We start from the raw sequence: 45622 nt of genomic DNA, 5'->3' as shown, positions 1-45622 counted from the left end.
GCACGACCCCCAATCACCCTGGCGCGGGGTGGAGCAGCCCGGTAGCTCGTCAGGCTCATAACCTGAAGGTCACAGGTTCAAATCCTGTCCCCGCAACCAACCCTTCCCAAAACTCCCCGACGCCCCCCAGCGTCGGGGAGTTTTGCGTTCCGGGACAGGAATCGCGATACGCGGCCAGGGTCGCGGTCCGGTCGCCCTGCAGCACGGCGTCGAGCCCAGGCCGTCGGCGCGCGGCCGCACGCCCGCCGATGGAGCCATCGGACAGCGACGAGCGGGAGCCTCTCGGCCGCTCGTCGCGGATGTTCGGGCGTCGCCTGAGCCGCCCTGCTGATCAGGGGATCGGCTCGAACTTCAGTTCGCTCAGCGGCGTGACCTTGTCAGTCCGGGTCATCTTGAACTCCGTGTCCGGGCCGAGCCACTTGTTCCAGTTGGCGTTGAGGAAGCCGGAAGCCTCCAGCTTCTTCAGGGTGGCGTTGACCTTCGCCAGGAGCGCAGGCTCGTCCTTCTTCATGCCGACGCCGATCGGCTGGAACACCATCGGCTCCTGGATCATCTTGAGCTCGACGCCCTTGGTCTTGGATTCGTTGACCAGCTTCGTGATCGTCATGGTGTTGGCCACCATGCCGAGCGCCTTGTTCTGCTGCACGGCCATGAAGGCCGAGCCCGTGTCCTGGAAGGTGAGCGGCTCGGAGCCGTTCATCTTGATCGACATCTCGGAGGTCGAGCCCTTCGTCGAGGCGAGGCGCTTGCCCTTGAAGTCGGCCTTGGACGCGCCGGGATCGCTGGCCTTCACGGCGAGCATCTCCTTGGCGAGGTAGTAGGGATCGCTGAACTGGATCTGCTCGGCGCGGCTCAGCGTGTAGGCCAGGTTGGCGATGGTCAGGTCGACGCGCCCCAGCTTCACCTCGGGCACCCGCGCCTCGACGGAAAGCGGCGTGATCTTGGCCTCGACGCCCCAGTCCTTGGCGATGGCGGAGCAGAGGTCGACGTCGTGGCCGACCATCTCGCGGGTCTTGGTGTCCGGCGCTGCGAAGGGCGGCACGTCCGCGAAGGTGCCGCAGCGCAGCTCCTTGCGGGCCATGATGTCGGCGAGCTGGTCCGCGCTGGCGGGCGCGGCGAGCGCCAGGATCGCGGCGGCGCCTGTCAGAGCCGCGATGAGCGTTTTGTTCGACATGGATTCCCCTCCGGTTTGATGTCTGGTCAGTGGCGCAGGTCCGCCAGGAAACGCTTGGCGCGCTCGTGCTGCGGATTGCGGAAGAAGTCGTCCGGTTTCGCGACCTCGAGGATCCGGCCCGCGTCCATGAACCAGACGCGGTCGGCGACCTCCCGGGCGAAGCCCATCTCGTGGGTGACGCACATCATCGTCATGCCCTCCGACGCGAGGCCGCGCATGACGGCCAGCACTTCGCCGACCATCTCGGGGTCGAGCGCGCTGGTCGGCTCGTCGAACAGCATGGCGGGGGGCTCCATGGCGAGCGCGCGCGCGATGGCGACGCGCTGCTGCTGCCCGCCGGAGAGCTGCGCCGGGAAGGACTCGACCTTGTTGGCCAGGCCCACGCGGTCGAGCAGCCGCAGGGCGGTCTCGCGGGCGGCCTCGCGCGGCACGGCGTTGATCTTGACCGGCGACAGCATGACGTTGTCGAGCGCCGAGAGATGCGGGAACAGGTTGAAGCTCTGGAACACGAAGCCGATGCGGCTGCGCAGCCGGTTCAGCTCCTTGCCGCGCAGGCGCCCATGCACCTCCTGGCCGTCGAACCGGATGGACCCGGACTGGATCTCCTCCAGCCGGTTCACGGTGCGGATCAGGGTCGACTTGCCGGACCCGGACGGGCCGCACACCACCACCACCTCGCCGCGGGCGACGCCGGCGTTGATGTCGATCAGCGCCGGGACGGCCCCGTAGCGCTTCTGCACGTCGGAAAACGCGATCATGGGTGCGCCGTCCGGCGCGGCCTGGCTCTGGGTCATGGCTCCACCGTGGCGGCGGCTGCGTTGAGGGCGAGGGGCGCAGCCGGCAGGCCGGAGCGCCTGGCGACGATGCGGCGCTCCAGCAGGATGGCGGCGCGGGTCAGGCTCCAGCACACGGCGTAGTAGATGAGCGCCAGGATGAAGAAGACCTGGAAGGGCTTGGTCAGCAGCTGGTTGTTGATCTGGTTGGCCGCGAAGGTCAGCTCCGGCACGTTGATGACGTAGCCGAGCGTGGTTTCCTTGATGGCCGAGACGAACTGGCTGAGGATGCTGGGCAGGACGTTGAACAGCGCCTGCGGCAGGATGATGTAGAGCATGGCGCTGGCGCCGCCGTGGCCGAGCGCCTTGGCGGCTTCCATCTGCCCGCGGCCGAGCGCCACGATGCCGCCGCGCACGACCTCGCTCAGGAAGGCGCCCTCGTAGATCACCAGCGTCACCAGCATGGTGGCGAAGCCGGGGACGTTGTAGCCGGTGATGATCGGGACCATGAAATAGGTCCACAGGATCAGCATCAGCAGCGGCACGCCGCGCGCGATGAAGACGACCGCGGTGGCGGGCCAGTAGAGCAGCGGCGACTTCGACAGCCGCGCCAGCGCCAGCAGGATGCTGACCGGGAAAGCCAGCGCGATGCTGAGCGCGGACAGGATCAGCGTGGCCGCGAACCCGCCGAGCGGCCCGTTCGGGTACTGGCCGACCAGCAGCAGCAGCCAGTTGTCGCGGACGATGGCGATGATGTCCGTGATCATCGCTCACCGCCCCCCGGCGAGCGCGGCGCGGCGCATCAGGAGTTCGCCGGCGGCCATGATCATGAGCGAGCAGACCAGATAGGCCACCGTCGCGATCAGGTAGACCTCGAAGGTCCGGAAGCTGACGTTCTCGACCTCCTTCACCGCATGGGTGAGCTCGGCGACGCCGATCGCCATGGCGAGGCTGCTGTTCTTGAACAGCGAGACGCTGTGGTTGACCAGCGCCGGCAGCGCGTTGCGGACGGCCTGCGGCATCAGCACGTAGCGCAGCGCGCCGATGCGGCCATGGCCGAGCGCGCGGGCGGCTTCCTCCTGGCCGGTCGACACGGCGCGTAGCCCGGAACGCAGGTCCTCGCTGAAATAGGCGGCTTGGCACAGGCCGAGCCCGATGATGGCGAAGATCGACTCGGCGTTGTGGTCGTTGAGCCAGTACTGCGCCTGGTCCGGCAGCAGGCTCGATACCCCGAAATACCAGAGGATCAACTGCACCAGCGTGGGCACGTTGCGGTGGTAGGAGACATACGCGATGGCGGCGCCTTCCAGGATGCGCGAGGGCGCGAGCCGGATCGCCAGCAGGACCAGAGCCAGCGTCATCGCCAGGCACCAGGAGCCGATGGCGATGACGAAGGTCATCTCCAGCCCGTGGAGCAGCAGGCGGCCGTAGTCGGGGTTCAGCAGGATCGCGAGTGGATCGAACCCCTTCATGGCGCGTCAGCCCGCCTTGGCCGGCTTGGCGGTGGAGAGGCCGCCCGGGACCTGCAGGGTGGGGGTGATCTCCATGTGGCCGATGTTCACCGCGACGGGCGCGGCGATCGCGAACGCGATGGCGTCCGCGATGTCCCTGGCCTCCGGGAGCTCGTAGCCCTCGATGAAACGCTCGCGGATCTCGGGGCTGTCGCCATGCACATGGGCGAAGATGTCGGTGGCGACGCGGCCCGGGCAGATCTCGGTGACCCGGACCCGGCTGCCGAAGGCGTCGATCCGCAGCTGGCGGGAGAGCATGCTCACCGCAGCCTTGGTGGCGTGATAGGTCGAGTTGCCGCCGAAATTGTAAGCGCCCGCGATGGACGAGATGTTGACCACGTGGCCGCGGTCGCGCGCCACCATGCCGGGGACGACCAGTCGGGTGAGGTGGAGAACGGCGCGCAGGTTGACGTCGACGAGGAGGTCGATGTCCTCGGGGTCGGCGTCCAGGAACTTCTTGGGACGGTCGACGCCGGCGTTGTTCACCAGGATGTCGAACTGCGCCTTGTCGGTGAGCGCGACGAGGCCGGCCCGGTCGGACACGTCCATCACATGCGGGATGCAGCCGCAGGCGTCGGCGAGCTTGCGCAGCGCGTCGCCGCTGCGGGCGAGGGCGTGAACCTCGACGCCTTCGCCGCGGAGGCGCTCGACCACGGCGGCGCCGATCCCGGAAGAGGCTCCTGTGACGAGCGCCGTCTTGTAATCGGAGAAGGGCATGGCGGTCCTGCCTGTGTTGCGTGAACGTTAACGGGAAGGCGTCCGGCGACGCCAAGACCGTTTGTCTGTGGAGCGATAAGCGGCCCTTATGTCCCGGCTTCGCCGGCCATTACGGCGGAGACGGGGCGGATCGTCCCGCCGCCCGCCTCGATCTCGGCGCGGATCTCGCGCGCCAGCGCCACCGCGCCGGCCGTGTCGCCATGCAGCAGGATGCTCTGCGCGGGCGAGGGGATCACCAGCCCGTCATAGGTCTCGACCACGCCGTCCCGAAGCAGCCGGCGCACGCGCGCCAGCACGGCGTCCCGGTCGTGGATCACGGAGCCCGGCATCCGTCGGGGCACGAGCAGGCCCTGCGCGTCATAGGCGCGATCGGCCAGGAAGGTGATCGCCACCCGCAGCCCGCACGACGCGGCGGCGCCCTCGATGGCGCGGCTCGTGGACGACACGACGATCAGCGCCGGGTCGAACCGCGCGACGGCCTCCACCAGCGGGCGGGCCAGCGCCTCGTCCGCCGCCGCCATGTTGCCCAGGGCGCCATGGAAGCTCATGTGGGTCATGCGGGCGCCATTGGCGCGGGCGATCCCCGCCAGGGCCCCGAGCTGGTAGACGACCATGGCGGCGAGCTCGCTCGGGTCGATCTGCATGGGCCGGCGGCCGAAGCCCTGCCGGTCGGGAAACCCGATATGGGCCCCGATGTCGACGCCGCGCGCGGCGGCGGCCCGGACGGTCTGCTCCATGATGAGCGGGTCGCCGGCGTGGAACCCGCAGGCCAAGTTGGCCGAGGACACGACGTCGAGAAGCGCCTCGTCGTCGCCCATGCGCCAGGGCCCGAAGCCTTCGGCCAGATCCGCGTTGAGATCGATCGGCATGCGAGCCTCCTCAGTCCTGGGCCAGTGCGAAGAGAGGGTCGCCAAAGCCGACCAGCGCGCCGTCCTCGGCGAGCAGGGCGTCCACGACGCCGTCGGCCGGGGCGCATACGGGCGCGAGCAGGTCGCCGATGCGGATCTGGCCGAGCGTCTGCCCGGCGACCACGCGGTCCCCCACGGGCGCGAGCGGTTCATCGCGGAGCGGGTGGGCGGTCAGGAACGTTCCCGCAAGGGCTGCGCGAACGACGGCGTTGTCGCGCGACGCCACGCCGGCGGTCCGCTCCTCCAGATCGCGGGTTCGCGTCACCCCGCCGTCCGCCGAGCGTTCGAGCCGCAGGGCGCCTTCGGGCCCTTTCAGCACGAGCACGTCGATGTCCGCCGCCTCCACCCAGGCGGCAAGCTCCGCGACACGGTCGAAGATCGACGTCATCGGCCCGCGCTCCGGTTGCGGAACAGCCCGATGAGCCGGGCGATCTCGTCGAGCCAGCGTTCATTGACGGCGGCCGCTTCAAGCGCCTCGTCCCAGGTCGTTTCCACGAAGCGGACCGACGCGCCGATCGGGATCTGACCGAGGCGCCAGAGGTCGGCCTCGATCACGGTCGCGATCTTCGGGTAGCCGCCCGAGGGCTGGGCGTCGCGCATCTGGACGATGGGCTGGCCGCCATGCGGCACCTGGATCACGCCGGGCACGATGCCGTGCGAGCGTAGTTCGAGCGGGGCGGAGGGCAGCAGCTCCGGGCCGGACAGCCGGAAGCCATAGCGGTCGCTTTGCGGCGTGACCTTGTACGACCCGGACCAGAACGCGTCCCGCGAAGCTTCCGTGAAGCACTCATATTCGGCCGCCGGCAGCACGCGGATGGCCGCAAAGCCGTCGATGTCGCGCGCCATCGCGAGCCCGGGCGGCGCGATCCCGCAGAATACCGGATGCGCATCGCCGAGAGGCCCCACTGGCAGGACGTCCCCCGGCTTCAAGGCGCGCCCCTCATGTCCCCCGATGGCGCCGCGCAGCTGCGTGCTGCGCGACCCCAACGCGGTCGGCGTATCGACGCCTCCGGCGACGCACACATAGGCGCGGGCGCCGCGCCAGCGGCCCGGGCGCGGATGGTCGAGCCGCAGGCGCTGGCCGGCGCGCACCGGGGCGCTGGACCATGGCGGCAGCGGCGTTCCGTCCAGGGTGGCGGCGCAATCCGCCCCCGTCACGGCGAACGCCCCGTCGCCCAAAAAGCGCAGCTCGAACGGAAACAGCTGCGCCTCGATGGCCGCCGCGTTCCGATCGTTGCCCAGCAGGAGATTGCCGCAGACCAGCGCGAGCGGGTCCATCGCGCCGGCGAACCCGACGCCCCAGCGCAGCGCGCCCAGCCGTCCCAGATCCTGCACCGTGGCGAGCGGCGCGCCCGAGAGGATCTCGATCATCGGATCACCTTGGCGGGCCTGAAGATGATGCTGTCGCCCGGCTGCAGCAGGACGGGCGGGTCATGGGCGATGTCGAAGAACCGCATCGCGGTGGTCCCGATCGTGTTCCAGCCGCTGGGTCCGTCCGAGGCCGAGACGCCGGTCTGCGGACCCCCGATCGAGACCGCGCCGCCGGGGATCTTGAGTACCGGCGTCTTGCGCCGTGGCGTCGCGATGCGCGGGTCCATGCCGCCGAGATAGCAATAGCCGGGGTGGCTTCCCACCGCGTAGACCGGATAGGTCGGCGCGCTGTGGATGGCCACGATGTCGTCCACGCGCAGGCCCGTATGGGCCACCACGTCCCCGATGTGCGGCCCGCCGCCGCCGCCGTAGACGACAGGCAATTCGAGCACGCGGCCCCCGAGCGGGAGCGGCTCGACGACGGCCCAGCAGGCCACGAGCCGCTCCCGCAAGGGCGCAGTCGTGCGCGGCGGGCGCTCGAAAGTCACCATCAGATTGTTCATGCCCGGCACCGCCTCGCGCACCTCGGGCCAGGCCTCCGCCTCGCGCGCCAGCGCCCAGATCCTGCGCTGGGTCTCCAGCGTGGTGTCGCCGGGGGCCTCGAACAGCAGCGCGGTCACGCCGAGATGGCTGATGGTGGGCGTCCCGCTCATGCGGCTTCACCGCGCAGCAGGGCCTCGAGATGGTGGATGTCGACGCCGCCGGCCTGAACGCCCGAGTCGGCCAGGATGCGCCGGTGCAGCGGCAGGTTGGTCTTGACGCCCTCGATCCGCATCTCGGACAACGCGACACGCAGGCGCGCCAGCGCTTCGGCCCGCGTCGCCCCATGCACGATCAGCTTGCCGATCAGGCTGTCATAATAGGGCGGCACGGCCGCGCCCGCGCTTATATGCGTGTCGACGCGGACGCCCGGGCCGCCGGGAGCGTCGAAACGCGTGATGCGGCCGGGGGAGGGGGTGAAGGTCTCCGGATCCTCGGCGTTGATCCTGCACTCGAAGGCGTGCCCGCCGCAGGTCACGTCGGACTGTTGCAGGCTGAGCGGATGGCCCTGCGCGACCCGGACGCCCTCCGCCACGATGTCGACGCCGGAGGTCATCTCGGTGACGGGATGCTCGACCTGGACGCGGGTGTTCATCTCGATGAAGTAGAAGGCGCCGTCCTCGACCAGGAACTCGAAGGTGCCGACGCCCTGGTAGCCGATGCGCCGGCAGGCCTGCGCGCAGCGCTCGCCGACTTGGGCGACGAGATGGGCCGGCAGACCGGGCGCCGGGGCTTCCTCCAGCACCTTCTGGTGCCGGCGCTGCAGCGAACAATCCCGGCTCCCCAGCCAGATCGCGTGGCCCTGCGCGTCCGCGATGACCTGGATCTCCACGTGGCGCGGGCGGCCGAGTAACTTCTCGACATAGATCTGCGGGTTGTTGAAGGCCCGGCGGGCTTCCTCCCGGGTCAGGGCCAGCGCGTCCATGAGCGCGCTTTCGCGCTCCACGACGCGCATGCCGCGCCCGCCGCCGCCGCCAGCGGCCTTCAGGATCACCGGATAGCCGATGGAATCCGCGGCGGCCCGGATCGCGTCCGGGTCGTCCGGAAGGGCGGAGTCGGGACCCGGCACGCAGGGCACGCCCGCCTCGATCATGGCCCGCTTGGCCGCGACCTTGTCGCCCATGATGCGGATGCAGGCGGCGCTGGGGCCGATGAAGGCGAGGCCGGCGGCGGCGACCGCGTCGGCGAAGTCGGCGTTCTCGGACAGGAAGCCATAGCCCGGATGGATCGCCTCGGCCCCGGTGGCCTTGGCGGCCAGCAGGATGGCGGCCGCGTCGAGATAGCTGCGCGCCGCCTGGGCCGGCCCGATGCAGACCGCCGCGTCGGCGAAGCGAACGTGGGGCGCGTCGCGATCGGCCTCCGAATAGGCCGCGATCGTGCGAAGGCCCAGCGTCCGGCAGGCGCGCTGGATGCGAAGGGCGATCTCGCCGCGGTTGGCGATCAGGACGGAGCGGAACATCGCCTCACCCGATCCGCATCAGGGGCTGGCCGGCGTCGACCTCCTGCCCCGACTGGACCAGCACGGCCTCGACCACCCCGGCGCGCTCGGCCCGGACCTCGACGAAGACCTTCATGGCCTCGATGACGCAGACGGTCGCGCCCGCCTCCACGCTCGCGCCGACCGGCGCCAGCGCCGGAGCGCCGGGCGCGGCGGACAGATAGGCGACGCCGCCCAGCGGCGCGGCGACCACACGGTCATCATGCGCGACGCCCGCGGCTTCGGCCGGCGGCTTGGACCTTTGTCTTGACTGGCGCTGGGGGGCGAGGGCGGCCGCCGCTGAGGCGGTTCCCTGGCGACGGATCAGCTCCAGCGACCAGCCATTCCGGACCGCGCGCAGTTCGGCGAGGTCGGACGACGCCATGGCGTCGATCAGCGTCTTGATGTCCTGGGCGTTCATCGCGTGAAAAGCTTCCGCCGCATGCCGGAAGTCCGGCCATGCGAACGGTAGCGAGCCCGTTTCGGGCGCGCCAAGACCGTTTCTCTCTGTTGCGATAAGGGCGGCTTATGGCGGCTCAGGCCCGGGCGGAAGCGCCAACCGGAAGAGCCCCGGGGAGCTCGGCCACGAGCTCCAGCAGGATGTCGCGCACCGCCTGGGCCGGCTCCGAGAGCGGCAGGTGGTCCGACTGGCACAGCGCCAGCGGGGCCAGGATCTCGGGCTCCACCAGCCTGGAGATCCAGGCCGGGCTGGTCGCCGCGACCTCGCGCGCCATGGATTCCGGCTGGATGGTCGCCCCGAGGCCCTCGGCGATGACGGCCTTCAGGGTGCCGGCGGATTCAATCTCGGCCAGCACCCGCGGCGCGACGCCGAGCCCCGCGCAGGCGTCGTCCACCATCTTGCGGACGACGTTGTAGGGACGGGGCAGATAGAGATCCATGTCGGCGATCAGCCGCACCGGCGTCGTCTCGGGCGCCGGGCCGAGGCTGTTCGGACCCACCAGGAAGAGCGGCTCGGACAGGAGAGGCTGGAAGGCGAGGCCGTGCACGGGCGCGCGGCCGCCGTAAAGCACCGCGAGATCCATGCGGCCGCTCATCACGAGCTCCGAGAGCGTCATCCCGTAGGTCTCGTTGAGATAGAGCACCACGTCCGGGTGGCGGATGCGCACGGCCCGCAGCAATGGCAGGGCCAGGCCGGCGGCGGCGGTGCCCGGCGCAAGGCCGATCGAGACTGACCCCGACAGCGCGCGGCCGGCGGCGTTCATGTCCGCCTGCGCCTGGGCGCATTGGCGCAGGATCAGCTGCGCGTGGCGGTAGAGCACCTTGCCGGCCTCGGTGGGCGTCACGCCGCGCTTGGTGCGCAGCAGCAGTTGCTGGCGCACCTCGCTCTCCAGGGTGGCGAGTTGCTGGCTCAGCGCCGGCTGCGCCACGTGGAGCACGTCGGCCGCCTGGGTGAGGCTGCCGATGTCGACGATCTTCACGAAATACTGCAGCCGCCTGAAATTCATCGGCATCCCTCCGACCCGGGCGCTCGCGCCGCGGCCAGCCATAAGCGGACGCTATCTTGACAGAGCAATCCCGTCTTAGCCCTGTCCGCGCGGCCGGTATAGCGTCCGCCCATCCTGGAACACCATCGATGGGGCGCCTCCGTGAGTGCTGATCGTGTCGCCGCGCGCGTCAGGCGCATCAAGCCCTCGCCCAGCACGGCTGCGGCCGAGCGGGCCAACCAGCTCCGGCGCGAGGGCTATTCGATCGTGAGCCTCGTGGTCGGCGAGCCGGATTTCGACACGCCGGCCCCTATCCGCGCCGCTGCGGCTGCGGCCATGAACGCCGGCGCGACGCGCTATACGGCGCTGCCGGGCACGCTCGAACTGCGCCGCGCCATTGCGGCCAAGCTTCTGCGCGAGAACGGGCTGAGCTACGAGCCGCAGGACATCGTGGTGACCAACGGCGCCAAGAGCGCCATCTACAGCGCGCTCGCGGCGACGCTGGAGCAAGGCGACGAGGTGATCGTCCCGGCGCCCTACTGGGTTTCGTATCCCGACATGGCGCTCGCCTGCGACGGGACGCCCGTGACGGTGGCGTGCCCGGAGGAGGAAGGATTCAAGCTCTCGCCGGCCCGCCTGGAGGCGGCGATCACGCCCCGGACCCGCTGGCTCGTGCTGAACTCCCCCTCCAACCCGACGGGCGCGACCTACTCGCCGGACGAGTACAGGGCGTTGGCCGAGGTGCTGGCCCGCCATCCCGCCGTGATGGTGATGACGGACGACATCTACGAGCACATCGTGTACGGGCCCGGGCCGGCGCCGCATCTGCTGGCCGCCGCCCCGGAGCTGAAGGATCGCACGCTGGCGATCAACGGCGTGTCCAAGACCTATGCGATGACCGGCTGGCGCATCGGCTGGGCTGCCGGTCCGAAGGACCTCGTCGCGGCGATGGACACGTTCCTGTCCCAGTCGGCCGGCAACAGCTGCTCGGTGAGCCAGGCCGCGGCCGCGGCCGCGCTCGACGGCGACCAGGGCTTCGTGGCCGAAAGCGTCGCGACCTACCGCCAGCGGCGCGACCGGACGGCGGCGGCCATCAACGCCATCCCGGGCCTGTCCTGCCGGCTGCCGGAGGGGGCCTTCTACCTCTTCGTGAACTGCGCCGGCCTGATCGGCCGCACGACGCCCGGCGGCAAGCGCCTCGAGACGGACGGCGACGTGGTCCTCTACCTGCTCGAACAGGCCGGCGTCGCGCTGGTGGCCGGGACGGCCTACGGGCTGTCGCCCTTTTTCCGCCTGTCGATCGCGACGTCGCAGGACATTCTCGACGACGGCGTCGCCCGCATCGCGGACGCGGTCGGCAAGCTTCAGTAATCACCGAAACGGGACGAAACCGCCATGGCCGCCATCGAGCTCCACCCCGCCGCGCCGCAGGCCGACGCGGCGATCATTGCCAAGCTGAAGACCATCCCGGTCGCGCTGCTGAGCGACCAGTTCCGCCGCAACCGCGGCAGCAGGGGCCTGGCGCCCTATCATCGCCCCGCGCCCATGGTCGGGACGGCCGTGACCATCAAGACGCGCGGCGGCGACAACCTCGCCATCCTGCGCGCCTATGACGTGTGCCGCCCTGGCGACGTCATGGTGATCGACGCCGAGGGCGACCTCAGCAACGCCCTGGTGGGCGGCATCATGAGTTTCGCGGCCGCGACGCTGGGCCTCGCCGGCATGGTGCTCGACGGCGCCATCCGCGACGTCGCCGAAATCCGCGAGCGCGACTTCCCGGTCTATGCGCGCGGCGTGACCCATCGGGGTCCCTACAAGGACGGTCCGGGCGCCATCAACGTCCCGGTCACGGTCGGCGGCATGGTGGTGCGCCCGGGCGACATCGTCGTGGGCGACCAGGACGGGTTGCTGGCCTTCGCGCCCGACGAGGCGCCGGCCGCCATCGAGAAGGCGATGAAGCAGCACGCGGCCGAGGAGGCCACGATGGCGGCCATTCGCGAAGGACGCTGGGATCGCTCTTTTGTGGACGGGCTCGAGGCTCGCTGCAACAACTGACCCGATGTGCGCTGCTGGGCTGCGCGCCTGCCCGTCGGAGGTCAGCGCCTGACCCTGAGCGGACCTATTCGGCCAGTTCGCGCATCACCTTGATGAGGTCCGACTTGCCCTCGAATCCGATGCCGGGGATCTCGGGCATGACGATATGCCCGGTCTCCACCTTCACGCCGTCCGGGAAGCCGCCATAGGGCTGGAACAGGTCGGGGTAGCTCTCGTTGCCGCCGAGCCCGAGCCCGGCCGCGATGTTGAGCGACATCTGGTGGCCGCCATGCGGGATGCAGCGGGAGGGGGACCAGCCGAACTGATGCAGCACGTCGAGCGTGCGCAGGTACTCGACGAGGCCATAGGAGAGGGCGCAGTCGAACTGCAGCCAGTCGCGGTCCGGCCGCATGCCGCCGTAGCGCAGGAGATTGCGCGCGTCCTGATGCGAGAAGAGGTTCTCGCCGGTGGCCATGGGGCCGGGATAGAACTCCGACATCGCGGCCTGGAGAGCGTAGTCCAGCGGATCGCCGATCTCCTCGCACCAGAACAGCGGGTACTGACGGAGCATCTTGGCGTAGGCGATGCCGGTCTCCAGGTCGAAGCGGCCGTTGGCGTCCACGGCGAGCTGCGCCTGGCCGCCGATCTCGGCCAGCACGGCCTCGATCCGGCGCTGGTCCTCGGCGATGGACGCGCCGCCGATCTTCATCTTGACGACAGTGTAGCCGCGATCGAGGTAGCCGCGCATCTCGGCGCGCAGCTGCGTGTCGTCATTGCCGGGGTAGTAGTAGCCGCCCGCCGCATAGACGAAGACGCGCGGATCAGCGGTCGTGTTCTTCTGCTCGGCGAGAAGCCGGAACAGGGGCTTGCCGGCGATCTTGGCGGTGGCGTCCCAGATGGCCATGTCGAGCGTGCCCACCGCCACCGAGCGCTCGCCGTGGCCGCCCGGCTTCTCGTTGCGCATCATCGCCGCCCACAGCTTGTGGGGGTCGAGGTTGTCCTCGGCGCCGTTGAGGACGCTGCGCGGGTCGGCTTCCAGGATCCGGTCGCGGAAGCGCTCGCGGATGAGGCCGCCCTGGCCGTAGCGGCCGTTCGAGTTGAAGCCGTAGCCCACGACCCGGCGGCCGTCCCGCACGACATCGGTCACCACCGCGACGAGGCTCGCGGTCATCTTCGAGAAGTCGATATAGGCGTTCCTGATGGGCGACGAGATCGGCTTGGTCACTTCGCGGACGTCGATGATGCGCATGGGAATTCTCCGTTGGGACATTGGCGACGATAGCCCGCGAAGGCCATGGAATGGCGTGGTTGCCGCAGTCCCCGGCCAAAGAGGACCGGGAGCGGGGGGAGGGTGGGACGCGCAGGTACTGAGCGGTTCGACATCTCGATCGAGATCCGCTTATTCCGCTCCCTGTCTCATCGCAACCGAACTGCGGATGAACTCTGGAGCGCGGTGGCTGCGCTCGGCGACAGCGCGCCCGCGCTCATCCGCCGGCCATGTCGAGGGGCTCCGCAAGCCCGCCCGCCGAAACGGGATCGTCGCTGTCGAGCTGGTCGAAGGCGATCAGCAGGGACGCCACGCGGTTCACGGAGGACATGCAGTCCGCCAGACCGGCGTAGTTCTCCACGAACCAGTTGAGGGCGGCCTGGACGGTGATGAACGCGGCGGTCACCTGCGCCACTTCGCCGAGCGACATCGAGCCGAGCAGGTATTTCGGCGCGCACAGCCCCCAGGCGAGGACGGGCGCCAGCAGCAGGTTTCCTTGTGACACCATCGTCATGCGCATGAGCTGGAAGCAGACTCTCCGCCAGTTTGCGATCACCGCGCCGAGCGCTTCCGTCAGCGCATGCTGCTGCTCGGGTTGACCGATGGCCGTCGGCAGCGCCGCGGACCTCTCCTGCAGGTGGGATCCGATCGACCGGAATTGCGCCTCGGCGGCGTTCTTGCTCGCGATCACGCTCACCAGGCGCCGGCCGATGACCATCGCCGCCAGGGTGAGCAGGGCCGAATACAACGCAACCGCGATCACCAGGTATTTGGGGATCGTGAGCGTGAATCCACGCCCCTCGACGATGAGATCGCCCCCGACGTTCCACAATATTCCGATGAAGATGATCGCGCTAAGGACCGCGTTGAGCAGGCCGACCGCCAGCGCGATCGGCGCGTCGGTGGCCGCGCGAGCGTCTTCGGCGATGCGGTACTCAGGGTTCTGATCTTCGCCGACGGTGAACGTCAGGCTTCTGAACCGGTCATGCAGCAGCCACCGATCGATGAGGTGACCGGTCAGCCAGGCGCGCCAACGCCGCTGGGTCGTCATGCGCGCCCACACGGCGAAGACCGTCGCCAGAAGGCTCGCCCCGGCGAGCGGCAGAAACAGCAAGGCCTGGGATTGGAGAGTGGCGCCGTCACGACGGCCGAAGGCGTCGAAGAAGTCGCGCCCCCAATAGTTCAGGCGATACTGGATCGCCAGCTGCAGGATGACGCTGCAGACCACCATCCCCGCGAGACCCTGCGCCTTCCAGGCGCCCGGCCCGCGCCAGAAGCCTGACGCGCTCCGCCAATAGCGCGCAGCCAGTCCGAGCTGCGTGTCAGGCTCGCGCACCCGCCGACGCAGCCGGTACAGTTCGTTTGCAATCACGGCCATCGTGGACTGCTCCGGGAGGCGCGACCGAAGACCTTCAGATCCGCCCGAGCACAAGCAAGACGAGAATAATGATGAGGAGCAGCCCAATCACACCGATGCCGCCGTGACCAAATCCGTAGCCGTAGCCGCCGAAACGGCCGCTGAAGCCCCCAAGCAGAAATATGACCAGAACAATGAGAAGAATGGTTCCAAGAGACATGGGCGTTTTTCCCTCCGGCCGGCGAATCTGGTCCCGGTCAACTCTCAAAACCGCTCACGATGGAGGTCATAGCGATCACCCGAACCAGCAATGAGAGGATGCGGCGACGGGAATGCGCATCGACAATCGAGCATTCCGGTCAGCGCGTCGCAGCGACAGACCGAGCGGTCCCGCAGCAAGGCTGCTGGCGTCGCTGGGCGACGATGCGACGCCACTGATCGACGCGCATTGAGCTGCATCAGTTCCCGCCGGCGCGACAGGTCGACGCTGGCGGGCGCCTGCGGCTCCGACGATGACGGAATCCGTATCGCTTTGCCGTTCCAGCCCCGGCGGGGCGGACCTGACGAGTGCGCCTGAAAGCTGGCGAACGAAGGTGCCACAGAGTCGGAGCCGTGTTTCGCAGGAGCGCTTCCCTGGCGCTGAGCCGCCATTGCCGATCCCGGGCAGCGATCACCCAGCGCACTGGTGCGGCGTGAGTACGTTCGACAGAGTGAATTCGAGGAGCAATTGGAAGCAACGTTCCATCCTCACCTCCATCAGCCGAGCGAATCAGATCACATCCGACCACTATTCAAAAGCGCGATGGGACAGAATTCGTCCGCCGGCGGCTTCGCGGCCTGGCTCGCAACAAGCAGGCGTGCCGCCATCGGCCGCATCGGACGCCGTGCCCGGCTGGGGTCCCACGTGCTCCGGCTCGGGCCTGGCGGCGCCGCTCCACCGGTCGCAGATGCGTCGCCTGGGCTCCTGTCCTTTCGAATGTGAATTTCGACACATACGTCGATCCCGCTCCCGTGCTCCCATGAGGCACGCGACGCCGAACGCAAGTTGGCGGGAGATGTTCGCAGCTCTTTCCGTCGATTTGGCGTTTTGGCGCTCTCTTCACATTGAGGTTGCATGGCGTGCTTGAAGGCAAGGCCATCATCATATTCATGGATTTTTCGATCATGAAACGCGCAGCTTAGCCATAACCAGACTGGTGAACGAATAATCATCGTCCGCCACGACCGGCTTCATGAGAAGTCGAGCGGAGTTCATCGCCATGGCTTCGTCGTCTGCAGGATCGTCCTCCCCTTATCGGAGCGACTTCGGCAGCGTTCAGCGCGCCGAGATCGACTGGATCAACCGGCGTTTCGGCGGGATCGAGCAGCTGGTTTATCCGGCGCAGGACGATGCGGGTTCCCAGGCGGGCGCGGACGCGCCGTCCGCCGCGAAAACGATCCGGGCCGTCGACATCCCGGTCCAGGGGCTTGGCCTCGCCATTTCGGGCGGCGGCATCCGCTCGGCGGCCTTCGCCCTGGGCGCTCTGCAGGCGCTGGACCAGGATCTCGCGCGCAGCAACGCGCCGAATGGCGGCTTGTCGCGCTTCCATTATCTCTCGACGGTTTCAGGCGGCGGCTATATCGGCGCCGCCGTCCGCGTCGGCATGGAGAAGACGGGCGGGGAGTTTCCGTTCGCGACGCAGCCCGGCGACAAGGCGGACAGCCACGCCGTCGGGCATATCCGCAATTACTCGCGCTATCTCGTCCCGCACGGCCTGCCGGACGTCATCGGTTCGGGCGCGGTGGTGCTGCGCGGACTCGTCGCCAACATGGCGATGGCGGCCGCGATCCTGCTGTTCCTGGCCGGGCTGACCGGCATGTTCAACCACAACCAGCAAGCCTATCTGCTCGGCGACGACGGGGGGAGCCTGGTCGAACGGTTCGCCTACACGCAGCTCGCTCTCGGAGCCGGGCTGGCGCTTCTGTTGGTCTGGGCCATCGTGCAGTCCCTGCGCGCCGACCAGGCGGAGTTCAAGGGGCCCCTCTACAAGGCCGCGGTGGTCTGGATCTGCGCGACCCTCGCGATCGCGGCGATGGAGTTGCAGCCTCTCGCCGTCCGCGGCGCGTTCCAGGTCTGGAGCCCGCTGACGTCGCCGACGCCGACGGCGCGGGAGGCCGAGGGGCCGGTCACGCGGCTCCTGGGACTTGCGATGCTGATCGCGCCCTATCTCGCCCCGCTCGCGGCGATCCTCGCCTTCTTCAGCCGGACGCTCGGGGAGACGGTGCGCAAGGCCAGCAGCAAGCCCAGCGCGCGGCCCGTGATCAAGGCGGCTCTCGCCAAGCTCGGCTCGCTCGTGGTCGCGCTGGCGCTGCCGTTCCTCCTGTGGGTGGCCTATGTCCAGCTGACGCTGATGACGGACATCGGCTTCATCCATCGGCCGGTCGGGCTCGCCAAGCTGGTGAGCTGGGCCTGCGGCGCGCCGGACGTCTCGCTGCTGACGCCGCCTCCCGGAAGCGACAGCATCTCGTCCCAGGAGCTCGAGAGGGCCTGCCAGGCGCCCAACCTCATCGCGCCCAGCTTCGCCGCCGCGGGGCTGGGGCTGTTCGTGCTCACCTGGCTGTTCAAGCCCAACGCGAACTCGCTGCACAGGCTGTACCGCGACCGGCTCAGCAAGGCCTTTCTGTTCGACCCGCGCAACATGGATGGCCTGCCGCCCGGCCAGGATCCGCCGGAATGCGGGACCATGGCGCTGGACGACGTCACGGGCGACACGGGGCCGCTGCCGCTGCTCAACTGCGCGCTGAACGTCCAGGCGTCGCGGCAGGTCAACCGGCGCGGACGCAATGCGGATTTCTTCTTCTTCTCCCCCGTGTTCTGCGGGTCCAGCGCGACCGGCTTCGTCAGAACGGGCTCGCGGCCGTCGCCGGATTTCGGTTCGGCCATCGCGATCTCGGGCGCGGCGGCCTCGTCCAACATGGGGTCGAATTCCCTCTGGGGCATGGCCCCGACGCTGGCGCTGCTCAACATCCGGCTGGGCTACTGGCTGGACAACCCGAAGCACCTGGAGCCCGGCTTTCAGCCCACGTCCTGGGAGAAGATCCGCGATGGTCTCGGGCTCTACCTGGTGAGCGAGATGTTCAGCCAGCTCGATGAGCGGGCCGAGCAGGTCTACCTCACCGACGGCGGGCACATCGAGAATCTCGGCCTGTACGAGCTCCTGCGCCGGCGGGTGAAGGTGATCGTGGCCATCGACGCGGAGGCCGATCCCGGCATGTCCTTCGGCTCGTTCGTGGCGCTGCAGCGCTACGCCCGCATCGACCTCGGCGTCCGCATCGAACTGCCCTGGCAGGCGATCGCCGCCGCGACGCTGAAGATCGACGAGGCCATGGCGAATGGAAGGGCGCTGCCGGCGGACCTGCAAAACCACAGGCCGCACGTGGCCGTGGGGTCGATCCACTACAGCGACGGCGAGGGGCGGCTGATCTACGTGAAGGCGTCGCTCACGGGCGACGAGAACGACTACGTCCTGGACTACAAGCGTCGCTACCCAGACTTCCCCCACGAGACCACGAGCGACCAGTTCTTCTCTGAGGAACAGTTCGAGGCCTACCGGTCCCTGGGCTTCCACGCCGTCCACACGGCCTTCGAGGGGCGCGCCACCATCAGCGGATTGGCCGGAGACGCGGCGGCGCGGGCGAAGGGCCTCCGCGACGCCGTGCTGTCCTGACCGGAGCCACGACCACGACCGTTTCGACCGACAGCACACAGGCAGAACGAGGGCGGTTCCCATGGCCACGCTGAACGTCACCCACGACTTCCTCGACCTTGCGGCCCGGCGCTATGGATTCGCGCTTCCCGACAAGGGGCTCGTGTTCTTCGGCGTCCGGGGCGCTTTCCCGGTCAGTCCCGCCAGCGTCGATTTCGCCCCGGCGCGTACGGCCACGATCGGCGCGGTAAACCATCTCGACGTGAACTGCTCCATCGGCCAGTGGGACCGCGAGACTAGGCTGATCGCGTTGTTTCCCGGTTCGACCGCGCCCTCGATGGGCAGCATCGCGGCCGCGAAGACGCGCGGCGGCGCCGGGGCCAACATGCTGCTTCCGGGGCGATACGAGTATGCGATCGGCGTCCACAAGGACGGCCAGCCCTCCGGCCATCCCGCCTTCCGACAGAACTGCTTCTTCCCGGTGCGGCGGACCGCCAACGACACGGCCTACGACAACTTCGATCGGATCGACTTCGGCTCCGGCCCGGGCGACTTCGCCGCCGACAATCTTCATTCGGCCTATCACGACCTGCCGGACCGACGCTTCTCCAGCGCCGGGTGCCAGGTGGTGTCGGGCTTGCCCAGTTCGCCCAGCCGGGGCGGAGCGCGCGAAACCGGCGCATGGCGGGCCTTCAAGGAGAACGCCTACAGCCGCTCGCAGAAGCGCTTCGTGTACCTGCTGTTCACCGGAACCGAACTGGCCGTGCTTGCGGCCTCCAACGCCGCCGAGCTTCGGCAGATCGTGCGCTTTGGCTCGGGCGGCGAGGCCGCGCGCCTGGTTCAGAAGGCGTTGATCGATGTCGGCGATCTCGCCGGAACGGCCGATGGCGACTTCGGCCGGAGCTCGGCCATGGCGCTGGCGGCGTTCCAGAAGCGCGTGCTGGGCCCCGACGCCGTGGACGCGACATGCGGGCCGGCCACCGCCGCGGCGCTCCGGATCGACCTGCCGCTGGTCGCCGCCGCCGGGGCGCCTGTCGCGCCGGCTCCGACCAGGCCGGACGCGGCCGTCGCGGACCTCCCCGACGAGACCGACATTCCGCCCGCAGCGCTGCGGGACGCCCTGCAGCAGACCGGGCTCGACCGGTTCGCGGGCGCGATCAGCGGGGCCGAGCGGACGCCCGCGCTGGCGCGCCAGGCGTTTTTCGACGCCTGTCGCCGGTCCCTCTTCGACGGGGTCCTGCGCGACAGCCAAGTGCGCGGCGTCGAGGACGTGCTGGACGTCTGGGAGCGGAAGGTCGCCGACGGGGACCCCCGCTGGCTCGCCTATATCCTGGCCAGCGTCTTCCACGAGACCGGCCGCCGCATGGTCCCGGTCCGCGAAGGGTTCAAGGACACGGACCAGGCCGCGCGGCTGCACGTCCGCAAGATGTTCGAAGCCGGCAAGATCAAGCGGGATTACGCCGCGCCGGTGAACGGCGTCAGCTATTTCGGCCGCGGCCGGGTCCAGCTCACCCACTTCGACAACTACCAGCGCTGCGCGAGGCGCTTCAACCGGGACTTCGTGCACGAGCCGAACCTGCTGCTGGATTCGCGCATCGACGCCCCTGTGTCCGTGTTCGGCCACATCGAAGGCCTCTGGACGGGCGTGAAGCTGGCCGACTTCATCAAGGGCTCTCGGTGCGACTACGTCGCGGCCCGCCGCATCGTCAACGGGCAGGACAAGGCCGAGGAGATCGCGCGGATCGCCCGCCTTTTCGAGACCGCGGTGCGAGCCGGGCTCGCCGCCGCGACCCCGGCGGCCGCCCGGGGCGGGGCGGGCGCGCGCACGGCCGACGTCACGCCCCCCACGACTCTGTCCAACGCGGACCTCGAACAAGCGGGAGGAGAGCTCATGAGCGCGGAAGCCGACGCCATCAACCTGCGGCTCGACAGGCTGGAAGCCATGCTGGTCCGAAAGGACAGGCCGCAGCCCGCGGCCGCAGCCGCGGCCGCCGACGGCGACGTGGTGGACCCGGAGACGATCCGGGCCATCAAGGGCGTGGTGTCCGAGTTGGTCGCGCGCAACCCGAAGCTGGCGCCGGTCAACAACGCCCTCGGGGCCGGCCTCGGCAACCTGCTCACCGGCAAGAAGACGGCCCTGGGCCTGATCGGATCCGTGCTCGCCGCCATGTTCGAGAAGGCGCCGGCCGGCGGCGTGCTCGACCAGCTCGCCGGCGTCGCCACCAAGGCCATCCCGGCGCTGGGCGGCCTGAGCGGCCCGCTTCTGCCGGTGTTCCTGGCCGTCACGGCCTGGGGCTTTCTCGGCAAGCAGGAGAAGTGGAACCTGGGCGATCTCGTCTCCCGGCGGATGCCGCCGCAGTGAGCGGCGCTGGCCCGACGGGCTCGCCTCCAAGCCTCGACAGGATCAAGGACGAAAGGTCATGGCGCTCGACGACGGGATCAAACTTCTCGGCGGGATCCTCGGCGTGCTGGCCGGCGTTCCGGCGCTGGGCATCTCGCTCTACAATCTCAACAACTACGAGGCTGATCGGCGTGCGAAATCAAGCCAGACGGCCTTCGACAACCAGATGAGCCTCGCCAAGCTCTATATGGAGCGGACATCGGGTCAGTATTGCGAGAAGAAGAACGAAGCACAGCTTTTGGTGAGGGTCACCGGGTATTCCGCCCAGCAGCTCAAAACGGGGTTGGACGAGTCCAGCTCCGCCATCGGGGCGTTGGCGGCCATGCTTCGCGAGGACCTGGAGCGCCACAACTGTCCCGACGACTCGGGCGCGACGGCGAAGACCGAGGAGCGGAACGGGATCGCCAGCGCGGTCCTGAGGCAGGCGGACTCGACCTACGCCATCAAGGAGAAGGTGGCCCAGTCCGCTTCGCCCGCCGCGGCCCCCTCTGGTCTCTATACGGTCTACATCCAGTATCGCGCCAACAGCGATCGCGCCCGCCAGATCCAGCGCGACGTGGACCAGGACCCGCGCTTCGCGGCGCCGGCCGTGGAGGCCGTCGGGCAGACGCCGTCGCGGGACGAAATCAGGATCTACAAGGACACGCCCGAGGACCGGACGCTGGCGGCCGACATCAAGAACAAGGCCCTGCCGGACGCGCGCATCGTCAGCCTCCAGCAGGCCTACCCGAACCTGCGCGCCAGAACCATGGAGATCTGGCTGCGCGACTGAGGCGACAGGGTCAGGGCTTGGGGGCCGTGGGGGTGGAGGCGGGAGGCGCCGCGCCTCCTTCTCCCGTCCAGGCTTTGAAGTCTCCCTCTGACGCCTTCGGCAGCTGCTTGACGAAGGCCGCGATGGACCAGATTTCGTCGTCGGCCACTCCGGCCGATGCGAAGCTCGGCATGCCGGTCATCCGTATCCCGTGCTTCACCACCCAGAAGACGTGCTGCGGCTCGAGCTCGGCCGCAACGTCCTTCAGGTCCGGCGGCGAGGGGTTCAAGCCCTCCGAGAACTTCGCCCACTCCATCCCCGGCGCTCCGTGACAGGTCGGGCAGCCGCGCTGCACGAAGGCCCGGGCGCCGGCCGCGACGCGGCCCTGAAGGTCTGGCGGAGGGGCGTCGGCCGCGTTGCGCCGGATCGAACGGCTGCGGATCTGGACGAGCGCCCAGTTCATGACGGCAGGGTCTTCGACCTGGGCGGCGACGCTGTAGAAGCCGCCAAACAGATAGACCGCTGCTCCGATTGCGACGAGGATTGCGAGCGCGCCGACGACCGCCAGAAACCGCATGAGGTCCTCCTCCTACGATCGCGAACAGCCGTCATGATCACATGATCCAGCAGCCACGCCAATGTGGCGGTTTCGGTTTGCGATCCCTTGACCATAGGGTGCTTCAACTTCCGGTAGTCGTTGACGACTCATGCCAGCGATTGTGGGTGGGAGCAGCGAGCGCCGTACGCGCCCGGGCCTTCGTGAGACCGGCCGTCTGCGCCGTTCGGGAGTGGATTCAGTGCAGCTAGCTCCGTTCCAACGCCGCATCTTTCGCCACGTTTGGATCGCGAGCCTGGCGTCCAACCTCGGCGGGCTGATCCAGACGGTCGGCGCGTCATGGCTGATGACCTCGCTGGATCCGAGCGCCGGCATGGTGTCTTTGGTCCAGGCCGCCAACACCGTGCCAGTGATGCTCTTCTCGCTCATGGCGGGAGCGCTCGCCGACAATCTCGACCGTCGAAAGCTGATGCTGGCGGCGCAGGTGTTCCTGCTGGCGTCCTCGGTGCTCCTGGCCGTGTTCAGCCTCATGGGACTGCTCACGCCGGCCGCGCTGCTAGGCTTCACCTTCCTGATCGGATGCGGGACCGCGATCAACGGACCCGCCTGGCAGTCGCTGGTGGGAGAGATGGTGCCGCGGGCCGAGATTCCGGCCGCCATCGCCCTGAACAGCGTTGGTTTCAACATCGCGCGCAGCGTCGGGCCGGCCATAGGCGGCTTCATCGTCGCCTGGGCTGGCGCATTCTGGGCGTTCGCGATCAACGCCGTCAGCTATCTCGGCTTGATCGTCGTGTTGGCCCGATGGCGTCTGCCGCAGGTCGAGCGGAGGCTTCCGCCAGAGACGCTCGGCAGGGCGATGGCGGCGGGCGTGCGCTATGTGGCGATGTCGCCGCGCATCCTCAACGTCATGGCGCGCAGCTTCGTCTTCGGCGCAGCGGCGATTTCCGTTCAGGCGCTGATGCCCTTGATCGCCCGCGACCTGATCCAGGGTGGCCCGCTGACCTTTGGATTGCTTCTGGGCGCATTCGGCGTGGGCGCGATCGCCGGGGCGTTTCTCGGCGGTGAGATGCGCCGGCGTTCGTTGTCGGCGGAGAGCTGCGTCGCGCTGGCGTTCGCCGGGGCGGCGGCTTGCGCCGGGGGCGCGGCCCTCAGCGGTCGGCCCCTCGTCACCATGGGCTGCATGCTCGTCGGGGGCGCAAGCTGGGTCCTGGCTCTGGCCGGCTTCAACGCCGCGGTCCAGCTGTCGTCGCCGCGCTGGGTCGTCGGGCGCGCCGTAGCGCTCTACCAGATGGCGGCGTTCGGCGGGATGGCCGTGGGGAGCTGGGCCTGGGGGATCGCGGCCGAGCAGGCGGGCACTCGCAACGCCTTGCTCGGCTCAGCCGTCGTGCTCGCGCTGGGCGCGGCGCTGGGTCGTGTGTTCCCGGTTCCTGACGTCCAGGAGCTCGACCTCACGCCGCGCGAGTGGAAGGACCCGGAAATCTCCCTCGACATCCGGCCGCAGAGCGGCCCGATCATCGTGGCGATCGAGTACCGGATCCGCCCGGAGGACGAGCAAGCTTTCATGTCGGTGATGGCTGGCCGGCGCAGGATCCGCCTGCGGGACGGCGCGCGCCATTGGACGCTGATGCGCGACCTCGCCGATCCCACGACCTGGATCGAGCGTTACGACTGCCCCACGTGGCAGGAGTATCTTCGTCAGAACCAACGCATGACGCAGGCCGACACCGATATCAGCAAGGCCCTGATCGCGCTTCACCAAGGTCCCGCCCCGATCGTCGTCCGGCGAATGATCGAGCGTCAGACCAGCTTTCCTGAACATGCGATGTCCCGGGAAGCCGCTCAGGCCGGGTCGTGACTGGCCGTCGACTTGCGTCAGCCGGGGCTCGGCGCAGGCGCGCCGCCTGAAGCAGGGCAGGGACGTCGCGGGCTTCGTCGGCCGGCGAGGCCGGGGGAGGCGACGCTGGCCGGATTCTCCGCCTCCCGCGCCGCGGCGCGGGCCCCGAACCTGGGGTCCTCAGAAATCGACCTTGTCGCCGCCCTTGAGAGACAGGATCTCGCGCGCCTCGTCCGGGGTGGCGACCTCCATGCCGAGGCCCTCGATGATGCGCCGCGCCGACGCGACCTGCTCGGCGTTCGACTGGGCCAGCTTGCCGGGCCCCGCCCAGAGCGAGTCCTCCAGGCCGACGCGGATGTTGCCGCCCATGGCGGCCGCCATGGCGGCGATCGGCAGCTGGTGGCGCCCGGCGCCCAGCACGGACCACTTGAACTTGTCGCCGAACAGCCGGTCCGCCGTCCGCTTCATGTGCATCACGTCCTCCGGATGGGCCCCGGTCCCGCCCATCAGGCCGAAGACGGTCTGCACGAAGAGCGGCGCCTTCACGAGGCCGCGGTCCAGGAAGTAGGCGAGATTGTAGAGGTGCGAGGTGTCGTAGCACTCGAACTCGAAGCGCGTGCCGGTCTCGGACAGCGTGGTGAGGACATACTCGATGTCCTGATAGGTGTTACGGAACAGGATGTCCTTGTTGCCGAGATATTTCGGCTCCCACTCGTGCTTGAAATCCTTGAAGCGGTTGAGCATCCCGAACAGGCCGAAATTCATCGAGCCCATGTTCAGGGAGGCCACCTCCGGCTTGAAGGTAGCGGCGGGACGCACGCGCTCCTGCACGGTCATGGTCGGGGCGCCGCCGGTCGTCAGGTTGATGACGCAGTTGGAGCGCTGCTTGATGACCTTCAGGAAGGGCGCGAAGGCCTCCGGCGTCTGGTCGGGCTGGCCGGTCGTGGGATTGCGGGCGTGAAGGTGGACGATGGCGGCGCCGGCCTCCGCGGCCCCGATGGCGGCGTCCGCGATCTCCTCCGGGGTGACCGGGAGCGCCGGCGACATGGAGGGCGTGTGGATTGCGCCCGTGACGGCGCAGGTGATGATGACTTTGCGGCTCATGGGCGGTTCCCTTTTCCTCGACGGGGGGCTTGATCAGGCGGGGTCGGGCGCGGCGCGCTTGTGGGACGCGAGCGCGGCCAGCCGCTCGTTGCGCCACCGCGTGCGTTCGGCGATGCGCTCGGGCGTGGCCGCATGCGGCCAGGCCGCCGCGACGCGGTCGATATTGGGGCTCTCATAGACCTCGGGCCCGGCGGCGTCGCGGGCCAGCCCCTTGTAGAAGCCGGTGTAGCGGGCGCAGTAGTCCGGGATGCCGCCGGGCGCGTTGAGCTCGATGGTCTCGAACGGCCCCATGAACGACCAGCGCAGGCCGAGGCCGTCCTTCACCGTGTGGTCGAGATCCTCGGCCGAGACATAGCCTTCGCCGACGAGCCGGAAGGCTTCCGCCAGCAGCGCGCCCTGCAGGCGGTTGAGGATGAAGCCGTCGACCTCCTTCTTCACCGTGATCGGGACCTGCCCGATGGCGCTGAACACCTCCCGGGCGCGCTCCACGGTCTCGGGCGACGTCCAGGGCGCGCCGCAGAGCTCGACGATGGGCACGAGGTGAGGCGGGTTCACCGGATGCGCGACGATGCAGCGGGCCCGGCCGGGCAGCCCCTCGGTGAAGCGCGACGCCACGATGGCCGACGTGGAGGAGGACAGGATCGCGTCCGGCGGGGCCAGCCGGTCCAGCTCGGCGAAGATCGCCTGTTTCCGCTCGACGACCTCGGGCCCGTTTTCCTGGACGAAAGAGACGCCGTCGAGCGCCTCCGCCAGCGAGGCCGCGACCGTGATCCGGGCCGCCGCCCCCTGCGGGTCGTCCGCCAGGCCGTGGCGCGCCAGCTTGTCCAGCTCCTCCCGGATCAGGCCCGGCGCGGCCGCGAGCGTCGGGCCATGCGGGTCCGTGAGGCGCACTTGCCAGCCGGCGCGGGCGAAGATGGCCGCCCAGGCCCGGCCGATGAGCCCGACGCCGACAATGGCGACCGTGGTGTTCGAAGCATGCGGCATCACGAACCTCAGCGATGTGACTAGAGCCAGAGCACCTTGCGGCGCAGGTCGAGATCGTCGCGCAACGCCTTGGAGGGGCCCGTGTGGATGACCTGCCCGCGTTCGAGCGCCAGGGTGGCGTCCGACAGCGCCAGCGCCAGATCGAGGTGATGGTCGACGATGATGATGGCGACCTCGCGCCGCAGCCGGTCGAAAGCCTCGAAGAGCTGCTCCACCACGGCGGGCGCGAGACCCTCGAAGGGTTCGTCGAGCAGCAGCACCCGCACGTCGCCCGACAGCGCCCGGGCGACGGCCACCATCTGCTGCTCGCCGCCCGACAGGTAGTCGGCGGGACTGTCCAGCCGTTCGCGGATGCGGGGGAAGTATTCGTAGATCCGCTCCAGCTCCCAATGCACGCCGTTGCCGGTCTGGCGGCGCAGGCGGCCGAGCTCCAGGTTCTGGGCCACCGTCATCCCGGCGAAAAGCCCGCGCCCCTGCGGCACGTAGCCGACGCCGAGCCGCGCCGTCTGGGCCGAAGGCCGGCCCACCAGCTCGGCCCCGGACAGCCGGATGGAGCCGGACGCGGCCGGCGCGATCCCGGTGAGCGTCTTCAGCAGCGTCGACTTGCCGGCGCCGTTGCGCCCCAGCAGCGCGACGACCTCGTGCTCGTGCACGGTGAGCGAGACGTCCCGCAGGATATGGCTCTTGCCGTAGTACGTGTTCACGGATTGCAGGGTCAGCAGCTCCGCCTTCTCGGCGGCGGTCTCGCGCGGCCTGGCGGCGACGCTCGCCGCGCCCGAGCCGATATAGACCTCCTGCACGCGCGGGCTCGACCGGGCGTCCTCGACCGTGCCGTCGAGCAGAACGAGCCCGTCGTTCATGACGGTGACGTGGTCGGCCAGCTGGAACACGCGGTCGATGTCGTGCTCCACCAGCAGCACCGGGAGGTCGGCCGAGATGCGCTTGATGATTGCGCCGATCCGCTGGCGCTCGGCGGCCGCGAGGCCGGCCAAAGGCTCGTCCAGCAGCAGGATGCGGGGCGCGGTCGCGAGCGCCAGGCCCATGTCGAGCAGCCGCTGCCCGCCATAGGACAGGGATCCGGCCTCGGCGCGCTCGATGCCGGCGACGCCGAGGTAACGCACCATCTGGTCGGTCTCGTCCGCGATCCCGGCCAGGGACGTCGCCGGCTTCCAGAAGCCGAAGCGCCCGGCGTGGCGAGCCTGGACGGCGAGGCGCAGGTTCTCCTCCACGGTCAGGCCGGCGAAGAGATTGGTGATCTGGAACGAGCGCCCGATGCCGGCCGACGCGATGGTTTCGGGCGAGCGGCCCACGATGGAGCGGCCGAGCAGGCGCACATCGCCCTGATCGGGCGCGAACATGCCGGAGAGCAGGTTGAACGCCGTCGTCTTGCCGGCCCCGTTGGGGCCGATCAGGGCGTGCAGGGTGCGGTCGCGGATGCTGATCGTGACGTCCCGCACGGCGTTGATGCCGCCGAAGCGCTTGGAGATGCCGGTCGCCTCGAGAACGACGCCGTGGACATGCTCCTTCGGGCGCAGCGAGGCGGGCAGCGGCATCTCCTCGGTGCGGCGCGCCGACATGGCGGCGTCCTCGACCACTCTCTTGCGGAACGGCGCGAGCAGGCGCTCGGCCACGCCGACCAGCCCGGAGGGCGAGAACACGATGAAGCTCACGAAGACGAGGCCGAACCAGAACAGCCAGTTCTCGGTGTAGATGGACAGGAATTCGCGGAAGAGAATGTAGAAGAGCGCCCCGATCGCCGGCCCCAGGAAGCTCCGCATGCCGCCGATGACCACCATGGCGAGAAGCTCGCCCGAGAACGTCACCGAGATCGGCTCGGCCGAGGTCATGCGGTTCTTGTAGAGGAGCAGGACGCCCGCGAGGCCGGTCAGCACGGCGGAGAGCACGAAGGCGGCGAGCTTGTAGCGGTTCGTCGGGTAGCCCAGGAAGCGGGCGCGCTGCTCGTTCTCCCGGATGGCGACCAGCACCGTGCCGACCGGCGAGCGGTGGAACCGCCAGAGGCCGACCAGCACCGCGAAGGCGAGCGCGGCCACGAACCAGTAGTAGGGCGCGGACGCCTCCAGGTCGACGCCCGCGAAGGCCGGCCGGGTGATGCCCGCAAGGCCGTTCTCGCCGCCCGTCACCTCCGTCCAGCGGAACGCGACCACGTACATCATGGCCGACAGAGCAAGCGTCAGCAGGGAGAAGTAGACGCCGCGCCGGCGCAGGATCAGCGAGCCGAAGGCGGCCGCCAGGAGGCCGACCAGCGCCAGCGCCAGCAGCGTCGGGCCGAAGAACGCGCCCGGCATCCAGTGGCGCTGGATGAGGCCGGCCGCATAGGCGCCGAGGCCGAACCAGGCGCCGTGGCCGAAGGAGACGAGCCCCGTATGGCCCACGAGCACGTTCAACGCCATGCAGGCCATGGCGTAGACGACCACCTCCGTCGCCGACGTCATGGTGAGCCCGAGCCCCAGCAGCGCCGCCGGGAGCAGCACCAGCGCGATGGCGGCCGACAGCAGCGGCATCGGAACGCGCGCCAGAATCGCGGATGAAGGGCTCGTCATGGGCGCCTCACTCGAACCGGGTGATGCGCTCGCCGAGCAGGCCGCGCGGCCTGAACAGCAGAACGAGGAGCATCAGGAGGTAGATCGCGGCCGTGGAGCCGGCGGAGTAGCCGACCGCCACCATCATGCCCTTGACGAGCCCCACCAGCAGGGCCGCCAGCACGACCCCCCAGAAGGATCCCAGCCCGCCGATGACGACCACCACGAAGGCCGGCGTGATGATCTCGGCGCCCATCGCGGGGTGGACCGCGTAGATGGGCGCCAGCAGCACCCCGGCGAGGCCGGCGAGGCCGATGCCGAGCGCCGCCACCGCCGCCATGTAGGGCTCGAGCGAGATGCCGAGCGCGCCCACCATGTCGGGGTTCTGCACGCCGGCCCGCACCACCCGGCCGAACGACGTCTTGTGCAGCAGCACCCACAGGGCGGCGACGCATCCGATCGCGATCGCGAGCAGGACGGTGCGGTAGTAGGAATAGACGAAGTCGCCCAGGAAGATCTGGCCCCGCAGCGCCTGCGGGATCGAGTAGCTGAGCGGCGGGGCGCCGAAGATCATCCGCAGCGCCTGCTCGGCCACCATGGCGAGCCCGAAGGTGAGCAGCAGCGACAGGATGGGGTCGGATCGGTAGAACCGCCGGAACAGGAAGCGCTCGATCAGCACGCCCAGCAGCGCCACGGCGACCGGCGACAGGATCAAGGACCCGCCGAAGCCCACATAGGGCGACAGCACGAGCGTCAGGTAGGCGCCGATGGCGTAGAACGCCCCATGCGCCAGGTTGACGATGCCGCCCAGCGAGAAGATGAGCGACAGGCCCAGCGCGATCAGCAGGTAGTAGACGCCGTCGAGGAGGCCGTTCAGCACCTGCTGGAGGAAGAGCACGAGGGTCAATGGCGTCGTTCCCTGTGGCCCGGCGCGGGCTCATGCCGGTCGGGGTCGCGTGCGACGGGGGACTGCCCCCGCCGCCGGGGGCGCTGGACGGCGACGGGCGGGGCCGCCGGCCGCCGTCCCATGCGGCGCGCGTCTTACGAGAACGTGCAGGTCGCCTCGTCCTTGGTGGACGCGATGACCTCGAGGTCCTCGTTCGGCCCGGGCACGGGACCCGTGGAGGTGAAGATGTCCCACTGGTTCTTCACCTGGTCGGCCGGCAGGGCCGTGACGGCGTACATCTCGTGCATGAGCTGGTGGTCGGAGGCGCGGAAGTAGCCCGGGCGGGTCTTCAGCAGGTCGAACTTCGCGCCCTTCTCCCAATGCTCGATGAGCTTGGCGCTGTCGGGCGTCTTCAGTTCGTTCATGCTCTGGGCCACGATCTTCATCGCGATGTAGTCGCCCCAGGCCTGGTTCTCCGGCGGCTTGCCGTATTTCTTCGTGAAGGCGCCGACGAAGGCCTTGTTCCCGGGGGTGTCGATGAGGTGGTGCCAGACCACCGGCCAGGTGCCGACGAAGTTGCCCTTGCCGGCCGCCCAGGCGAGCGCCGTGTCGAAGCCGAAGCCGCCGACCGGGAAGGTGAGGCCGAACTCGGCGTATTGCTTCAGGAAGTTGGTGATCTGGTTGCCGGCCAGGTTCAGCACCACGAGGTCCGGCTTGGCGCTGCGGATCTTCAGGAGGTAGGCCGAGAAGTCCGTCGCGTCCGTGGGCACAAGCTCGTCGCCCGCGAACTTGCCGCCATTGCCTTCCATGAAGCGCTTGGCGACCTTGAGCAGGTCGTGGCCGAAGGCGTAGTCGGCCGTCAGCGAATACCAGGACTTGCCCTTCACGAGCCCGGCCGCGAGGAAGGACCGGCCGACCGACTTCACATACATCGAGTTCTGCGACTCGACGTGGAACATGAACTTCTTGCAGTCCGCGCCGCGCAGCGCGTCCGAGTTGCCGCCCGTGTTGACGTAGAGCGTCTTGGTGCGCTGGGCCACCTGCGCGATGGTCAGGCACGACGCGGAAGAAATCTCGCCGATGATGCACGCGACCTTGTCGCGCTCGATCATGCGCTCGGCCTTGGTGGAGGCCGTCTGCGGGTTCACCGAATCTTCCTTCAGAAGCTCGATCTTGCGGCCGTTGATCCCGCCCGCCGCGTTCAGCTCCTCGACGGCGAGGTCGATGGCCATCACGCCGTATTCGCCCAATGGGCCCAGAAATCCCGTCCGGGGCGTGAGGTGGCCAATTCGGATGGCTTCGCTCTGGGCGCGGACGATGGCCGGAGCGCCGATGCCGGCGAGCACGGCGACGCCGCCCGCGCCCTTGAGCAGGCCGCGACGTGACAGCGGAACACGGGTGTCCATGGTGCAAATCCTCCTGCGACAACTTCGTCGAAGCTTTTCCTCGACCGTCAGATCCGGGGGCGGCCCTCTGCCGGAGCCTGTTCGCGCCTTGCCGTGATCTGTGATCACAGTTATCCTGACGCTTCGAAAGGCGACTGTCCAGCCTTGTTTCAGGTTGGCGCCGAGCCAGGGATGACGCGTGAACCGTCCGGCAGCCCTTGTGGAGATCGAGCCTCTGGAGCGGCAGACGCTGGGCGAGCGCGCCTATGCGCAGCTTTGCGACCTGCTCGTGTCGGGGCGCATGGCGCCGGGCGAGAAGGTGTCGCTGCGCCGCGCGGCCGGCGCGCTCGGCGTGTCGATGATGCCGGTGCGGGAAGCCGTGAGCCGGCTGGTCGCGGACGGCGCGCTCGAGGTGACGCCCAATCGCTCCGTGCGCGTGCCGGTGATGAGCGTCGCCCAGTTCCGCGAGCTTGCGGGGGTCCGCGTCGCGATCGAGGGACATGCGGCGGCCGAGGCCGCCCGGCTGCGCACCGACGACGACCTCCTCCAGATCGGGGCGGTCGAGGCGGCCTTTCGCCGCCAGAGCACGCTGCCGGACCCGGATGCGGGGCTTTCGGTGGGCCTCAACAAGGATTTCCATTTCGCCGTCTACGCGGCGGCCGCCTCGCCGCTGCTGGTGGAGATCATCCGCGGCCTGTGGCTGAAGGCCGGGCCGGTGCTCAACCTCGATTTGCGCGCCAGTCCCGAGCGGCTTCGGGAAGGCGGAGCCGTGCGCTTCCACGCCGATGCGCTGGCGGCCATCCGACGCCGCGACGGCGCGGCGGCCCGCGCGGCCATCGCGGCCGACATCACGGGCGCGGCCGACTTCATCATCGGCCGGGGCGCGCTGGCGCCCTGACCCTTTCGAGACGCAAGGCGGGAGAGAACGTCATGGATCTGGGCATCAACGGCCTGCGCGTGCTGGTCACGGCCGGCGCCAACGGCATCGGCCTCGAGATCGCCCGCGCCTTCGTGCGCGAGGGCGCCAGGGTGCATGTGTGCGACGTCGACGAGGCGGCGCTCGCGGCGCTCGGCAAGACCGACCCGGCGCTGACCTGGTCGGTGTGCGACGTCGCGGACCGCGGGTCGGTGGCGCGGTTGTTCGACGACGCCCTGGGCGCGCTCGGCGGCCTCGACGCGCTGGTCAACAACGCCGGCATCGCGGGCCCGACCGGCAAGGTCGACGAGATCAACCCCGAAGACTGGGACCGCTGCCTCGCCGTCTGCCTCACGGGCCAGTTCAACTGCGCCCGGCTCGCGGCCCCGCATCTGCGCCGGAGCCCGAACGGCTCGATCGTGAACCTGTCCTCGCTGGCCGGACGCCTGGGCTTCGCCATGCGGTCGCCCTATGCGGCCGCCAAATGGGGCGTGATCGGCTTCACCAAGTCCCTGGCGATCGAGCTCGGCGGCGACGGGATCAGGGTCAACGCCATCCTCCCGGGCCTCGTGGCGGGCGACCGCCAGCGCCGGGTGCTGGAGGCCAAGGCGCAGCAACGCGGCGTCGGCTTCTCCGAGATGGAGGCGATCGCGTTCTCGTACACCTCGATCAAGGAATACGTGACGCCGCAGCAGCTCGCCGACCAGATCGTGTTCCTAGCCAGCCCCCGGGCCCGGACCATCTCCGGCCAGGCGATCTCGATCTGCGGCGACACGCAGATGCTCGCCTGATCGGCGGGGGCCTGCGCTGAGCTCAATCCCGCGCCTGCGCCGGGATCGCCGTCCGATCCAGGGCGAGATCCGCCAGGAGGTCGACATGGACGTCCAGAGCGTCGATGACCGGATAGCCGGGGTCCTGCCGATCGAACGCCAGATTGAGGTCTGTCCCGGCGAGCACGATCGCCTCTGCCCCGCGCTCCATCATGCGCCGGCCTGCGTCGAAGAAGGCGCTCCGCTGGGCAGCCGTGCATGTCCCCGAGACCGCGACGTCCTGGTACAGCTGGCCGAGCTCCTCGATCTCGTCGTCGAGGGCCAGCGCCTCCGTCCGGGCGAGTCGCCCGTAGAGTCGCGTGCGCATGACGACGCGCGTGCCCAGCAGACCGACCCTGCGGATGCCGCGGGCTGCGAAGGAGTCGTCAAGCGGGGCCACGCCCGACACCATCGGCAGAGGGGCGAGGGCGGTCAGTTCCTGCGCGCAGAAATGCGCTCCCAGCGACGTGAGCGCGAAGCATGAGCATCCGGCGGCCTTCAGCCTCTCGACGATGGGAAGGAAGGCCAAGGCCTGCTCGTCCCGCCGGTCGGCCAGGTTGTTGCGGATCAGCTCGTCGATGTCGCCATGCGCGATGGTCAGGTCGAGCCTGCGTCCACCTTGCGCGGCGACGCGGGCGACGAGGCGCTGATAGTAGACGATGGTGGCCGCGACTCCGATGCCGCCGATGAGACCGATATGCATGGCCGTCTGACCTCTTGAATCCGCCGCGCCGAGTCTAAGGCAACGAGAGCGCCGTCGCCACGGGCGCCTTGTCCACCCGGATCCGCCGTCCAAGCCAGCCGTCATCCCCTTCCCGGCGCCGCCCCTCACCCCAGCCCTCTCCCCGTTCCGGGGCGAGGCGGCCCGCTGCCGCCCTCCTCAACGTTTCAGCCCCACCCACCCCCTCATCCTGAGGAGCCATGCGCAGCATGGCGTCTCGAAGGACGAGGGCTCCAGGAGGTTGCAACGGCCGTGCGCCCTGGAGCCCCTCGTCCTTCGAGACGCATCGCCCAGGGGCGATGCTCCTCAGGATGAGGGGGCGTTTGCATGACGGGTTCTGCCCTTCTCCCCGGCACGGGGAGAACGCAGCCGAGCGCAGCGATGTCGGATGAGGGGCCGGACGGCAAGTGCGCAGAACGGCGCTTGACAAACGGATAAAATTCCTATATCCCTGTCCATGCTCTGGTCCACGGAGGGGCGTCTGCAGGCGTGAGGACGTGGACCAGGGGCGGCGGCCGCCGAAGGCCGGGCTCACCACCCGGTTCGAAGCGGCGGACGGAAGACAAGGTCCGACCAGCGAAGCGCGAAGGGGCTGAAAGCGCCCCGGGATCTTCCTTTCATCCTCCAACGTCGCGCGCGGAGCGGCGGGGCCTGGCGGCCTCCCGGCTTCTCTTTTCCACACCCCACTCGCCGTGGGGCCCCCAGCGTCGCCGCTCCGCGCCGCCCTCCACCTCCGGGCCGAAAGGCCGCGGAGATTTCCGTGCATCCCTTCTCCCCGGCACGGGGAGAAGGCAGCCGAGCGCAGCGAGGTCGGATGAGGGGCCGAAATCCAGCCAAGCCCCACCCCCCCTCACCCCAGCCCTCTCCCCGTTCCGGGGCGAGGGGGCCGGCTGCGGCCCTCCACCGCCATCCCGGCCCCACACCCCCGTCATCCCCGGCGCGCTCCATACCGAGGGCGGCGAGTCGCCTCCCTTCGGCGGCCGCGCGGTTAGTCGCGCTTCCCCGGGGGGCCGAGAAGGGCAGGCGCCTTCTCGTGAACCAGGGTCTGAAGGCGATCGGCGAAGGCCGCGAGGAGCCAGGGGAGCTGAACCTCGATGCGGACATGGTCGTCCTTCACGTCCACGGTCCCCTGAACCGTCTGGCCGAGCGCGCTCAGCCCGAGGTTGAGCCGATCGCCGGTCCATTCGTCCTTGACCATGACGACGCGATACTGGCCAAGCGCCTGGCGGATCGCTCCGATGCGCTCTCGCAGGCGTTCCACCGCCTGTTCGCGACCCAGGGCGTGGGAGATCGTCACGACTACGGGCTTCGGCATGGCGCTCTCGCTCGAACTGCGGGTTCGATCGATCTAAAGCCTGACCGGCGGAAAGGTTGCGCGCCTGACGCGGCCGTCATCGCCCGCTCGGTGCGCGCTGTCGAGCCGCCCCCGACGTCAGAGCGCAGGCGTGTCGCCGCTCCCGAGATCCCAATACAGGCCGGCCATGATCTGGAGGCCTTCGCGCGCGATCGCCATCGGCAGGTGCTCGTTGGGCGCGTGCTGGGAGCAGCCGGGATAGGAGTGGGGCGCCCAGATGGTGCGCAGCCCCAGCACCTCCGAGAAGATGTCGTTGGGCAGCGAGCCGCCCAGGTTGGGGAGCAACGCCGGCTTCTTGCCGGTGGTCCGGGCGAGCGAATCGACCGCCCAGGTCACCCAGGGATCCTCCGGGTCCAGGCGGGTGGCGTGGAAGATCTCGTCGCGGCTCTTGGCGATCTTCACCATGGGGAAGCCGTGCTGGTCGAGGTGGCGGCGCAGCGCCGGCAGCACCCCGTCCGGGTCGACGCCGACCACGAAACGGAGCTGGCAGCGGGCCCAGGCGCTCGGCGGCACCGCGTTGACCGGCGTCTCCGGGTTGCCCGCCTTCATGGCCAGCACGTCGAAGGAGCACCAGCCGAAGACCTGCTCGGCCGGGCTCAGGCCGGGCTCGCCCCAGTCGGGATCGATGGTCGGGCCGTCCGGCCCGCCGTCGATCTCGCAGTCGGCCAGCACGCGCCGGACCGAGGCCGGCAGCTCCTTTGGCGTCCACTCGTGGATGCGGATCTGTCCGGTGGGCGACACAATCGTGCTGATGGCGTGCGCGAGCTGGATGGCCGGGTCGGACAGGATGCCGCCCCAGTTGCCCGAGTGGTGCCCGCCCTCGCGGGCGTCGATGGTCATGTCGAAGGTGACGCCGCCGCGCGAGCCCAGGAAGATGGTCGGCCGCTCGGCGTTGAGGCGCGGGCCGTCGGAGGCGATCAGCATATCGGCCTTGAGCAGATCCTTCTGCTCGGCGCAGAGGTCGCGCAGGCCGGGAGAGCCCATCTCCTCGCCCATCTCGATCAGGTATTTGGCGTTGAAGCCGAGCTTGCCGCGCGTCTCCAGCACGGCCCGCAGGGCCTCGATGTTGATGATGTGCTGGCCTTTGTTGTCCACCACGCCGCGGCCGTACCAGCGGTCGCCGACCTCGGTGAGCGTCCAGGGGGACAGGCCCTCGCTCCAGTCCTTGTCGAGGCCGCGGATCACGTCGCCGTGGCCGTATCCCAGCACGGTCGGCAGGGCGGGATCCTCGATGCGTTCGGCGTAGAGGAAGGGCCCCTTGGCGGCCTTGTGGGTCAGCGTCGTGCAGGTGAAGCCGAGGCCCTCCAGGAGCGGGCGCATCTCCTTTTCGACATAGGCCACGAGGATGTCGGCGCGCTCGGGGTTCTGGCTCTCGGTCGGCATCGCGACCAGGCGGGCGAGGTCGGCCTTGAAACCGCCTGAGGTGAAATAGCGCTCGGCGCGGGCGACGGCGTCTTGGCGAGACATGGGCGTTTCCTCGTCAGCTCTTGGTCTTGGGAAGGGCGGCGCCCGCCGGGGGCGGCGCATGCAAGTGGCAGGCGACGGCGTTCTCGCCGCCCGGTTCGCGCAGCAGCGCGGGCGTGACGGCGTCGCAGGGCTCGAAGCGGCGCGGGCAGCGCGGATGGAAGGGGCAGCCCGGCGGCGGGTTGAGCGGATCGGGGAAGGCGACGCCGAGATGGGTGTCCGGCAAGCCGAGCCCCGGCTCGGGGGTCAGCACCGAGGCCAGGAGCGCCTGCGTGTAGGGGTGGCGGGGGCTGCGGAAGAGGCTGTCCGTGTCCGCCAGCTCGACCACCCGGCCGAGATACATCACCGCCACGCGGGTCGCGATGTGCTCGACCACGGCCAGGTTGTGGCTGATGAACACATAGGTGAGGCCGAGCTCCCTCTGCAGGTCCATCAGCAGGTTCAGGATCTGCGACTGGACGGAGACGTCCAGGGCGGAGGTGGGCTCGTCGCAGATGACGATCTCGGGATTCATCACCAGCGCCCTGGCGATCGCGACGCGCTGGCGCTGGCCGCCCGAGAGCTCGCGCGGGTAGCGGTCCGCGAAACGCTGGGGAAGGCCCACGCGGTCGAGAATGTCGAGCACCTTGCGCCGGCGCTCCTCGGCCGTGCCGACGCCGTGCGCCTCCAGCGGCAGGGCCACGATGGAGGCGATGGTGCGGCGCGGGTTGAGGGACGAGTAGGGGTCCTGGAACACGGGCTGGACGCGGCGCGCCACGAATTTGTGGCCCAGCTCCCGGATGTCGCGGCCCTCGAGCGTGATGGCGCCCGCGGTCGGGGTCAGGAGGCCCAGCAGCATGCGCGCCAGGGTGGACTTGCCGCAGCCGGACTCGCCCACGATGGCCAGCACCTCGCCCTTGCGGATGTCGAGCGAGACGCCGTTCACGGCGTGCAGGGTCCGGCGGCGCCGGAACAGGCCCTGGTTCACGTCGAAGGAGCGGGTCAGGGCGTCCGCCGTGAGGAGCGCGGTCACGCGGCCTTCTCCAGGATGCAGCGCCAGCGATGGCCGCCGGCCTCGCGGGCGGGCGGATCTTCGGCGCAGACCGGCCGGGCGTGCGGGCAGCGGTCGCGGAAGCTGCAGCCTTGCAGCTCGCCCACGAGCGACGGGACCACGCCCGGAATGGCGCCGAGGCGGCCGCCGCGGGCGGTGCGGCCGGGGACGGGGATGCAGTCCAGCAGGCCGCGCGTGTAGGGGTGGCGCGGGTCGTCGAAGAGGGCGGCGGCGGGGCCTTCCTCGACGACCTGCCCGGCGTACATCACCGCGACCCGGTCGGCGATGCGGGCCACCACGCCGAGGTCGTGGGTGATGAGCAAGATGGCGACGCCGAACTCCTTCTGGAGGTCCGCCAGCAGCCGCAGGATCTGCGCCTGGATGGTGACGTCGAGCGCGGTGGTCGGCTCGTCGGCGATCAGCAGATCCGGCTCGCACATCAGCGCCATGGCGATCATGACGCGCTGGCGCAGGCCGCCGGACAGCTGGTGCGGGTACTGGCCCAGCCGCTCGGCCGGGGAGGCGATGCCGACCTTGTCCAAAAGGTGGACGGCGCGCTCGCGCGCCTGGGCGGCGCTGGCCTGGCGGTGCAGCCGGTAGTGCTCTGCGAGCTGGTCGCCGATGGTGTAGGCCGGGTTCAGGGCCGTCATGGGCTCCTGGAAGATCATGGCCATGCGGTCGCCGCGCAACGCGTTGAAACGCTTGCCCGAAGCGCGGCTCAGGTCCTCCCCGGCGAAGGACAGGGCCGTGGCGCGGCGGCGGGCGCCCTTGGGCAGCAGGTCCATGATGGCGAGCGAGGTCATGGACTTGCCGCACCCGGACTCGCCGACGACGCACAGCGTCTCGCCGCGCTCGACCTGGAGGGAGATGTCGCGAACGGGGTGGACGACGCCGCCGGCGGTGGCGATGTCGACGCTGAGGCCGCGCACCTCGAGGATGGTCTCGGTCATGGTCAGCCCCGGCCGTCCGGCGAGATGACGTCGCGCAGGCCGTCGCCCGTCAGGTTGATGGCGAAGATCAGCAGGGCGAGCGCCGAGCCCGGGATGGCGATCAGCCAGAAGGAGAAGAACATGTAGGCCTTGGCCTCGGAGATCATCAGGCCCCAGGACGGCAGCGGCGGCTGCACGCCGAGGCCCAGGAACGACAGGGCGGCCTCGAGCAGGATGGCGCTGGCCGCCTCCAGGGTCGCCACCACGATGAGCTGCGGGGCGATGTTGGGCAGCACCTCGCGCAGCACGATGTGCGCCGTCGAGGCGCCGGCGGCGCGGGCGGCGGCCACGTAGTCCTGCGAGCGCACCTGCTGAGTGGCGCTGCGCATCACCACGGCGAAACGGTCCCATTTCAGGAGCCCGAGCACCAGGATCACGATCCACAGCGAGCCGCCCACCATGGCCACCACAGCGAGCGCGACCAGGATCACCGGAAGGGAAAGACGGGTGGTGACGATGAAGGTCATCGCCATGTCCGTGCGTCCGCCGAAATAGCCTGCGAGCAGGCCCATGGCCGTGCCGATCAGGCCGGCGATGAGGACGACGCTCACCCCGATCAAGAGCGAGATCCGCGCGCCGTAGAGGAGGCGGGACAGGTAGTCGCGGCCGAGCTGGTCCGTGCCGAGCGGGTGGAGCCAGCTTCCCTTCGGATACCACACCGGCGGGATGGTCCGCTGCGCCAGGTTCTGCAGGTAGGGGTCGTGCGGCGCCAGCAGCGGCGCGAAGACGGCGGCGAGCGCGATCAGGGCGAGAAGCCCGGCGCCGACCAGGAAGGCGTGCTGGCCGCGCAGGCGCCGCCGCAGCCGGGCGGCGCGGGAGGGCTCGGCCGCGGGGGTGGGGAGGGCGAGGCTCATCTCAGGCCACCCGGATGCGCGGGTCGAGCCACGCATTGGCGATGTCGGAGGCCAGCGTGAGCAGCACGTAGATGACGGACAGCAGCAGGACGATCACCTGCATCACCGGGAAGTCCTTGTAGGTGATGCTCTGGTAGGCGAGGTAGCCCAGCCCATCGAGCGCGAAGATGGTCTCGATCACCACCGACCCGCCGAGCAGGAAGCCGAGCTGCACCGCCGTGAGGGCCACCACCGGAACCACGGCGTTGCGCAGGGCGTGCTTGAACACCACGGTGTGGGCCGGCAGGCCCTTGGCCCGCGCCGTGCGGATGTAGTCGGCCGAGAGCACCTCGATCATGCCGGCGCGGATCAGCCGCATGAAGGCGGGCGCGACGTAGTAGCCCAGCGCGATGGTCGGCATGACGAAGTGCAGCCAGGTCGAGGAGCCCGACACCGGCAGCCAGCGCAGCGTGATGGAGAACAGCATCACGAGGCACAGCGCGAAGAAGAAGTTCGGTAGCGCTTGGCCGACCACGGCCACGCCCAGCGCGAGGCGGTCGATCCAGCTGTTGGAGTAGACGGCGGCGAGCACGCCGAGCGGGATGGCGATGACCAGCGCGAACAGGAGCGAGGTCAGGCCGAGCAGAAGGGTGACGGGCAGCTTGGCCAGCACGAGGCTGCTCACATCCGTCTTGAAGTAGATCGACGTGCCGAAGTCGCCTCGCAGCGTCTGCCAGAGCCAGGACAGGTACTGGACCACCAGCGGCCGGTCGAGGCCGTAGGTCTGGCGGATGATGTCGAGGTCTTCCTGGCGCGCGCCCTCGCCGGCGATGGCGGTGGCCACGTCGCCCGAGAGGCGGATCAGGAAGAAGGCGAGGGCGGAGACCGCCAGGGCGACCAGCAGCGCCAGACCGAGCCTCTTGACGATATAGGCGATCATGACAGTCCCCAGGGGCCGGCCGGACCTTGCGCCGGCCGCGTAGGCGCGCGGCCGGCCTCTGCGGCGGACGGGTCGCCCCTCACTTCCAGGTCATTTCCCAGAAGCGCGGCATCTCGTCCGGATAGGCCTTGAAGTTCAGGTCCGCATTCGCGGCGTAATAGACCGGCAGCGAGTAGAGGGGCGCCGCGTAGGCCTTGTCGGCGATGATCTTGAGCGCCTGCTTATAGGCGTCCTTGCGCACCTGCGGGTCCACCGAGCTGTTGCCCTTCAGCAGCAGGTCGCGCACCTCGGCGTCGTGGGTGATGTCCTCGGCCGTGAAGGCGAAGTAGTTGGGCGTGGCCGCCGACACGTCGTTGACCGAGAACGAGCCCCAGGTCTGGTGCGTCAGCATCGCCTTGCCGCTGGTGATCACGTCGCGCATGGCGGCGTATTGGAGGAAGCGCAGGTTGGTGCGGATGCCGACGGCCTTCAGGTAGCCGATCATGGCTTCCGTCTGGTTGCGCTCGCGATAAGCGACGATGTCCAGGTCGAGCCCGTTCGGGTATCCGGCCTCGGCCAGGAGCTTCTTGGACAACGCGGGATCGTATCTGTAGCGGGCCGCGCCCTCGTCCGTGCAGCCGAACTGGGACGGGAAGCAGATCGTGTTCAGCACGCGCGAGCCCGCGCCGACGATCTCCTTCACCATGGCCTCGCGGTCGATGGCGTGGATGATCGCCTTGCGCACGCGCTCGTCCTTCAGGGCGGGGGCGGGCGAGTTCTCCAGGCTGTTCATCTGCATGAACACGATGCGCATGGTCTCGCCGGAGACGACCTGCAGGGTCGGAACCTGCTGGAGCTGGTCGGCCTGGTCCTTCGGCACGCTCATGATGAGGTCGGCGCCGCCCGAAAGGGCCTCGGCCATCTGGGTCTGCCGGTCCGGGATGAAGCGGATCTCGATCTTGGAGATCCTGGGCTGCGGCTTGGGCGAGTCCTTGAAGTAGTTCGGGTTCTTCACCAGCGTGATCGACTTGCCCGGAACGTAGTTCGAGACCATGTAGGGGCCCGAGCCGACCGGCTTGTCGTTCTGCCCCTTGGGGCCGACCTTCTCGTAATACTCGTTCGGGTGGATCACCACCGGGCCGGCCAGGTACTCGATGGCGGCCGGGAACACCTTCTTGGTGATCACGCGCACCTTGTGCTTGTCGACCTTCTCGGCCTTCTCGATCCAGTTGACGTTCTGCTGCGTGACGACCTTGTTCTCGGGCTTGGCGATGAAGTTCAGGGTGTAGACGACGTCGTCGGCGTCGAACTCCTCGCCGTTGTGGAACTTCACGCCCTGGCGCAGGTCGAACTCGATCGTGCGGTCGTCGACCTGCCGCCACGCAGTGGCGAGCTGGCCCTTGTACTCGCCGGTGGCCGGGTCGCGATAGACCAGCGTGTCCCAGACGTGCTGGCCGATGATGACGCCGATGCGGACATTGTTGAAGAACGGGTCGACGCTCTCGGGCGCCTGGTCATAGGCCATGCGGATCGTGTCGTCGGCCTTTCCGGCCCATGCCGGGCCGAGCGTCGCCGTGGCGGTGAGCGCAGCCGCAGCCAGGCCCGCAAGGGCCGTCCATCGCATGGTCTTCATGATCGCTCCCTGAAACGTCGTCCTTATGGGGCCGGGCGGAGGGCTGGCTGGCCCTTCGCGCGTGGCCATGGCGATGAATTTGCCAACAGTCCGACGTTGCCGCCATAACAATGAATCGAATGGATTATTGCCGGTTCGGCAATGCACGCGAGGTCCGCCGTTGCACCCTTCAGCCCTGCGCTACTTCCTCGAGGTCGCCCGCATCGGATCCCTCAACGCGGCCGCCGAGCGGCTTCGCGTCTCGGCCTCGGCGGTGAGCCGGCAGATCGCCAAGCTGGAGGAGGAGGTCGCCTCGCCCTTGTTCGAGCGGCGATCCCGCGGGATGGCGCTGACGCATGCGGGGCGCCTGCTGTCGAGCTACGCCCAGAGGGCCGCGCTGGAAAGCGAGCAGATCGTCAGCGAGATCCGGCAGCTCAATGGCGCGAGCCGCGGGATGATCCGCATCGCCGCGACCGAGGGCATGGCGAACAGCCTCCTGCCGGAGGTCGTCCACGCTTTCAGGGCGGAACGGCCGCATGTCGTCTTCGACCTGCGGGTCATGGCACCCGCCCAGGTGATCCCCGCCGTCCAGGAGGGCGAGGTCGACGTCGGCGTCTCGTTTTCCCTCTCCCCGGAGGGCGGCGTGCAGATCCAGTGGCAGGGCGCCAAGGCCAGCTTCGCCTTCGCCAGCCCGGATCACCCGCTGATCGGCCGCGGCGTGGTGAGCATCGCGGAGATCTTCGCCCACCCCATCGCCATCCTGGACGACGCCGCGACCATCCGGCGCGTGCTGGACATGTATTGCGCCACCAAGGGCCTTTCCCTGGAGCCGGCGCTGACCTCCACCAACGTCGCCAGCCTGCTGCATTTCTGCCGGTTCGGGGGAGGGGTGACCTTCGCGACCTATCTCTCGGCGCGCACCGCGGTGCGCGACGGGCGCCTTGCGCTCGTGCCGTTCGAAGAGGCCAATTTCCTGGAGCGCAACCTGCAGATCCACACCATGCTCGGCCGCAAGCTGCCGCAGACGGTCCAGGATTTCATCGCGGCCCTGATCGCCGAGCTGGAGGCTCCCGGGCCGCTGGAGCCGCGCTGAGCGCGACGGAGAGGCGCCCGCGAGACCCTCCCGCTCGCACGCCGCCGGAGCCGCCAAGCAGGGCGACGAGATCCGTGCGCCGGCGCCCGACGACGGCCAGCGTCGGCGAGCGCGGCGCCCTCACGCGGAGGCGCTGGCTTTGACGCGCACCGGAACGGATTTGTAGGCGGGCGTCTTCGATTTGGCGTCGTGGAGCCAGAGCGGCACGAGCGGGTTGAGTTCCGGATAATAGCCCGCCACGCAGCCTTCGGGCAGGTCGAAGGGAACGACTTCCAGGTCGGCCACCTTGCGCGCTGCGCCGTCGCCGGCGTCGCCATGCAGGTCGACGCGCTGGCCCGGCCGCAGCCCATGCCGCTCGATCTCCGCCGGGGGCATCAGAAGCACGTCGCGGCGACCCTCGACGCCGCGCAGCCGGTCGCTCAGGCCGTAGATGGTCGTGTTGAACTGGTCGTTGCTCCGCAGGGTGATCAGCCTCAGCCGGCCGGGCTCGTCCGCATAGCCGACCGCCGACAGGGCGGCGGGCGGCGTCAAATGGGCCTTGCCGTCGTCGGTCTTCCAGACGCCCTCATGCGCCGCGTTGCCGCGATAGAAGCCGCCGGGCGTGAAAAGCCGCTTGTTGAAGTCATGGAACTGGTCGGGATAGGTCTGCTCGATGGCGTCCCTGACGGCCCCGTAGTCCGAGACCCAGGCGCTCCAGTCCACCTTCGGATTGGGAGGAAGCGTCGCCTGCGCCATGCCGGCCACGATGGCGACCTCCGACAGCAGGTTCTCGCTCGCCGGGGCATGGGTGGCGCGGGAGCCGTGGATGCGACTGAGGCTGTCCTCGATGGCGACCACCTGGGGGCCGCCGGCCTGAACATCCTTCTCCGCCCGCCCGAGGCAGGGCAGCAGCCAGGCCTGCTCGCCGCACAGGAGATGGCTGCGGTTGAGCTTCGTCGCGACCTGGACGGTCAATCTCAGGTGCGTCCATGCCGCTTCGATGGCCGGACTGTCCGGCACGGCGCGCAGGAAGTTGCCGCCGAGGCCGATGAAGGCCTGGACCTCGCCGGCGAGCAGGCCTTCGCAGGCTTCGACCGTGTTCATTCCCTTTTGGCGCGGCGGCTCGAAGCCGAATTGCGCGGCGAGCCGGTCCAGCGGCGCCAGTTCCGGCTTCTCGCTGATCCCGACGGTGCGCTGGCCCTGGACGTTGGAATGGCCGCGCACGGGCGAGATCCCCGCGCCCCTCCGGCCGAGATTGCCTCTCAGCAGGAGCAGCGACACATAAGCGGCGATGTTGTCGAAGCCTCGCGCGTGCTGCGTCAGGCCCATGCCGTAGATGCCGATGACGCGATTCGCCGCGACATAGACCTCCGCCGCCTCCTGAAGCGCCGCCCGCGTCAGGCCAGCTTCGCGCTCGATCTCCTCCCAGGTCGTGGCCCGCACGGCGGCTGCGAAGGCTTCGAAGCCGCTCGTGTTGCGCGCGATGAAGTCCCGGTCGAGCACGCCGCCGCCGGTTCGCTCGTCCTCGTCGAGCACGTGCTTGGCCAGGCCCGTGAGCGCGGCGATGTCTCCGCCCGGCCTGACCTGGTGGTACTGCGTCGAGATCGGCGTCGCCGAGCCCGTCAGCATCTCGAGAGGATTCTGCGGGTTGACGAAGCTCTCGAGGCCTTTCTCGCGCACGGGATTGAACGTCACGATCTTGACCCCGCGCCGCACGCACTCCTCCAGCGTGTGCAGGAAGCGGGGGCTGTTGGACCCTGTGTTCTGGCCGAAGAAGAAGATCGCGTCGCAGTGGTCGAAGTCCTCCAGCGTCACGGTTCCGACCGGCACGCCGATCAGCTGCTTCAGCGCCACCGAGGTGGTCTCGTGGCACATGTTGGAGCTGTCGGGCAGGTTGTTGTGGCCATAGAGCCGCGCGAAGAGCGCATACAGATACGCCGTCTCCAGGCTGGCCCGCCCGGAGGCGTAGAAGACGGCGGAGCGCGGCTCGATGGACCGAAGCGCGGCGCCCACGCCCGCGAAGGCCTCGTCCCACGAACAGGGGACGTAGCGGTCCGAAGCCCGATCGTAGCGCATGGGGTGCGTCAGCCGGCCCTGCTGCTCCAGGTCGTAGTCGCTCCAGCCCCGCAGTTCGGAGAGCGTGTGCGCGGCGAAGAAGTCCGGCGCGCAGCGCCGGCTTGTCAGCTCCCACAAGGTCGCCTTGGCGCCGTTCTCGCAAAACTCGAAAGGCCGCGGGTGCGCCGGCTTCGTCCAGGCGCAGGATACGCACATGAACCCGCCGGGCTTGTTCTGCCGCATGAGCGTCCGGGCGACCGCAGGCGAATCCAATTCCTTCAGAAGCACGGACGACATCCCGCGCACGGATCCCCAACCGCCAGCCGGACCGTCGTAGCCCACCGTGTCGTCCGGGCCTTCCGCCTCGTCATGCGCCATGACCGTCCTCCCCGCGCTGTCGTGGACGTTCAACGACGCCCCCGAACGCCCCGTTCCGCTCCCGACGCAAATGCCGCACGGGACGCCGCGTCGAACTCTCCAGGCGCGCTCGCGTTGACGCCGAAGTCTCGAGAAGGGCGGAAGGTCGGATTCATGGGGACAGGCGCGCGCTCCACCATCACGGCCTTCCTGGCCAAGCCGGCGGGCCGCCGCGTCGCGCCGCGGCGGGGTGAAGCGGCCGTCCGCGCTGGGCGCCGCCCATGATCCTCCGCGCGAAAGCCTCGTGGCGACGCACGATGCTCCTTCTCTCCGTCGCGGCCCTCGTGGCGGTCGCGTCGGGGACGGGCGGGGTCCTGGCCTATGTGTATTCCGGGATCTACGACATCTCGGCGATCGGCCAGCACACGCCCTTCGTCTCCTGGCTGGTCAGCACGGCGCGGAGGCGATCGATCCAGACCCACGCGGCGGGGATCGCGCCGCCGCCCGGATATGACGGCCGCGGGGCGGTCGCGCTCGGTCGAGCCCTCTTCGAGCGGGACTGCGTCCCATGTCACGGCGCCCCCGGCGTCGCGCCCGGGGCGGTCGGGCTCGGCATGAACCCGGCGCCCCCCAATGCGGGGCGCATGGGCCGCGCGCGGACCGCGCCCGAGATCTTCTGGGCGATCACCAACGGCATCAAGATGACGGGCATGCCCGCCTGGGAGTACCGCCTCGGCGAGAGCGAGAGATGGGCGCTGACGGCCTTCCTCAAGAGCTCCGCGGCGCTGTC

Annotated in this window: 40 protein-coding genes and 1 tRNA gene (1 of these 41 only partly in view); 11 read left to right on the top strand and 30 right to left on the bottom strand. The window is 69.4% G+C overall.

Features of this window, described 5'->3' with window-relative positions; genetic code table 11:
• Window positions 1–22: 22 nt before the first annotated feature.
• A tRNA-Met gene (locus tag ACYVO7_RS18065) sits at window positions 23–99 on the top strand.
• Window positions 100–331: 232 nt separating this feature from the next.
• Here ACYVO7_RS18065 and ACYVO7_RS18060 read toward each other — a convergent pair.
• From ACYVO7_RS18060 to nac, 12 genes are all read right to left on the bottom strand, one after another.
• Window positions 332–1174, bottom strand: a complete 843-nt coding sequence (locus tag ACYVO7_RS18060; protein WP_460451202.1) for an ABC transporter substrate-binding protein — start codon at window positions 1172–1174, stop codon at window positions 332–334.
• Window positions 1175–1200: 26 nt separating this feature from the next.
• Window positions 1201–1968 carry an amino acid ABC transporter ATP-binding protein gene (locus ACYVO7_RS18055; protein ID WP_460451201.1) on the bottom strand — a complete coding sequence of 256 codons (768 nt, stop codon included), beginning with the start codon at window positions 1966–1968 and terminating at the stop codon, window positions 1201–1203.
• Window positions 1965–2714, bottom strand: a complete 750-nt coding sequence (locus tag ACYVO7_RS18050; RefSeq protein WP_460451200.1) for an amino acid ABC transporter permease — start codon at window positions 2712–2714, stop codon at window positions 1965–1967. The genes ACYVO7_RS18055 and ACYVO7_RS18050 overlap by 4 nt, the downstream gene beginning before the upstream one ends.
• A gap of 3 nt (window positions 2715–2717) precedes the next feature.
• Window positions 2718–3419, bottom strand: a complete 702-nt coding sequence (locus tag ACYVO7_RS18045; RefSeq protein WP_460451199.1) for an amino acid ABC transporter permease — start codon at window positions 3417–3419, stop codon at window positions 2718–2720.
• Between the two features lie 6 nt (window positions 3420–3425).
• Window positions 3426–4175: an SDR family oxidoreductase gene (locus ACYVO7_RS18040; RefSeq protein ID WP_460451198.1), complete on the bottom strand. Its 750-nt coding sequence runs from the start codon at window positions 4173–4175 to the stop codon at window positions 3426–3428.
• 86 nt (window positions 4176–4261) lie between these two features.
• The gene (locus ACYVO7_RS18035) at window positions 4262–5044 is read right to left on the bottom strand and encodes a LamB/YcsF family protein (protein ID WP_460451197.1); all 783 of its coding nucleotides are present in this window, start codon (window positions 5042–5044) and stop codon (window positions 4262–4264) included.
• A 10-nt stretch (window positions 5045–5054) separates the two neighbouring features.
• Window positions 5055–5471, bottom strand: a complete 417-nt coding sequence (locus tag ACYVO7_RS18030; protein WP_460451196.1) for an acetyl-CoA carboxylase biotin carboxyl carrier protein — start codon at window positions 5469–5471, stop codon at window positions 5055–5057.
• Window positions 5468–6454 (bottom strand): 5-oxoprolinase subunit C family protein, encoded by a 987-nt coding sequence (locus ACYVO7_RS18025; protein ID WP_460451195.1) that lies wholly within the window; start codon window positions 6452–6454, stop codon window positions 5468–5470. The genes ACYVO7_RS18030 and ACYVO7_RS18025 overlap by 4 nt, the downstream gene beginning before the upstream one ends.
• The gene (gene pxpB / locus ACYVO7_RS18020) at window positions 6451–7107 is read right to left on the bottom strand and encodes a 5-oxoprolinase subunit PxpB (protein WP_460451194.1); all 657 of its coding nucleotides are present in this window, start codon (window positions 7105–7107) and stop codon (window positions 6451–6453) included. The genes ACYVO7_RS18025 and pxpB overlap by 4 nt, the downstream gene beginning before the upstream one ends.
• Window positions 7104–8453: an acetyl-CoA carboxylase biotin carboxylase subunit gene (gene accC, locus ACYVO7_RS18015; protein ID WP_460451193.1), complete on the bottom strand. Its 1350-nt coding sequence runs from the start codon at window positions 8451–8453 to the stop codon at window positions 7104–7106. Before accC ends, pxpB begins: the two co-directional genes overlap by 4 nt.
• A 4-nt stretch (window positions 8454–8457) precedes the next feature.
• Window positions 8458–8892, bottom strand: coding sequence for an acetyl-CoA carboxylase biotin carboxyl carrier protein (locus ACYVO7_RS18010; RefSeq protein ID WP_460451192.1), 435 nt, complete (start codon window positions 8890–8892; stop codon window positions 8458–8460).
• Between the two features lie 115 nt (window positions 8893–9007).
• Entirely contained in the window at window positions 9008–9937 is a 930-nt protein-coding gene (gene nac / locus ACYVO7_RS18005) for a nitrogen assimilation transcriptional regulator NAC (RefSeq protein ID WP_460451191.1), read from the bottom strand.
• Window positions 9938–10078: 141 nt separating this feature from the next.
• On the opposite strand from nac, the gene ACYVO7_RS18000 reads away from it, so the two are divergent.
• Window positions 10079–11287 carry an aspartate transaminase gene (locus tag ACYVO7_RS18000; RefSeq protein ID WP_460451190.1) on the top strand — a complete coding sequence of 403 codons (1209 nt, stop codon included), beginning with the start codon at window positions 10079–10081 and terminating at the stop codon, window positions 11285–11287.
• Between the two features lie 24 nt (window positions 11288–11311).
• A complete protein-coding gene (locus ACYVO7_RS17995) occupies window positions 11312–11971 on the top strand; it encodes an RraA family protein (RefSeq protein WP_460451189.1) in 660 nt (219 codons plus the stop codon).
• A 64-nt stretch (window positions 11972–12035) separates the two neighbouring features.
• Here the strand turns inward: ACYVO7_RS17995 and ACYVO7_RS17990 are convergent, their stop codons facing one another.
• The 3 genes from ACYVO7_RS17990 to ACYVO7_RS17980 all read right to left on the bottom strand — a co-directional run bounded on the left by ACYVO7_RS17990 (window position 12036) and on the right by ACYVO7_RS17980 (window position 14794).
• Entirely contained in the window at window positions 12036–13199 is a 1164-nt protein-coding gene (locus ACYVO7_RS17990; RefSeq protein WP_460451188.1) for a mandelate racemase/muconate lactonizing enzyme family protein, read from the bottom strand.
• A 235-nt stretch (window positions 13200–13434) separates the two neighbouring features.
• Window positions 13435–14595, bottom strand: a complete 1161-nt coding sequence (locus ACYVO7_RS17985; RefSeq protein WP_460451187.1) for an SbmA/BacA-like family transporter — start codon at window positions 14593–14595, stop codon at window positions 13435–13437.
• Between the two features lie 34 nt (window positions 14596–14629).
• Complete coding sequence (locus tag ACYVO7_RS17980; protein WP_406855180.1) at window positions 14630–14794, bottom strand: DUF3309 family protein; 165 nt, start codon at window positions 14792–14794, stop codon at window positions 14630–14632.
• A 1039-nt stretch (window positions 14795–15833) separates the two neighbouring features.
• Here ACYVO7_RS17980 and ACYVO7_RS17975 point away from each other — a divergent pair.
• The 3 genes from ACYVO7_RS17975 to ACYVO7_RS17965 all read left to right on the top strand — a co-directional run bounded on the left by ACYVO7_RS17975 (window position 15834) and on the right by ACYVO7_RS17965 (window position 21433).
• Window positions 15834–18281: a hypothetical protein gene (locus ACYVO7_RS17975; protein WP_460451186.1), complete on the top strand. Its 2448-nt coding sequence runs from the start codon at window positions 15834–15836 to the stop codon at window positions 18279–18281.
• 61 nt (window positions 18282–18342) lie between these two features.
• Complete coding sequence (locus ACYVO7_RS17970; protein ID WP_460451185.1) at window positions 18343–20622, top strand: peptidoglycan-binding protein; 2280 nt, start codon at window positions 18343–18345, stop codon at window positions 20620–20622.
• A gap of 58 nt (window positions 20623–20680) precedes the next feature.
• Window positions 20681–21433, top strand: a complete 753-nt coding sequence (locus tag ACYVO7_RS17965; RefSeq protein ID WP_460451184.1) for a hypothetical protein — start codon at window positions 20681–20683, stop codon at window positions 21431–21433.
• 10 nt (window positions 21434–21443) lie between these two features.
• On the opposite strand, the gene ACYVO7_RS17960 is transcribed toward ACYVO7_RS17965, so the two are convergent.
• Window positions 21444–21989 (bottom strand): c-type cytochrome, encoded by a 546-nt coding sequence (locus ACYVO7_RS17960; RefSeq protein WP_460451183.1) that lies wholly within the window; start codon window positions 21987–21989, stop codon window positions 21444–21446.
• Window positions 21990–22200: 211 nt separating this feature from the next.
• On the opposite strand from ACYVO7_RS17960, the gene ACYVO7_RS17955 reads away from it, so the two are divergent.
• Window positions 22201–23823, top strand: a complete 1623-nt coding sequence (locus ACYVO7_RS17955) for an MFS transporter (protein ID WP_460451182.1) — start codon at window positions 22201–22203, stop codon at window positions 23821–23823.
• A 159-nt stretch (window positions 23824–23982) separates the two neighbouring features.
• Here ACYVO7_RS17955 and ACYVO7_RS17950 read toward each other — a convergent pair whose 3' ends face one another.
• From ACYVO7_RS17950 to ACYVO7_RS17930, 5 genes are all read right to left on the bottom strand, one after another.
• Window positions 23983–24906 (bottom strand): beta-keto acid cleavage family enzyme, encoded by a 924-nt coding sequence (locus ACYVO7_RS17950; RefSeq protein ID WP_460451181.1) that lies wholly within the window; start codon window positions 24904–24906, stop codon window positions 23983–23985.
• A 33-nt stretch (window positions 24907–24939) separates the two neighbouring features.
• Window positions 24940–25890, bottom strand: a complete 951-nt coding sequence (locus ACYVO7_RS17945; protein ID WP_460451180.1) for a 3-hydroxyacyl-CoA dehydrogenase — start codon at window positions 25888–25890, stop codon at window positions 24940–24942.
• 20 nt (window positions 25891–25910) lie between these two features.
• Window positions 25911–28451, bottom strand: coding sequence for a branched-chain amino acid ABC transporter ATP-binding protein/permease (locus ACYVO7_RS17940; RefSeq protein ID WP_460451179.1), 2541 nt, complete (start codon window positions 28449–28451; stop codon window positions 25911–25913).
• Between the two features lie 7 nt (window positions 28452–28458).
• Window positions 28459–29337 carry a branched-chain amino acid ABC transporter permease gene (locus tag ACYVO7_RS17935; protein WP_460451178.1) on the bottom strand — a complete coding sequence of 293 codons (879 nt, stop codon included), beginning with the start codon at window positions 29335–29337 and terminating at the stop codon, window positions 28459–28461.
• A gap of 134 nt (window positions 29338–29471) precedes the next feature.
• On the bottom strand, window positions 29472–30722 hold the full coding sequence (locus ACYVO7_RS17930) for an ABC transporter substrate-binding protein (protein WP_460451177.1): 1251 nt from the start codon (window positions 30720–30722) through the stop codon (window positions 29472–29474).
• Window positions 30723–30900: 178 nt separating this feature from the next.
• Between ACYVO7_RS17930 and ACYVO7_RS17925 the strand changes: the two genes are divergently transcribed.
• Together ACYVO7_RS17925 and ACYVO7_RS17920 are read left to right on the top strand one after the other, a co-directional pair.
• Window positions 30901–31599, top strand: coding sequence for a GntR family transcriptional regulator (locus ACYVO7_RS17925; RefSeq protein WP_460451176.1), 699 nt, complete (start codon window positions 30901–30903; stop codon window positions 31597–31599).
• 32 nt (window positions 31600–31631) lie between these two features.
• Window positions 31632–32408, top strand: coding sequence for an SDR family oxidoreductase (locus ACYVO7_RS17920; RefSeq protein ID WP_460451175.1), 777 nt, complete (start codon window positions 31632–31634; stop codon window positions 32406–32408).
• A gap of 22 nt (window positions 32409–32430) precedes the next feature.
• On the opposite strand, the gene ACYVO7_RS17915 is transcribed toward ACYVO7_RS17920, so the two are convergent.
• The 8 genes from ACYVO7_RS17915 to ACYVO7_RS17880 form a co-directional block, all read right to left on the bottom strand.
• Window positions 32431–33129, bottom strand: coding sequence for an aspartate/glutamate racemase family protein (locus ACYVO7_RS17915; RefSeq protein WP_460451174.1), 699 nt, complete (start codon window positions 33127–33129; stop codon window positions 32431–32433).
• A 1006-nt stretch (window positions 33130–34135) separates the two neighbouring features.
• Window positions 34136–34462 carry a polyhydroxyalkanoic acid system family protein gene (locus tag ACYVO7_RS17910; protein WP_460451173.1) on the bottom strand — a complete coding sequence of 109 codons (327 nt, stop codon included), beginning with the start codon at window positions 34460–34462 and terminating at the stop codon, window positions 34136–34138.
• A gap of 117 nt (window positions 34463–34579) precedes the next feature.
• Entirely contained in the window at window positions 34580–35968 is a 1389-nt protein-coding gene (locus ACYVO7_RS17905; protein ID WP_460451172.1) for a M20 family metallopeptidase, read from the bottom strand.
• A 13-nt stretch (window positions 35969–35981) separates the two neighbouring features.
• Entirely contained in the window at window positions 35982–36977 is a 996-nt protein-coding gene (locus ACYVO7_RS17900) for an ABC transporter ATP-binding protein (RefSeq protein ID WP_460451171.1), read from the bottom strand.
• On the bottom strand, window positions 36974–37945 hold the full coding sequence (locus ACYVO7_RS17895) for an ABC transporter ATP-binding protein (protein ID WP_460451170.1): 972 nt from the start codon (window positions 37943–37945) through the stop codon (window positions 36974–36976). Before ACYVO7_RS17895 ends, ACYVO7_RS17900 begins: the two co-directional genes overlap by 4 nt.
• 2 nt (window positions 37946–37947) lie before the next feature.
• The gene (locus tag ACYVO7_RS17890; RefSeq protein WP_460451169.1) at window positions 37948–38838 is read right to left on the bottom strand and encodes an ABC transporter permease; all 891 of its coding nucleotides are present in this window, start codon (window positions 38836–38838) and stop codon (window positions 37948–37950) included.
• 1 nt (window position 38839) lies between these two features.
• Window positions 38840–39757 (bottom strand): ABC transporter permease, encoded by a 918-nt coding sequence (locus tag ACYVO7_RS17885; RefSeq protein WP_460451168.1) that lies wholly within the window; start codon window positions 39755–39757, stop codon window positions 38840–38842.
• 79 nt (window positions 39758–39836) lie between these two features.
• The gene (locus ACYVO7_RS17880; RefSeq protein ID WP_460451167.1) at window positions 39837–41369 is read right to left on the bottom strand and encodes an ABC transporter substrate-binding protein; all 1533 of its coding nucleotides are present in this window, start codon (window positions 41367–41369) and stop codon (window positions 39837–39839) included.
• A gap of 160 nt (window positions 41370–41529) precedes the next feature.
• On the opposite strand from ACYVO7_RS17880, the gene ACYVO7_RS17875 reads away from it, so the two are divergent.
• Window positions 41530–42441, top strand: a complete 912-nt coding sequence (locus ACYVO7_RS17875) for a LysR family transcriptional regulator (protein WP_460451166.1) — start codon at window positions 41530–41532, stop codon at window positions 42439–42441.
• A gap of 120 nt (window positions 42442–42561) precedes the next feature.
• Here the strand turns inward: ACYVO7_RS17875 and ACYVO7_RS17870 are convergent, their stop codons facing one another.
• Window positions 42562–44853, bottom strand: coding sequence for an FdhF/YdeP family oxidoreductase (locus tag ACYVO7_RS17870; RefSeq protein WP_460451165.1), 2292 nt, complete (start codon window positions 44851–44853; stop codon window positions 42562–42564).
• Between the two features lie 296 nt (window positions 44854–45149).
• Here ACYVO7_RS17870 and ACYVO7_RS17865 point away from each other — a divergent pair, with 296 nt between their 5' ends.
• Window positions 45150–45622, top strand: the 5' portion of a protein-coding gene (locus ACYVO7_RS17865) for a c-type cytochrome (RefSeq protein WP_460451164.1). It continues 364 nt past the right edge of the window; the window shows 473 of its 837 coding nt (coding positions 1–473); the start codon lies at window positions 45150–45152; its stop codon lies off the right edge, out of view.

Source organism: Alsobacter sp. SYSU BS001988, from assembly GCF_054796215.1.
This window is presented reverse-complemented; position numbering and strand designations above follow the sequence as displayed.

Bases quoted from the DNA above. Each gene is read 5' to 3' on its own strand.
- ACYVO7_RS17890 (WP_460451169.1), bottom strand. From the start codon at position 38,838: ATGAGCCTCGCCCTCCCCACCCCCGCGGCCGAGCCCTCCCGCGCCGCC.
- ACYVO7_RS17940 (WP_460451179.1), bottom strand. From the start codon at position 28,451: ATGACGAGCCCTTCATCCGCGATTCTGGCGCGCGTTCCGATGCCGCTG.
- ACYVO7_RS17995 (WP_460451189.1), top strand. From the start codon at position 11,312: ATGGCCGCCATCGAGCTCCACCCCGCCGCGCCGCAGGCCGACGCGGCG.
- ACYVO7_RS17880 (WP_460451167.1), bottom strand. From the start codon at position 41,369: ATGAAGACCATGCGATGGACGGCCCTTGCGGGCCTGGCTGCGGCTGCG.
- ACYVO7_RS17930 (WP_460451177.1), bottom strand. From the start codon at position 30,722: ATGGACACCCGTGTTCCGCTGTCACGTCGCGGCCTGCTCAAGGGCGCG.
- ACYVO7_RS17960 (WP_460451183.1), bottom strand. From the start codon at position 21,989: ATGCGGTTTCTGGCGGTCGTCGGCGCGCTCGCAATCCTCGTCGCAATC.
- ACYVO7_RS17895 (WP_460451170.1), bottom strand. From the start codon at position 37,945: ATGACCGAGACCATCCTCGAGGTGCGCGGCCTCAGCGTCGACATCGCC.
- ACYVO7_RS18035 (WP_460451197.1), bottom strand. From the start codon at position 5,044: ATGCCGATCGATCTCAACGCGGATCTGGCCGAAGGCTTCGGGCCCTGG.
- ACYVO7_RS18030 (WP_460451196.1), bottom strand. From the start codon at position 5,471: ATGACGTCGATCTTCGACCGTGTCGCGGAGCTTGCCGCCTGGGTGGAG.
- ACYVO7_RS18040 (WP_460451198.1), bottom strand. From the start codon at position 4,175: ATGCCCTTCTCCGATTACAAGACGGCGCTCGTCACAGGAGCCTCTTCC.
- ACYVO7_RS17885 (WP_460451168.1), bottom strand. From the start codon at position 39,757: ATGATCGCCTATATCGTCAAGAGGCTCGGTCTGGCGCTGCTGGTCGCC.
- accC (WP_460451193.1), bottom strand. From the start codon at position 8,453: ATGTTCCGCTCCGTCCTGATCGCCAACCGCGGCGAGATCGCCCTTCGC.
- nac (WP_460451191.1), bottom strand. From the start codon at position 9,937: ATGAATTTCAGGCGGCTGCAGTATTTCGTGAAGATCGTCGACATCGGC.
- ACYVO7_RS17970 (WP_460451185.1), top strand. From the start codon at position 18,343: ATGGCCACGCTGAACGTCACCCACGACTTCCTCGACCTTGCGGCCCGG.
- ACYVO7_RS17990 (WP_460451188.1), bottom strand. From the start codon at position 13,199: ATGCGCATCATCGACGTCCGCGAAGTGACCAAGCCGATCTCGTCGCCC.
- ACYVO7_RS17920 (WP_460451175.1), top strand. From the start codon at position 31,632: ATGGATCTGGGCATCAACGGCCTGCGCGTGCTGGTCACGGCCGGCGCC.
- ACYVO7_RS18055 (WP_460451201.1), bottom strand. From the start codon at position 1,968: ATGACCCAGAGCCAGGCCGCGCCGGACGGCGCACCCATGATCGCGTTT.
- ACYVO7_RS17910 (WP_460451173.1), bottom strand. From the start codon at position 34,462: ATGCCGAAGCCCGTAGTCGTGACGATCTCCCACGCCCTGGGTCGCGAA.
- ACYVO7_RS18025 (WP_460451195.1), bottom strand. From the start codon at position 6,454: ATGATCGAGATCCTCTCGGGCGCGCCGCTCGCCACGGTGCAGGATCTG.
- ACYVO7_RS17870 (WP_460451165.1), bottom strand. From the start codon at position 44,853: ATGGCGCATGACGAGGCGGAAGGCCCGGACGACACGGTGGGCTACGAC.
- pxpB (WP_460451194.1), bottom strand. From the start codon at position 7,107: ATGAGCGGGACGCCCACCATCAGCCATCTCGGCGTGACCGCGCTGCTG.
- ACYVO7_RS17905 (WP_460451172.1), bottom strand. From the start codon at position 35,968: ATGTCTCGCCAAGACGCCGTCGCCCGCGCCGAGCGCTATTTCACCTCA.
- ACYVO7_RS17945 (WP_460451180.1), bottom strand. From the start codon at position 25,890: ATGCCGCATGCTTCGAACACCACGGTCGCCATTGTCGGCGTCGGGCTC.
- ACYVO7_RS17965 (WP_460451184.1), top strand. From the start codon at position 20,681: ATGGCGCTCGACGACGGGATCAAACTTCTCGGCGGGATCCTCGGCGTG.
- ACYVO7_RS18045 (WP_460451199.1), bottom strand. From the start codon at position 3,419: ATGAAGGGGTTCGATCCACTCGCGATCCTGCTGAACCCCGACTACGGC.
- ACYVO7_RS17950 (WP_460451181.1), bottom strand. From the start codon at position 24,906: ATGAGCCGCAAAGTCATCATCACCTGCGCCGTCACGGGCGCAATCCAC.
- ACYVO7_RS17980 (WP_406855180.1), bottom strand. From the start codon at position 14,794: ATGTCTCTTGGAACCATTCTTCTCATTGTTCTGGTCATATTTCTGCTT.
- ACYVO7_RS17975 (WP_460451186.1), top strand. From the start codon at position 15,834: ATGGCTTCGTCGTCTGCAGGATCGTCCTCCCCTTATCGGAGCGACTTC.
- ACYVO7_RS17985 (WP_460451187.1), bottom strand. From the start codon at position 14,595: ATGGCCGTGATTGCAAACGAACTGTACCGGCTGCGTCGGCGGGTGCGC.
- ACYVO7_RS18060 (WP_460451202.1), bottom strand. From the start codon at position 1,174: ATGTCGAACAAAACGCTCATCGCGGCTCTGACAGGCGCCGCCGCGATC.
- ACYVO7_RS18050 (WP_460451200.1), bottom strand. From the start codon at position 2,714: ATGATCACGGACATCATCGCCATCGTCCGCGACAACTGGCTGCTGCTG.
- ACYVO7_RS18010 (WP_460451192.1), bottom strand. From the start codon at position 8,892: ATGAACGCCCAGGACATCAAGACGCTGATCGACGCCATGGCGTCGTCC.
- ACYVO7_RS17915 (WP_460451174.1), bottom strand. From the start codon at position 33,129: ATGCATATCGGTCTCATCGGCGGCATCGGAGTCGCGGCCACCATCGTC.